Consider the following 57,671-nt stretch of genomic DNA (forward strand, 5'->3'; position numbering starts at 1 on the left):
CCGCGGCAATATTATCCGCATTAATATCCATCCCACCCACCCTCACTTCACCAGGAACCCTACGACCTTCCCCAACTGTCTTAACGCTACCGAGGGGCACCGACAAAAAAGCCCCACACAACCACCACCACACACAACAGGGGAAAACATTTTTTCTCCATCCCACCGGTGCCCCAGCTTCTCCGCTGGCGAACCGTTTTCGTTATCCGCTGACCCGTCTGCCGCCGTCGGGCCTGGATCGCGCTCGTGGTCGCTTACGCGCCCGCCGCCGTCCCAGCCGATCCCGCACGGGGCGCACCAAGAGGACCAAGACCAGTTGATTTATTGGGAAACTGCGGTGTAATCGCCGCTCGACCCGCTACTGTTCGTGCTGCGGAATACGGGCAAGATCATGCATGATTCCGGAGAGCAGATCCACAAAGACCTCCACCTGCGCTGTTTGTTTTTCGTTAATGAGCAACGCGAAAATGTTTCGCGCTAACCGGATTTCAGGAACGTCCAGCACCACAATTCCCTGCGGTCGGTGCCGCAGCGCCAGCTCGGGAACCAGCGCCGCGCCCATTCCGGCCGAGACCAGTGCCAGGCTGGCGTTGAAGTCGTCGCTGTAGACGGCCACCTGCGGATGCAGATTGCAGCTGGCAAACAGCCGCTCGATCACGGCCGCGTCGCTGATCCCGGGATGGTGCATGATCCATGGCATGTCCGAGAGCTGCGCCGCGGCCACCTCGGCCTTGGGCCGGATGCCCCACGAGGAGGGCAGCACAACCCGGAAATTGTCGTCACCGATCCACTGCCGGTTGACGGTATGCGGCCAAGCCAGACCGCCCTGCCCCACTTGGTACACCAGAGCCACATCCAGCTCACCGCCGGTGCGCAGGCCTTGGATGGTTTGTGCGGGTTCGGCCACGGAGACCTTCAAGTTGATGCCGAGATCGTGCCAGGCGGAACTGGCGAGCAGGCGCGGCAGCACGTGGGTGGCCAGCGAGGGGAATATGCCCAGCCGCAGCTCCTGTGTCGTCGTTGCATCGGTGCGGGAGGTGGCTGCGAGCAGCGCGTCGATGTCCGTCAGGACTTTGGCAGCGTGCCGGGTCATGACGACGGCGGCCTCGGTGGGCAGCACGCTGCGGGCGGAGCGCTGGAAGAGCACGACGCCGGTATCTCGTTCCAGCGTGGACATCTGCTGGGAGACGGCTGAGGCGGTGTATCCAAGCCGTGCGGCAGCAGCGGCGAATGAACCCAGCCGGGTTACTTCCAGCAAGGTTCTCAGATGTATGGGGTTAACCACATCGGGTCCTTAAGGTCAGCGGGGCATTGAGGGTCAGCAAAACCTTGGCGCGCCCTCTAAAAGCATAAGCGTGTCAGGTTTCTTGGAGCGGCAGGGCAATCGCTGGGACGCGGCCCGGCGCCGCGTCGTCAGCGTTTGGCTAGGTTCGTCTGGAAGGATTTGGACTATGACTCTAAATGGCATCCCACTCCACCCGCTCATCGTGCACGGCGCGGTAGTCTTTGTCCCACTGACCCTGGTGTTCGCTGCGCTGCTTTTCCTCCGGCGTATTCGACGCACAATGACGTACATGGCCGGGGCTGCGGGCGTGCTTGGATTCATATTCGTTGCCGTTGCGCACAACACGGGGGAGCAGTTGCAGGAAGCACTGCCCAGCAACCGTGCCATCATTCAGCACGCGGAGCTGGCCACCACCATTATGCCCTTGACCTTCGCCGTTGGGTTTCTTCTCACTGTGCTGGCAATCCTTGAATTACCGGCGCCGGTCGCCGTAGTAAAAGTGCGGACCCGCATCCAGTCTTACCGTGTGGTGCTGCCCCTCGTCCGGGTCGTGGCGCTGCTGCTGGCGGTGGTGTCAGTCGTGCAGATCGTCCTGCTGGGCGACAGCGGTGCGGCCGCTGTGTGGTTCAACGTGGTTCGTTAGGGCCGCTGCGGTAAGACCACTGCTGCGCGAAACGCAGGAAGAGCACGACGCCGGTATCGCGTTGCAGCATGGACATCCGTTGCGAGACGGCGACGGCCCTCGATCTCGACAGTTTCGACGGCGTGTGCTAAACCAGAGCTAATTTCGAGTCCTCCCGACTGCACAGGGACGTGGTCTTCATGAAGAGATCAGCAACGGTTTCCACGGTCGTTACGGCGTGGTTTTTGACTGGAACTCTTGCAATCATGTTGGTGGGCTGCTCGGCGTGGAAGCAGTCGATAGCCGACGCCGTGACCGCGGCCAGGACGGCTGCAACCGAGTCTGTTTCCCTGTCGGAGCTTGCCCGAGTCTCGGATTCCAGTGATCTCCTGCGGGCCCTGAGAAACGCCCCTCGTCCGGGTGAACTCTCTGTCGAAGAGAAACAGTTTTTGGCCAACGCAAATGCCGTGGTCAAGTACTGGTCGCAGGCGAAGCAGACCCTGGGGCTTGCCGACACTGCGGCCGCCTCCATTCCGGACGAGGCGGTCACCTTGGTCGGTGCCGCTTTCCTCAAGAACCCGAGTGATGCGTTCCGCACACGTATGGATGACTTGGCCGGCAAAATGATTACGGGCATGGTCTGCTCGGCTGCGAACGACATGCTGGCATCGGGCGAGAAGCAGCGGCTTGCCAACGTGCAGCCGGCTTACGAACAGGGAATGGGCACGACCTTCGAGTCGATGGAGGCGTATCTGAGCCAGCAGCTCACGTACTTCGGCTACGACTTAGCCGAAGTAGAACAAGTCGTCGATGTCCCCAAGGTCGTGTCAGCCTCGCTGTCGAAAGCAAAGGAATATGTTGCAGCGGCGGGCGGGATCATCCAGGCTCCGGACTGGCAGACTCAGAGGGCCTACTTCTATTACCTCAAGCTGTGCGTTGTACCGAAGGCTGCGTAGTGCCCTAACGAGGCAGCCGGCGGCAGCGCTGTATGGGTTGGCCGCTTGGGTGTTGGAACACGGCGGGCATTGGAGCTTGGACTTTCGAGCCCTGCCGTCGTTGGGGCTGTAGGGGTTGGCCGACCTTCCACCGTCGACTCACGGGCGGCGGTTCCGACACGCCGTGCGGCCGTCGACACGCCCACAATCTCCTGTTCCTAACTATTCCACAGGCTGTGGATATAGCCACCGCAAAGCGCTGATTCCGGCGAACTTTCCGCTGCCGCCCTGTGGACTATCGGTGCATAAAATGACATACTTGTAATACATCATCTTGGGGTCATTCTCAGTGGCTCGCACTACATGTAGTATCGAAATACAGAAAGAGAGCAGACCGGGTTTGGGCCCGGTACGCTCGGGAGGCCAGCAGAAACCGTAACCTCCGCCCCGGTCAGCAACCGCCGCGGAACCTGCCTCACGGCAGTGGAAACGAACACGTCAGGCCCGCCAATAACGAAGAGCCGGAAGTCACCGTCACGGGTGCTTCCAAGAAGGGGACAGGGATCATGACCGTTACGGTTTACACGAAGCCAGCCTGCGTGCAGTGCAATGCCACATACCGCGCTTTGGACAAGAAGGGGATCACCTACCAGAGCGTCGATATCTCCCAAGACCCGGAGGCCCTTGAGCGTCTGCGGTCCTTGGGCTACATGCAGGCACCCGTCGTGATTACGGACCAGGATCACTGGTCGGGTTTCCGCCCGGATAAAATCGCCGAGCTGGCCCAGACCACCATCAGCTCCGTCGCCTGAGCATTCCCCGACGGCACTAGCGTCCATCGCGGGCTGAGTGGCCTAGAATAAATCGGCATGAACCAACCGGAAGAGTAAGAAACGACGGCGATACCAGCTTTAGCAGCACTTCAGGCTAAAGGCCCGACGGCGGTCCTGGGTCCGGGCGGGCGTGTGCAGCACACCGACACCTCCTTGATTTACTTTTCCTCGGTGTCCGGCAACACGCACAGGTTCGTTGAAAAGCTAGACCTAGATGCGGCTCGGCTGCCATTGCGCACGGGCGAGGACACCTTGCTGGCGTCGCAAACGTTCGTCCTGGTTTTGCCGACGTATGGGAGTCAGCCGGGGGCCGGCGCGGTTCCCAAGCAGGTCATTAAGTTCCTCAATATCGCGCAGAACAGATCACTTATTCGCGGCGTCATCGGCGCCGGGAACACAAATTTCGGGGAAGCCTACTGCTTGGCCGGCGACGTTGTCGCCAGCAAATGCAAGGTTCCCCATCTCTACCGTTTCGAACTCATGGGGACGCCGGAAGACGTCGACAAGGTTCACCAAGGATTGGATACGTTTTGGAAACGACTGTTGCAGCACAGGCCGTAGCCGGCGACGGCAGTGCAGTAAAGCCTGCCGAAAGGAACGCAGCTTTGCCCGCCGCCTACCACGGGCTCGGTTACCACGAGCTCAACGCCATGCTCAATCTCTACGGACCCGACGGCAAAATCCAGTTCGCGGCGGACCGCGAGGCTGCGCACCAGTACTTCCTGCAGCACGTGAACAACAACACGGTCTTCTTCCACGACCTGGAAGAGAAGTTGGACTACCTGGTCAAGAACGAGTACTACGAGCGGGAAACCCTCGACCAGTACACGATGAACTTCATCCGGGAGCTCTACAACCGCGCCTACAAGAAGAAGTTCCGTTTCGAAACCTTTTTGGGCGCCTTCAAGTTCTACACGTCCTACACGCTGAAGACCTTCGATGGCAAGCGTTTCCTGGAGCGCTACGAGGACCGCGTGTGCATGGTGGCCCTGCACCTGGCCCGCGGCAACGAAGCGCTGGCAACCCAGCTGATGGATGAGATCATCGACGGCCGCTTCCAGCCGGCCACTCCGACGTTCCTCAACGCGGGCAAGGCCCAGCGCGGCGAACTTGTCTCCTGCTTCCTGCTGCGCATCGAAGACAACATGGAATCGATCGGCCGTTCCATCAACTCGGCCCTGCAGCTGTCCAAGCGCGGCGGCGGCGTGGCCTTCGCGCTGACCAACATCCGCGAAGTTGGCGCGCCGATCAAGCAGATCGAGAACCAGTCCTCGGGCGTCATCCCGGTGATGAAACTCCTCGAGGACAGCTTCTCCTATGCCAACCAGCTTGGTGCCCGTCAGGGGGCCGGGGCGGTCTACCTGCACGCCCACCACCCGGACATCAACCGCTTCCTGGACACCAAGCGGGAGAACGCTGACGAGAAGGTCCGCATCAAGACGCTCTCCCTCGGTGTCGTGGTTCCGGACATCACCTTTGAGCTGGCCAAGCGCGATGAGGACATGTACCTGTTCTCCCCGTTCGACGTGCAGAAGGTCTATGGCATGCCGTTCTCGGACATCAACGTCACCGAGAAGTACTACGAGATGGTGGACGACGCCCGGATCAAGAAGACCAAGATCAAGGCCCGCGAGTTCTTCCAGACCCTGGCCGAGATCCAGTTCGAATCCGGCTACCCGTACATCATGTTCGAAGACACCGTGAACCGGGCCAACCCGATCGACGGCAAGATCATCATGTCCAACCTGTGCTCGGAAATCCTCCAGGTCTCCAAACCCACCACCTACCATGACGATCTCTCCTATGACGAGACCGGCAAGGACATCTCCTGCAATCTGGGTTCGCTGAACATCGCGAAGACCATGGATTCACCGGACTTCGGCCTCACCATCGAGACCTCCATCCGGGCCCTGTCCGCTGTCTCGGACATGTCCAACATCACCTCCGTTCCCTCCATTGCCAAGGGCAACGACCAGTCGCACGCCATTGGTCTGGGTCAGATGAACCTGCATGGTTACTTGGCCCGGGAGCGGGTGCACTACGGCTCCGAAGAGGGCCTGGAATTCACCAATATCTACTTCTACACCGTCGTGTACCACGCACTTCGGGCCTCCAACCGGCTGGCCATCGAGACGGGAAGCACCTTCGGAGGCTTCGAGAAATCCAAGTACGCCACTGGTGAGTTCTTCGACAAGTACACCGACGCCGAGTGGCTGCCCAAGACACCGCGCGTGGCTGAACTCTTCGATGGCATCGACATCCCGACCCAGGACGACTGGCGTGCGCTGAAGACCTCCGTAATGGAACACGGCATCTACAACCAGAACCTGCAGGCCGTCCCGCCGACCGGTTCGATCAGCTACATCAACAACTCCACCTCCTCGATCCACCCGGTGGCCTCCAAGATTGAGATCCGCAAGGAAGGCAAGATCGGGCGCGTCTACTACCCGGCGCCATACCTGACGAACGAGAACATGGAGTTCTACCAGGACGCCTATGAAATCGGCTACGAGAAGATCATCGACACCTACGCCGCCGCCACCCAGCACGTGGACCAGGGCTTGTCCCTGACGCTGTTCTTTAAGGACACTGCCACCACCCGCGACATCAACAAGGCCCAGATCTATGCCTGGCGCAAGGGCATCAAGACCATCTACTACATCCGTCTCCGCCAGCTTGCGCTGGAAGGGACGGAGGTGGAGGGTTGCGTTTCCTGTATGTTGTAGCCTACGGCAACTAAAAGGTACGACGACGGCGCAAGCCGACCGTCGTCGTCGTCCGCCCATTACTTTTTAGACAGTTTTAGAGAGAAGGAACGATGACTCAGCGAGTCAAGCTGCTCGGCCACGTCGAGGCCATCAACTGGAACCGGATCCAGGACGAGAAGGACGTGGAAGTCTGGAACCGTTTGGTCAACAACTTCTGGCTGCCCGAGAAGGTGCCGCTGTCCAACGACGTGCAGTCCTGGGCCACGCTCACACCGGACGAGCAGCAGCTCACTATGCGCGTCTTCACCGGCCTGACACTGCTGGACACCATTCAGGGCACCGTCGGCGCCGTCAGCCTGATCCCCGACGCGCTCACTCCGCATGAAGAGGCCGTTTACACGAACATCGCCTTCATGGAATCCGTGCACGCCAAGAGCTACTCGTCGATCTTCTCCACGCTGTGCTCCACCAAGGAAATCGACGACGCGTTCCGCTGGTCCACCGAGAATGAGTACCTTCAGAAGAAGGCCCAGATCGTGATGGACTACTACGCCGGCGACGACCCGCTCAAGCGCAAGGTCGCCTCCACGCTGCTGGAGTCCTTCCTGTTCTACTCAGGCTTCTACCTGCCGATGTACTGGTCCTCGCGGGCGAAGCTCACCAACACCGCCGACCTCATCCGGCTGATCATCCGCGACGAAGCCGTGCACGGCTACTACATTGGCTACAAATTCCAGCGTGGGCTGGAAAAGGTCTCCGAGGAGCGGCGCCAGGAGCTCAAGGACTACACCTTTGAGTTGATGTACGAACTCTACGAAAACGAAGTTCACTACACCCACGACCTCTACGACGCCGTCGGCCTGGCGGAGGACGTGAAGAAGTTCCTGCACTACAACGCCAACAAGGCGCTGATGAACCTTGGCTACGAAGCCATGTTCCCCTCCACCGTCACGGACGTGAACCCCGCGATCCTGTCCGCGCTGTCGCCGAATGCGGACGAGAACCACGACTTCTTCTCCGGCTCGGGCTCGTCGTATGTGATTGGCAAGGCTGTGAATACTGAGGACGACGACTGGAACTTCTAGAACAGCAGATAGACAGTGCGGAGTCGACAGCGACAACTATGTTGGCAAGCTCTGGGCGATCAATTCGTTTCGAGGGGCGACGCCATGTCCGCTGCCTAGGCCTCACGCGGACGGACGTATCCCTAACCCTGCTGAGCGTTACATAGGCGAGCAAACGGGATGCATTACAAACTCCGGTCCGGGATTCCGCGGCTTGCTGGACCTGGCCCGGAGTGTCCCGCGAACGAACGTTACCGGATGCTGCTGCCCTTGCCCTGTTGCGTCCCTGTGCCACGAAACACACAGAAGTCCTTGAAGGGGCAACGCAGGCGACTACTGAACTGCGGACGTCGGCCGCTACCGGTTACAGCCGGCGCTGACGGAGCGTCGGGAACAATTCCCGCACCCGTGCCACCGTTTCCGGGGAGATGTTCACCGCTGTGACGCCGGAGGCGAGCCCGAGATCGGTTTCGGTGACCCCCATGGGATCGACCAGAATGCTGCGGCCTACCGAGACGGGCGGTGCCTGGCATACTCCGACTACGTAGAGGCTGTTCTCGATGGCCCGCGCGGCATTCAATGCCAGCCACTGCTCGGTTTTATGGGTGCCCGGCACCCAGGATGAGCAGACGAGCAGAACCTGGGCGCCGGCGTCGGCCAGTTGCCTGGCCAGCTCCGGGAAGCGGAGGTCGTAGCAGGTCATCAGGCCGAAGTGGGTCCCCGCGTGCTCGAACACTACCGGGTCAGTGGACGGGCCGGGCTTGATGAACGTCGACTCGCCGAAGCCCTGCGCGTCGAAGAGGTGGATCTTCCGGTAGCGGGCCAGTAGGCTCCCATCCGGCCCGAATGCCACCACGGTGTTGAACGCCTTGTCCGGCTCCTCGGAGCTTTCCACCACGCCCGCCACCAGCGCGATGCGGTGGCGGCGGGCAGTGCTGGCCAGTTCCTGGCAGATGGGACCGTCCAGCGGCTCAGCCATTAGGGGGAAGGTAGCGTCCACCTTCTTTTTCTCGTAGGTGGCATATTCCGGGAAGACGACGAGCGTGGCGCCGTCGTGCGCGGCCTCCGCGGCGAACCGGTCTATCACAGCGAGGTTGGACTGGATGTCGGTGCCTGACTCCAGCTGCCCGAGCGCTATCCTCACGGTTGTTCCTTCCCTGCGATCAGGCTGCAGCCTCAACCGTCGCTTTTTCCGTGGCCGTCATTTCCGGTGGGGCCGCTTTGAAACCACGGGTGATAAGGGCTAGGACCACGATGCCCAAGCCCAGCCAGGATAGTCCCAGCGTAATGGCGTGGACGTCCAGTTGGGAGAGCAGGTACGCGCAGACGACGGCTCCTACCACCGGGACAACCACGTATGAGACAGCGTTCAGCCGATGCCCGGCACGGCACTGCCGGACGTAGTGGAACACCACGGAGACGTTGACCAGGGTGAAGGCGGTAAAGGCACCAAAGTTGATGAACGAAGTTGACGTGGCCACGTCAAGGAAGATCGCGATCAGGCCGACGATCCCAGTAAGGATCAGGTTCACCACCGGTGTGTGGAACTTCGCGTTCAGCCGGCCGAAGACCGCCTTGGGCAGGACGGAGTCCCGGCCCATGGCATAGAGCAGGCGAGAGGCGCTGGCCTGTGCCGCGAGGCCGGACGCGAACTGCGCCACCACCAGGCCGGCGAGGAACACAGCTCCGAACAGCTGACCGCCGATCTGCAGCGCGATGGCGCTGGCCGCGGAAGCCGAGTCCTCGAACACCCCGCCGGGGTGGACCAGCTGGGTCACGTAGGACACCGCCAGGAAGATCCCTCCGCCAATCAGCGCGATGAGCATGATGGCGCGTGGCATGTTCTTGCGCGGTTCAATGGTCTCCTCGGTGAGGGTGGTGACGGCGTCGAACCCCAGGAACGAATACGCAGCGATGGCCGCACCGGCGGAAATGGTGGCGAAGCTGGAGGTGTCGTTGAAGAATGGTTGGGTGCTGGCCAGGCCGCCGGCGCCTTGAGTGGACACCACGTTGCCGATGGCCAGCGCCACGAAGAACACGATGACCAGCAGCTGGAACGCCATCAGCACGTAGTTGGCCTTGTCCGCCACCTTGATGCCCAGAATGTTCAGGGCCGTGGTGATGAGGATGAAACCAACGACCCAGACACCGATGGGGATTCCAGGGAACTGGGCGCTCAGATAGGAGCCGCCGATGAGCCAGATCACCATCGGCAGGAAGAGGTAATCCAGCAGGATGGCCCAGCCCACCAGGAACCCCACCCTGGGATCGATGGACCGCCGGACGTAAGTGTAGGCGGAACCGGCCACCGGGTACGCGACGGCCATCCGCCCGTAGCTGTGCGCCGTGAACAGCATGGCCACGAGCGCCACCAGGTACGCTGACGGTGAGGCCCCGCCGGTGGTTTCGGCGATGATGCCGAAGATTCCCAGGACGATCAGCGGGGTAAGGTATGCCAGGCCGAACAGGACCAACGAGGGCAGTTTAAGCGTGCGCGTGAGGGCGGGTGTTGTTGTCACGGTGTTTCCTTAGGCGTTGAAGGACTGGGGAGCCCAGGTGGCCGGGCTAATCCGGCCCTGGTACACGGGCAGTTCAACGGCGTCGTCGCCGTTGAGGAACTGGGACCAGGGGCGGTTGAGGTTTTCGGTTCCGTGGGTCCTGACATGCTCGACGGCGGCAAGGTCGAGTTCGGCCGCGAGCACTACCGGGGTGTGGTCGGTCGCCTCGGCGAGGGTGTTGCCCTCGGGGTCCACGATGATGCTTCGGCCCTTGCCGGTGGGGCCGGCGCAGTTGACGCTGACCACAAAGACCTGGTTCACAATGGCGTTGGCCTTGGCGAGCACCAGTTCCTGCCTGCGGTCCGGCGTCGTGGTTTTCACGACGTTGAGGATGACTTCGGCACCCATCCAGGCGAGTTGGCGGGACACCTCGGGGAACCACGCGTCGTAGCAGATGTTCAGGCCCACCCTCCCGATCCCGGCCAGGTCCACGGTGGTGAACCGGTCACCGGGGTCGTAGGGCTCGAAGGGGCGCCAGGGGAAAACCTTCCGGTAATAACCGGCAAGCCCGCCCTCCGGGGAAAGGACCAGTTGGGTGTTGAACAACTGCCCTTCCGGGCCCCGCTCGCACACACTTCCTGGGACCAGCCAGATGCCAAGATCACCGGCGATCTGCCGCAGTTCCTTGACCAGGGGGCCCTCCAGCGGTTCCGCGGAAGCTTGAAGCGCTTCCGTACGCTGCCGGTCCGGGTCGGAATCCCCGAACAGGTGCAGCTCCGGAAAGACCACCAACTTGCTGTGGGGCTGGGCGGCGAGGGCGGCTTTGACCTCGTCCGCAAACGCCGAGACGGGCTCGCCGATGAGGCGGGGCCTGGCCTGGGCTGCGATGAGGGGAAGGATACGCTGCATGGTTCTCTCCACGTTGGGATGTGATCTGCACTATATTAGATCAGAATGATCTAATTATGGGAAGTGGGGAGAGTGGGCCGTAAAGTAGCGGACATGACCCGTCACTTGGAGGACACCGCCGGCACCTACCCTCTCGGCGCCGGAAGGCTGGCGGGAACCGACCGTCGAAGCGCCATGGACGCCGTGCGGCTACGGATTGGCATGGCGATTTCGCTGGGCCTGCTGAAGCCCGGCGATCGCCTGCCCGACCAGGAGGACGTGGCACTGGGCCTGTCGGTCAGCCCGATCACCGCCCGCCGCGCGCTGATGAGCCTGGCGGAGCACGGTGTGGTGGTCCGCCGGCGTGGCCGGGGCGGCGGAACATTCGTGGCTGACGAGCCCCCGCGGAGCGTGCTGGCTGAACTCTCCGCATCTCCAGGCGAGTCCCGAGCCGTGAACCGGATGGTGGACCGGAGGCTGCTTTTCGAATGCGCCGTGACGCACTATGCGGCCGTCAACGCCACGACCGAACAGCTCGATGAGCTCGAACGGCTGACCCATGACATGGCCGAATCTGCAGACTGGTCGGACTACCACCAGGCAGACAAGCAGTTCCATCAGCTGGTGGGCACCGCGTCGGGGCTGGGCACCGCGGTGGAGGAGTACCACGAGACGCTGGCACAGCTCTACGCCTACTTCATCCCCTACCCGATCCAGCTCCTGCATAAATCGAACTGCGACCACATCGCGCTGGTGGCAGCTCTACGGGCTGGCGATTTCCAAAAAGCCGTGGAAGTCTCGCGCAAACACGTGGATATCCTGCACCGGACGATGTTCATGGGCCTGACGAACGGCGGCGCCACCTCCGAGTGACGAACGACGGCGGTTGACTGAAGCCGGATGCCCCTTCGGGGGTGCCCATGTTGCCGGAACCGAAAATCGTAACGCTGGTCATTGGAACTCCTTGATTGTTGGACCAGGTTGGCCCGATGGTTGAAGATACAACTAAATTACCACAGTTTGTTGTAGATACAACTATCCCGTATACTGGGGACATGGAAAATGAGCGGTGGCTGAATTCAGAGGAGCGGGAGGCTTGGGTAAAGTTTGCGGCCGTGCTGGAGCTGCTGCCTGCTTCGCTGGATGCCCAACTGACCGGAGACCAGGAGCTCACGCATTTCGATTACTGGGTACTGGCCATGCTCTCCGAGGCCGAGGGGCACAAGCTGCGTCTGACGTCCCTCGCCGCGAGGACCAATGCCACTCTGCCGCGGCTGTCCCGGGTCGTGAGCCGGCTGGAGCGCCAGGGGCTGCTGGAACGGAAGCCCTGTCCAGAGGACGGCAGGGCAACCAACGCCGTGCTGACCGACGCCGGGAGGGCGAAGGTTGTCGACGCGGCACCCGGACACGTCGCGCACGTCCGCGCCGCCGTCGTCGACGCCCTGAGCCGGGAACAAATCCGCCAACTCTCAGCCATCTCCACGCAGCTGCTCGCACGTCTCGATCCGCAGGGCAAGATGTTCGCCTCAGAGAGTCCCTGAGTTTGAACGGCTCACGCCCTCCCCGGTATCGCCCTGCACCACATTGGCGACTTGAGGAGCGTGTCCGAGCCAAACACGCCGTCGAAACCGACCTGCAGCGGCTCAATGTGGGGCAGGACGGAATGTGCCGATTCGCCCGGGCGCCCCGGGTCGCACGCCTTCGCCGCGAACCCTTGCAGTTCCGTCCGCTTGCGGGTAGAAGTGGACTGGCCGGGTCGCAGGCCGGGCCACGCCAATCACAGGGGAGAACTTCATGGTCGAAAGTGTCCAGTCCACAGACGGAACCACCATCACCTACGAGACGGCCGGGAGCGGACCTGTGCTCATCCTGGTCGGCGGAGCCATGAATACCCGCCATTCGGCAGGAGATCTGGTGCCCCTGCTCGCTGAGGACTTCTCTGTCATCACCTTTGACCGCCGGGGCCGAGGCGAGAGTACGAATACGCCGCCGTACGCCGTCGAACGCGAAGTGGAGGATTTCCAGGCGCTGGTGGCAGGCGTCGGAGGGTCGGCGTGCGTGTATGGCCACTCGTCCGGGGGCATATTGGCGTTGGAGGCGGCTGCCGCTGGCGTGGAGATCAGCAAGCTGGCCGTGTATGAGCCGCCATATGCCACGAGCGAGGGTGACGACGGGCTGTGGCAGGTGTTCGTGGACAAGGTTCAGTCGCTGGTGGATGAGGGACATTCGGACCAAGCGGTGGAGGAATTCATCCGGCACACGGGAGCGGGATTCGACGAGAGGATGAAGCAGTCGCCTTGGTGGCCGGCGATGGTGGCCTTGGCGCCCACGTTGCCCTACGACCTGGCGCTGGCGGCCGACGGCGTGGTGCCGGTGGAGCGGCTGGGCCGTATTTCGGCGCCCGTCCTCGCTTTGTACGGTGGGGCGAGCGCGGCGTGGGCGGAGACGGCGACGGCTGAGGTCTCGATGGCCGTGCAGAATGGGCGGCAGGACGTCATTGAGGGCCAGACGCATGCCGCGGCGCCGGATTCGGTTGCGCCGACGCTGCTGCAGTTCTTCCACTGAGGAGCGCGGGCACCCGTGTCTCCGGGTTCCGCGTGGGCGCACCCGACCTCGAGGCCGTTTATGGTCCTTGGCACACTCGGGGTGGTTGGCGGTGGACTGCTCTCGGCCATGACCGCTGCGGGCCCGAGTTACCACGCCAGTTGGGCGGTTGCCTACGTAGTCCTCGTTGTCGGTGTCGCCCAAATAATTCTGGGGGTCGCGCAAGCTTCCCTCACCGGCGGTTTTGTCCGGGGTTGCATCATCGCCTGGGAGGCGGTCTGCTGGAATCTTGGCAGTGCCACCGTGCTCACAGGCACTCTGGCGAGTGTTCCGACCCTTCTTTATGCCGGCATAATCCTACTGTTGGCGGCGCTGGTTTTGTTCGCGGTCGCTATCCGACACGGCCGGCGGGGGATCCTGTTCACGGTCACGTGGGTGGTCATCATCGTCCTCCTGGTCAGCATGCCTGTTGGTGCAATCATCCAGGCTGTCACTGGCTGACGCTGACGCTGGGACTGGGCCGACGGCACCACGGCACCGGGTTGACCGCGGCTGAAGGCCTGGCGGACGCCCGGTTCGTACGCGACAAAAAGTCAGCGGAGGCGCAGGGCCAGGTAGGGCGCAGTGCGGCTTTCCGTGGATTCCGCCACGTCCCTGGGCGTACCGGCGGCCATGATTCGTCCACCGGCGTTTCCACCGGAGGGACCGAGATCGATGACCCAGTCGGCGGCGGCCACGACGTCCATTTCGTGCTCGACCACCACGACGGTGTTCCCGGTATCCACCAACAGGTTCAGCTGACGGAGCAGCAGCCGCACGTCTGCCGGATGCAGCCCGGTGGTGGGCTCGTCCAGCAGGTAGAGGGTATGGCCACGCCGGTCGCGCTGCAGTTCGGTGGCGAGCTTGATCCGCTGGGCTTCGCCTCCGGATAGTTCGGTCGCGGGCTGACCCAGCCGCAGGTATCCCAGCCCCACATCGAGCAGGGTTGCCAGGCTGCGTGCCGCTGCCGGAATGTCGGCTAGGAATGCTGCCGCTGCCTCCACGGTCAGGGCCAGGACGTCGGCCACGTTCTTGCCCCGGTAGCGGACCTCAAGAGTTTCGGCGTTGAACCGGGAGCCGTTGCAGGTTGGGCACGGGCCGTAGCTGCCGGGTAGGAACAACAGTTCAACTGCGACGAATCCTTCGCCAAGGCAGGTTTCACAGCGGCCGCCCGCCACGTTGAAGGAGAAGCGCCCGGCCCCAAATTGACGGGCTTTGGCCTCGGGAGTGGCGGCGAATTCTTTGCGGACGGCGTCGAAGAGTCCGGTGTAGGTGGCCAGATTCGAGCGTGGCGTGCGGCCGATCGGCTTCTGATCCACTCGAACCATCCGGTCCACTGCGTCGAGTCCTGAAAGCTGTCGAACGGTTGTCGTGTCGGCCGCGCCGTTCACGCCGGACGGCGCGACTGTGTCGGTTGCGACGTTTGGCTCGACCGCTCCAGCAGGCTCGAGGGCGTTGGTTGGCTCGTCCACGTCAGGCGGCGATGCATTGTGCAGGTGGGTTCCGACGACGTCGGCCAGTACCTTGCTGAGCAGCGTGGACTTTCCGGAGCCCGAGACTCCGGTAATCGCCGTGAGCACGCCGAGCGGGATGTCCGCGTCCAGGTTGCGCAGGTTGTGGCTCGTGACGCCGCGCAGTTGCAGCCAGCGCGCCGCGCTCCGCAAGCCGCGCGCTGTCCCGCGGCCGTCGTCGCCGCCCCTGTCATTGTTGTTCCGGCGCCCGCCTTCGCCCGTGCCGCCTTCGCGCCCGCCGCCGTCGTCGGCCGAGCTCTCGTGACCGAGCAGGAACGGGCGCGTGACGGACTCCACCACGTCCGCCAGGCCGGCAACCGGCCCGCTGTAAACGATGTGGCCGCCGGCCTCGCCCGCCATCGGTCCCACGTCGACGAGCCAGTCCGCACGGCGCACCACGTCCATGTTGTGCTCGACGACGAAGACGGTATTGCCGGATGCTTTGAGCGCCTCCAGTACCGCCAGCAATGGCTCCGCGTCGGCGGGGTGCAGACCCGCGGACGGTTCGTCGAGGACGTAGATGACCCCGAACAGGCCGGAGCGCAGTTGAGTGGCAATGCGCAGGCGCTGCATCTCGCCCGGTGAAAGGGTCGGTGTGGCGCGGCTCAGGCTCAGGTAGCCCAGTCCGAGCTCCAGAAGCACCGTGATGCGTTGGACCAGGTCCCGGGCGATGGTTCCGGCTACCCCGCCGGAACCGCTGGCGGAACCGCTGACGGAACCGCTGACGGAACCGGTGACGGAACCGGTGTTGCCGACGCCACCGGAACCTCCCCCTCCGCTGGCTCCGCCCGCACTGCTCGCCCCGTCAGCCCCGGCCCCCTCGGCCGCCGGGCGGAGTGCATCGGCCAATTCCGTCATGGAAAGAGCATTCATCGCCGCGATGTTCAGCCCCGCGAAGGTCACTGCCAATGCCTCCGGCTTGAGCCCTGCGCCGCCGCACGACGGGCATGGTCCAGACTCCATGAAGGCGAGCACGCGGTCGCGCATCGGCGCGCTCTTGGAATCGGCCAAGGTGTGCAGGACGTAACTGCGGGCGCTCCAGAAGCGGCCCTTGTAGGGTTTGGCTACGCGGTCGCGCTGCGGAGTGACCTCAACGACGGGCTGTTCCTCGGTGAACAGAATCCAGTCGCGGGCTTTTTTCGGCAGCCTGCGCCAAGGAACGTCGACGTCGTAGCCCAGATGGGTGAGGATGTCGCGGAGGTTTTTACCTTGCCAGGCACCAGGCCACGCCGCGATGGCGCCGTCGCGGATGGTGAGGCTAGGGTCCGGCACCAGCGAGGCCTCGGTGACGGTGTGCGCGGTGCCAAGGCCATGACAAACGGGACACGCCCCGGTGGCTGTGTTGGTGGAGAAGGAGTCTGAATACAGGATGCCCGCACCCTCCCGATACCTACCCGCCCGCGAAAAGAGCATGCGCAGGGAGTTGGACAAGGTGGTAACTGTGCCCACCGAGGACCGGGCGCTGGGTGTTCCGCGCCGTTGCTGCAGTGCCACGGCCGGGGGAAGGCCGGTGATCAGCTCGACCTGGGGATTGTTTCCCTGCTGGATCAGCCGGCGCGCGTAGGGGGCAACGGATTCAAAGTAGCGGCGCTGAGCCTCCGCGAAAATGGTGCCGAAGGCCAGGGAGGACTTGCCCGAACCGGACACTCCAGTGAAGGCGACGATGGCATCGCGGGGGACGTCCACATCCACGTTTTTGAGATTGTTTTCGCGGGCTCCGCGGACCCGGACGAAGCCATCCGACGGATCGTGGTGCTCGGCGGGGGAAAAGGATGGGGCGGTCGGGTTCGTCTGCACTTGTCCCACCCTAGACGACAAGGGGGCAGGCGATATCGACTATCTGAGCGCAGGGGTCGAACCCGGAGACGGCCACGCGGCCTGCGATATGAATGATCCGGAGCCAATGGGCTGGAGCCATCGCCACCGGGTTCCATCCCGAACCTGTTGCCGCACCCGCCGCAGGCGTAGCATAACGGCATGTCTGCACCTCCGGAGGCCTATGGACCCGCCCTGCAGAGGGCAATGGCGCACTCGATGGAGTGGCTGGCGAGCGTTCCCGACCGGCCGGTGGGACCCCGTCGGGATGCGGACTCTCTGGCGGCTGATTTCGGTGGGCCGCTGCCGGACGGACCCACCGACCCGGCGGTCGTCGTCGACTATCTGGCCACGGCGGCGGAACCGGGGCTGATGGCCATGCAGTCCGGGCGCTTCTATGGTTGGGTGATCGGTGGAACGTTGCCGGCGGCGATGGCGGCGGATTGGTTGGTAAGCGCCTGGGACCAGAACGCTGGTATGCGCTTCGCCACTCCGGCCGTTGCTGCCGCGGAGGAGGCTGCCGGTGCCTGGATTCTGGAGCTCCTGGGACTGCCGTCGGGTGCGGATGTGGGATTCACCACCGGCGCCACGATGGCGAATTTCACCGGGCTGGCAGCCGGGCGGCAGTATCTGCTGGAACAGGCGGGTTGGGATCTCGCAGCGAACGGGCTGGCCGGTGGACCTCGGATCCGTGTCTTCGTAGGTCAGGAGCGGCACGACGTCGTCGATCTCGCGCTGAGATATCTCGGCCTGGGCGCGCCGACCGCCGTCGCCGTTGATGATCAAGGCAGGATCCGCCCGGATTCGCTTGAGGAGGCACTTGCGTCCGGTTCCGGGCCGGCGCTAATCTGCCTGCAGGCCGGCAACGTTCACTCCGGCGCGTTCGACCCGGTAGGCGAGGCGACGGCCATCGCCCATCGCCACGGTGCCTGGGTTCATGTGGATGGGGCGTTCGGGCTGTGGGCGGCCGCCAGTCCCACCTACCGCAAACATCTGGTGGGATTGGAAACGGCCGATTCCTGGGCCACCGACGCCCACAAGACGCTCAACGTTCCCTATGACTGCGGTGTGGCTATCGTTGCACGCCCGGAGGTGCTGCGCGGGGTCTTTGGAACCCACGCGAGTTACCTCATCGCGGATGATCATGGGCCGGGGGATCCGCACGAAAAAGTGCCGGAGCTGTCCCGCCGCGCCCGTGGGGTGCCCGTCTGGGCGGCGCTGCGGTCGCTGGGCCGCTCCGGAGTGGTTGCGATGGTGGACCGGATGGCCGGCCATGCGGGCGCCCTGGCGGCAGGGCTGGCGGAGCTGGAGGACGTCGAGGTCCTCAATGACGTCGTTTTCACCCAGGTCTGCGTCAGCTTCGGTTCGGACGAGCGCACCAAGGCGGTGACGGCCCGGCTGCTGGCCGGCGGTACCACCTGGATGTCTGGATCGAGGTGCATGGCCGGGACATCCTGCGGATTTCCGTCAGTAACTGGGCGACCGACGACGACGACGTGGCACGTTCGCTGGAGGCAGTCGGCCGCGCTGCGAGTGAGGTTCCGGCCTTGATTTAGCAGCGCATCCGGGTCAGTACGGAAGTGTCGCGGACATTGACGAAAACACCGCCGCCATCTTGATGCTGGTGGCAACGAAGCTGAGGACGAATACTCCAATCAAGACCCAGACCGGTGCCAGACCGCGGCGTGGCGCCACCTGATGCACAATGATCGACCGGCCGACCACGTACACCGCGGTGTTGAGGAAAACCCAGGCCCAATGGAACGCGCGGATCACCCCGTCCCGGCGCAGCCGTTGCCAGTCCAGGAACGCCATCAGGGCGCAGATCGCGTAGCCAAGCAATCCGCTGCCGAGCACCAGGAAATATGCTGGGGTAAACATGGAGAACGGGTCCACGGTTGGGATGTGGTTTGAGCCGATATAGCGCAGCCGAACGACGGGATTCCAGCCAAGGGTGAAAAGTATCTGGACCAGGGGAAGCAGCGTCGCGAGCCAGATTAACGGATTGTAGATCGGTATCTTGTCGCTGAGCTGCGGCCGCGTCGCGGACCCAACTGCCGGGTAGGGGGAGTTAAAGTGCCCGGTCCAGGCGTAACCGTCCCACCACTGCTGCCGGCCGGAACCATCGGAGGCCGGGTACCACCCCGGTTGAGGTGCGCTGCTGTTGGGTGGGACGGTCATGGTGGTCCTCCGGTGGTAGGGCTGCTGATTCTCACATTACCGCCGCTGCCGCGGCGCCCTGTCAACGGGCCTTTCGCACACAACCCTCAGGACAGAACCTCCTCATGAGGAGCATTCCGACGAAAACCCCGTCAGGGCAACAAGTTCGTGCCGACGGCCCGTTACTCCGAAACCGGCAGGGACTGCCAAGAGTAAGCCCGGTTCTGAGGCCTCCGCAGGCTGGGGTTTCGGCGGCTGCGTCGGCCTCGACACCGGCACAGGTCGCAGCAGCCGGATCGATGGCCGCGCCCAGATGTGGAAGGCCGAGCCCTGCAGCCTCGCGGGCAATGTGTTCGCCGCTTGGCTGCGGGGTTCTGTGGGCTGGTCCGCCGGTTCCTGGGCGATCGGCCCTTCGTCTGTCGGATGCCATAACGCGGCGACCCAACCGCGAAGAGCCAGATAGGTGGAAGACGTAGGGTTTCCTCGGTCCGTGCCGACATATAGCGGGCATGACCCCCAGCCGCAATCGTCCGCCTAAAGGGGTCCCCGTCTGCGGCCATGTCGCCTCGCCAAAGCGCCGGTTTCGCTGTACGAGACGGGGTGGGCCGAGCATTTCCGGGAAGAAACCGGCACGCGGATTCCTGGCATAACGGGACGAGGGTGCATTCGAGAAAAAGCCGGGGCGTTGAAATGGGTAACTGCGAAAAGGACCGCCAGCTGAATCCGGCGGAAACCGTGAAAGCTATTCAGGCTTTTCGTGCGAGAGGGCGACGATCCAGTCCGGGGTGGATTCCTTTATTCTCTTGTCGAGCGTTACGCGCGCCCGGGCCGCTGCAATCTGAACCCGGCGGTCTTCCCGGCTCACTGACGCGGGCCGCTTCGAAGGAGCGAGGGTGCTCAACCCGGAGCTTGCTGTTACTGGCCGTGTCATGGACATCGTCGCCCTCCTACCTGACTGTGTCATCGGTCCCTTCGCTTCCATTGTCCCCCGGTGCCCCGCTTTCGTCCATCATTTCCAACCGGTCTGCCGCATCCATTGCGAGGTCATGCACGTGCATGACCTCCGCGCGCCGGGCAGCATCCGCCGCTTCGAGGGGGTCTTCCGTGCCAATCTTGAGCAGTCTGACATCCTCATTGGTGGCGAGCCTGCTTTGTCCGAGAATGTCGATGGCCTTTTGGCCCATCTCGGCGCGGGTCGCCTGATCTGACAGGGAGGCGTCCAGCGCCCATTGCGTGCGCCGCCACGATTCAGACCGGTTATCCGCGCGACGCCGCTGCGACAGGGCGAAGCCGCTATCACCGCAGCCACAACGGCGGCGATAACTGGGGCAAAGGCCGCCCACACCTGCCACGCCTGCGCCGGGCCAGCATGGAGGACAACATCTAGCGGTGTTGGTACGGGCGTCGGCGCTGTGCGTGCTGCTAAAAGGGTGATATTCAACTGGCCAGCCGGCTGCGGACGATTTCGCTGACGGTTTTACCATCGAAGCGGCCCGCCACCAAGGCGGTTACCGGCTTCATTACGACACCGATGGAACGCATGGAAAGTTCCTGGCCGTCAGCCTTCAGCGCGGCGATGGTTCCATCGACGACACCTTCAACCTCTTCGCGTGTCAGCGGCTTGGGCAGGTACGCCTCGATGATCTGCGCCTCCGTAATTTCCGTCGCTGCCTGTTCGGTCTCACCGGCTTCGGTGTAGATGCGCACGGTATCGTGGCGTTTGGCTGCCTCTTTCTGCAGGAGCGTGGTCACCTGGGCATCATCCAATTCGACGGGCGTTTTGCCGGACTTTTCGCGGGTGCTGATTTCGCCCAGGACGTTTCGGACCGTTGTCAGTGCCAACCGGTTCCCGTCCCTGAGGTGGGCGATTACGTCGGCGTGCAGCCGTTCTTTTAAGGTGTTGCTCATGATTTTCTCACTTCATCGTCGGTGGGTGTTAGGGGCAATGTGTGCGGAAGGAGTCTTCTTGGTGCTCAAGGCTCTCACGGGCGTCAGCTGTGCCATACCGAGCGCAACCTGAAGACCTGACTCGACCGCCGTCATCACCGCAGCGGATCGGGCGTTAACTTCTGCCACCGCCTCGTCGCGATACATGGCGGTGATCTCATCGCAAAGAACCCAGCCTGTGACGGGGCCGTCGTCGGGAAATGCCACCCGGCCGGACCGTACCGCCGTTGTGACCCTGACGACCGGCGGGTGCTGAGACGCCTCGTTGGGTTGGCTGTTTGATACCACTAGCCAGTATCTTTCGCCGATTTACTCTGAGAGGGCAGCAGCATGGATTTCGCCGCGCCGAAGTGGCGGGACGGGGCGCTTAGGGTTGGGGCTCCGGCGGACTTCCCTGACAAAACCGGCCCGCGACGTATTGAAGGGAAGTGTGATCCGGCGTGCGTCGAATCTTTTCCGAGGACATCCGCCCAGATTACCAGCGGCGGCCTCCGTCTGGCTCATGCACTGCCTCCACAAGGTCGACTAGTTCGTCCACCCCGCGGGACATCCGAATTTCGTGGCCAATACGGGCGCTGGCTTCCCGGTAGGAGTTGGTGGACAGGACTGCCCGCACGGCCTTGGCGACGGCGTTGGGGTGGGCATGGTTGGTGTGCAGATTGATGCCGCAGCCTGACCAGGCGACTCGGGCGCACACCTCGGTTTTGTCCTCGGTTTCACCGGCCACCACCAGTGCTACGCCGTGCTGCAGCGCAAAGTGGACGCCACCGTAGCCTCCGTTCGTGACGAGGACGGCGGTCTTGGGCAGCAGTTCGTCGTAGGGCAGGTAGGACGCGACGCGCACATTGTCGGGAAGCGGACCGGCGAGCGCGTCCACGGGGCGTCCTCCCGTGCTGACGACCACAAGCACGTCTTCGTGGGCGAGGCCGACGATGGTCGGCTGGATCAAGTCATCAAAATTCGTGTTGGCCACTGTCCCCTGGGTGACGTGAACCACCGGGCGGGCGCCGTCGAGCTCGTTCCACCATGGCGGCAGCTCGGCTTCGATGGCCTTCCCGGAGATGCGCCGTCCGCCTTGAGAGACGGGACCTACGAAATGCACGCTGGCTGGGAGGTCGGAGCGCGGGTATTCGAAGGCACGGACGGTGAATTGGGCAATGTGGTCGGCGAGGCGTGGCCAATCCATGAAGAAGGTCGGGAACGGAGCCCCCGAGATCTGGCGGGCAATGTCGTCGGCGAATTTCTGCACTGGAGCGAAGACCAGTTTCTCGGTCAGAGTCTGCAGCACGCGGTTCCGCAGTCGCCCCGCCAGGCCCGCCATGGGTGGGAGGCCCAATCCAAACGGCGCGGTATCCCGGCTGGCGAGGCTGAGCGGCACGATGCCACAGTTGATCACCGCCGGCCGGCCGGGCCGTGGCTCGGTCAGCAGCAGGGCGGCTCCCATGAAGAGCGATCCGGCGAGGACGACGTCGGCAGGAGTCTCTGCCAGCACACCATGGATCGCGTCGAGCTGGGCCCTGCCGGGACGCATGAAGATCTCTTTGACGTCAAACCGGATTCCTTTGGGGCCCTTGAGCCCGACGCGGCCCGGAAAGGCCTTGTCGAGGTCGCTGCCATCGAAGTCTGCCTCAGGTGGCAGCGCCACGAAGCTGGCACCGGTGTCCGACACCTGACGCTCAAACTGCCGCCCGGTAAGGAAGCGGACGTCGTGGTGCCGTTCCACGAGTCCCGCGGCAACCGCCAGCATCGGTGTCACGTGGCCTATCAGCGGACTGGAACAAACAAGGACCGATGCCATGCTGACTCCTTGGACAAGAACCATTTTCCTGCAGCGTTGAGCAGTTTGCAGCAGCATTCATTAGCTTGAACAGTAGTAACTATGGCAAGAAAAAGGTCCGGTCCATGGCACTGCGTTCAACCCGGCCGCAACGGCAGGCTTTCATTCCTCCTTGAAGCCCAAACAATTTGCAGATAGTGTGCAAATTGTTGAGGAACGTGATCGGCGACGCGTTCGGCCGGTTCCCGGGGAAAGGAACTGGCGGCGCATTTCTGTGTCCTGCAGTGAGCACTAGAAACGTCCACCCCCGGCCCGCCGGCAGGGAAAGTGGGCATGGGAAAAGAGGTCGGCATCGTGGAGCAGCGGAACGCAGGGGCAGTAAACGTGGATTACTTCGCCCTTGACGACGACCTCACCGAGGACGAGCGTGCCCTGCGGGACCGGGTCCGGGCCTTCGCAGCGTCGGACGTGCTGCCCATCATCAATGACTATTGGGAGCGGGCACAGTTCCCCTTCGAATTGCTCCCGGGTCTGGCCCGGCTCGGCATCGTCGGCGGCACGATCGAAGGGTACGGCTGCCCGGGCTTGAGCCGGCGGACGGCGGGCATCGCCTCGCGGGAGATGGCACGCGGCGACGGGTCGGTCAACACATTCTTGGGCGTGCATTCCAGCCTGTGCATGGGCGCCATCAATATGCTCGGCAGCGAGGAGCAGAAACAGCGCTGGCTGCCGGTCATGGCCACCCTGGCGAACCGGCGCGTTCGCGCTGACGGAGCCGCGGCATGGTTCGGACTCGGTGGCGCTGGAGACGAGCGCGCGCCGGGACGGGGAGGATTACATCCTCAACGGTCACAAAAGGTGGATCGGCAACGGCGACGCGGCCGACGTCGTCGTAATCTTTGCGCGTGATGTTGCCGATGGGCGGGTGAAGGCCTTTGTGATGGAGAAGAACGACGACGACGAGGGCAGCTTTCCGCCCGGGTACCGTCCCACGGTGATCACCGGAAAGATCGGCAAGCGCGCCATTCTGCAGTCGGACATCGTGATTGAGAATCTCCGCATTCCGGCGCGGAACCGGTTGGAGCACTGTGATTCCTTCAAGGACGTATCGCGGGTGCTGACGGCCACGCGGGGTGGCGCCGCGTGGGAGGCGGTGGGCCATGCGATGGCAGGATACGAGATTGCTGCGCACTATTCCCTGGTGCGGGAGCAGTTCGGCAAGCCGATTGGTTCCTTCCAACTGGTGCAGAACAAACTGGCCAACATGCTCAGCGAACTGACGGCGATGCAGCTGATGTGCTCGCGGATGGCGGAACTGATTGAGTCGGACCGGCTGACCGGACCGATGGCATCCATGGTCAAGATGGCCACCGCGCAAAAAGCGAAGTGGATCTGTGCTGAAGCCCGGGACATTCTGGCCGGCAATGGTCTGCTGCTGGAACGCCATGTCGCGCGCCATTTGACCGACATGGATGTGGTGAGCACCTATGAGGGGACCGACTCGATCCAGTCGCTGCTGGTGGGACGGGACATTACCGGAATCTCGGCCTTCAAGTAGGCCCGGTTGCTTCATGGCCGGACCGGCAGCACAACAGCAGGCCACGGACCAGCAGTCCGTCCAACACCGAAGAGAGAAGTACGCATGAGCAATTCCTCGACCGATCCGGTCAGCGTGGAGATTATCGATGGCGTCGCACGCCTCACCATGAATCATCCGCCGGTCAACGCGCTGAGCCTGCGGCTGCGCAAGGCGCTGGCGGACGCCCTTTCCGCTGTGGCGGCCGACCCTGGGATTACGGCGGTACTGCTGGCCGGCCAGCCCAAGGCATTCTCCGCTGGAGCGGACATCAGCGAATTTGGTGCCGGCGCCGGCAGCCCGCCGGATCTGCCCACACTGGTCGCAATGGTGGAGGATTTTCCGGTACCGGTCATTGCTGCTCTGACCGGTGTCGCGCTGGGCGGCGGCTTGGAACTGGCGATGGCCGCCGCTGCGAGGATCGCCGCTCCGGACGCGCGGCTCGGCCTGCCGGAAATCTCGCTTGGCCTGCTGCCGGGGGCTGGGGGCACCGGCAGGTTGCCGCGATTGGTGGGTCCCGAGCGTGCCGTGGAGATGATCCTCGGCGGTCAACAGATCTCCGCGGATCAGGGGCTCCGCGACGGACTTCTTGATGCCGTCCTGGCGGATCCGACCTCGGAGGAAGGCCTGCTCTGGGCGACGGGTTTCGCGCAGGGCGACGGGGATCCGTCCCAGCCGAGCGTTGGTGTGGCTTCCCACGGCGAGGGAACGATCGAGCCCCTGCACCGCCGTCCTCCGACGCGGCAACGAGAGGACAAGATCGCCGCCGCGCGTGCCAACCCGGGTTCCATCGCCACGCTCGCGGCCGCCCGGCTCGCGAAGGCCAAAGATCCGTTCGCCGCGCGGGCCGCCATCGACGCGATCACCGCCGGCGTCGAGCTGTCCTTCGAGGAGGGCGCACGGGTGGAGCGCGAAAAGTTTGAGGAACGCCGTGCCAGCGCCGAGTCGGGGGCCCAGCGGCATCTTTTCGCGGCGGAACGGGCGGCCCGCAAACCCAAGAACCTCGATCCCCGGGCGGCCAAGCACGTGGCCCGAGCTGGCGTCGTCGGCGCCGGAACCATGGGCGGCGGCATTGCCATGGCGCTGGCCGCCGCGGGGATTCCCGTGACAATTGTCGAGGCGGAGCAGCAGGCGCTGGACCGCGGACTGGCCCGCGTCCGGGAGAACCTGACCCGGTCGGTGGAGCATGGCAGCCGGTCCGAGTCGGATGCGCAAAATCAGCTTGCCCTGATCGGCACCAGCCTGGACTATGCCGCCTTCGCGGACGCGGACCTGGTCATTGAAGCGGCCTTCGAGGACCTGCAGGTGAAAAGGGACATCTTCGCCACCCTTGACCGGCATGTCCGCCCCGACGCCGTGCTTGCCTCCAACACGTCGTACCTGGACATCGACCAAATCGCCGCGGGAACGGCACATCCTGGGCGTGTGCTGGGCCTGCACTTTTTCAGCCCAGCCAACGTGATGCCGCTGGTGGAGGTGGTGCGTGGCGCCAAAACCGACGCCCAAACCCTGGCCACCGGCTTTGCCCTCGCGCGGCTGATCGGCAAGACGCCCGTGGTGGTGGGCGTGTGCCATGGCTTCGTGGGCAACCGAATGCTGGAAGTGCGCTCCCAGCAGGCCGAGCGGCTCCTGCTGGAGGGTGCGCTGCCGGGGCAGGTGGACAAGGTGCTGACGGATTTCGGCTTTCGGATGGGCCCCTTTGCGATGGGGGACATGGCCGGGCTGGATATCGGCTGGCGGAACCGCAAGGCGCAGGGGGTGAAAGCGCCGGTCAGTGACGCCCTGTGCGAAGCGGGCCGGTTCGGACAGAAAACCGGGGCTGGCTATTACGCCTATGATGGCCGGGGACGCCGGGACGATGCCGCCGTGGCGGAGCTGATCGCCGGGATCTCCGCCAGCTTAGGAGTTCCCCGCCGGGATATCTCCGCCGAGGAAATCCTGGAGCGGCTGACCTTCCCGATGATCAACGAGGGTGCCCGCATCCTGGCGGAAGGCATCGCGGATCGTTCCGGGGACATCGACGTCATTTGGGTCAAGGGCTACAACTGGCCCGCTTACCGCGGCGGTCCCATGTGGTACGCGGATCAGGTGGGACTGCCGAGGGTCGCCGCGCGGCTGCGCCACTATGCGGAGCAGACCGAGGATGAGTCGCTGCGGCCGGCAGGTCTGCTGGCTCGGGGGGCCGACGACGACGGCGCCTCCACCGCGGGCGGCCTCATCTTCGGCGCGGCGGGGCAGGGCTCGGGACAGGAAGCCCTGGGCGGGCCTGCCGCGGCGAATGGGCCTGCCGCGTGAGTGAAGCCCCCGTGGATGGCCGCGCCGCCCGTGCGCAGCGGACCCGGCAAATCATCGCGGACGCGCACATCGCGCTCATCAACGACGGTGAGCTCCGGCCCTCGGCGAAACAGATCGCCGCGCGGGCGGGCGTGTCCCAACGCGCCTTGTGGGACAACTTCAAGGACATGGAAAGCCTGATGGCAGGCACGGCCCGCCGCCAGTTGGCGATTCAGGACGCGGACTTCATTCCGGTAAATCCGGACCTGAGCTTGGCGGAGCGGATCGGGCGGTATTGCGATCAGCGTGCCGGGATGCTCGAAGCTCTGGCTCCGCTGGCGCGGGCGGCGGATATCCAGCGGCCGTTTTCCCCGGCGCTGCAGGAGAACCTGAGGGAAAACCTGCAGCGCATCCGGATGGCCTTCGAAGCATTGTTCGCCAGGGAGCTCGAAGATCTGGACTCTGCCGAGCGCGCAGAGCTGACGCTCGCGGCGTGCGCAACTGCCGACTGGGCCAACTGGCAGCTGCTGCGGGACCAGCTGCAACTGCCCCGGGCGCAGGCAACGGCAGTGCTGTACCGGACGCTAAGCGCACTGCTGGACACACATCGGCAGTACGCCGGCAACCAGTCGAACAATCAAAGGAAGAAGCAGTCATGACAGTTTTGACCCTTGCGGCAATCCTCGCCGAATCGGCCCGCAACTACCCGGCGAAGACCGCCGTCGTCGACGGCGACCGGAGCTACAGCTACGCGAAACTCTGGGAGCAGGCGCGCAGCTACGCCTCCCAACTCCAGGATGCAGGGCTGAACGCCGGCGACGTGGCTGGCATCATGTCTCCCAACGTGGTGGAGTTTCCGCGGGCCTATTACGCGGTGCAGGCCGCCGGCGCCGTCGTCGTGCCCGTGCATTTGCTCCTCACCGTGGAGGAAATAGTCCAGGTGCTGCGCGACAGTGGTGCCAAACTGCTTATTTGCCACAGCGCATTCCTGGCCGTCGGCGCACCCGCAGCGAAGGAACTCGGAATCCCACTGCTGGTGGTTGGTCCCGTTCCGGAGGAGCAGCGGGCTGGCCTGACGCTGCTGGACCCGGACGCGCTGCCGCGGGTGAACAGTTATGTGCCGCGCCAAGCCGAGGATCCCGCCGTCATTTTCTACACCTCCGGCACCACCGGAAAGCCCAAGGGCGCCATCCTGACCCAGCTCAATATGGTTATGAACGCCACCGTTTCCGCCGTGGACGCCAATGACGTGCGCACCGATGACATTGCGCTCGGCTGCCTTCCGCTGTTCCATGTGTTCGGACAGACCGCGAGCATGAACGCCATCTTCCGACTCGGCGCCACCTTGGTGCTGCTGCCCCGGTTCAGCGGCGCGGCGGCGCTGGATATGATCACCGCCCAGAACGTGAACGTTTTCCACGGCGTGCCCACCATGTACATGCAGCTGCTCGCCGCGGCGCAGGGGCGGGAGACCTTGCCGCAGCTGCGGCTGTGCGTCTCCGGCGGTGCAGCGCTGCCCGTTGCCGCAATGGAAAAGTTCAACGCAGCCTTCAGGGTGACCATCTACGAGGGCTACGGGCTTTCCGAGACGTCTCCGGTGGTCTGCACCAATACCCCCACGTCCGGAGTGAAGCCCGGCACCGTTGGTCCGGCCGTCTGGGGCGTGGAAGTGGAAATCACCGACCATACCGATCCCTCGCGGCTGCGGTTTCTGCCCAACGGCGAGCTGGGCGAGATCGTGGTGCGCGGCCACAACGTTTTTGCCGGCTACCTGAACAACCCCGAGGCCACTGCCGCGGCCATGACGGACGGCTGGTTCCACACCGGCGATCTGGGAACGAAGGACGACGACGGCTTCATCACGGTGGTGGACCGAACCAAGGACGTGATCATCCGCTCCGGCTACAACGTCTATCCACGCGAGGTGGAGGAGGTGCTGGCGCGCCACCCCGCAGTGGCGCAGGTCGCGGTGATTGGACTGCCGGATGATCTGCGCGGCGAGGAAGTCTGTGCCGTGATCACCCTCGAACCGTCCTACGCGCAGAACCCGCCCAGTGCCGGGGAGATCATCGCCTGGAGCCAGGAGCACCTGGCAAAGTACAAGTATCCGCGCGTCATCCGCATCATTGAGGCGCTGCCGTTAGGACCGAGCCAGAAAATCCTCAAGCGGGAGCTGCGGGAAACTTTCGCCGACGCAAAGTAAGCGGGCTAGGCCGATGATTTCATTTGGATTGAGGGACTGACGGTTGCCGAGGTCCCACATCCTGACCGGCGCTGATGGCCTGAAGTCAAAGGCAGGATCGTGCAGCCGATGTGGCGTTCATTCGGCGGCTGACGTCTACAGCAGATTTTGCCGTGGAACTATCACCTTGCGGATGATGATCAGCGCGGCAGCGGCGACGGGGATGGCCACCAGGGCCCCAAGTATTCCGGCCAGCGTCCCACCCGTCACGGCGGCGACAACCACCAGAGAGCCGGGGACAGCGACGGCACGATTCATGATCCGCGGCGTCAGGATGTAGGCCTCCACCTGCATGTAAATCAGATAGTAGATCCCCACGATCAGTGCCGTTTGCGGGGAAGCAATCAGGGAGATCAGGGTGATGATGGTGGCCGAAACGGCTGTTCCAACCAGGGGAATCAGCGCTCCCACCAAAGCGAAAAGCGCCAGCAGCAGCGGGACGGGCGCGCCGACCAGCGACAGGACAATCGCCGAAAGCACACCGTTCAGAACTGAGAGTGACAGTTGGCCCATCACATAACTGCTGACCGCCGTCGAAATGTCCTCGGTCACCTCGGCAAACTTATCCCGCCTGCTGGCAGGTACCAGCTGATAGAGGGACCTTTTCATGCCGCGCATGGAGACGACGAAATAGAGCGTGAGTACGAAGACGATCACCACGCCAGTCACACCACTGGCGATGCCCTTGCCGACCGCCAGCAGGCCGCCGCCAAGGGCCAACAAATTGGCTGGTACTTTGAAAAAGGACCCAATATTGTTAACCAAGGCGTTTACATCGATGTACCCGGCCAGCAGCCTTTCCATGTACCGGATCCATGGCGTTTCGGACGCCTGAGTGACAAGCGCCGGGACGCTTTCAATCAGGTCCCGTGCCTGCTGGATGATCAGCGGTACGACGAGCAGCACGATGCCGGCGAGAACCGCCAGCAGAGCGGCGAAAAGCAGTACGACGGCGGCCGGGCGCGGCAGGCGCAGGCGCTCCAGCCAGCCCACCACCGGGTCGAGTCCAAGGGCAATGAAAAGCGCGATGACGATATAGGCCAGAACGGTCGCGAGAGAGGCCACTGCGCCCCAGATCAGCACTGCCACGCCCACGCCCAATGCCCCGATCAGGCCAACCTGGAACGCCCGCAGGCGTACAAAAGTCAACCTGCCGGACATTGCCTTGCCCGCGCCCGAATGCCGGGACTCCAATTTCCGGAAGCTCAGCTCCCTGGATGTCGGTCCGGAGTTTTGGCTCGGTGGCATGCGCCGTAGTTGATGTGGCCTTCCGGTGCCCGGATGCCGTGCCTTGTTGACCCTCATCGCCCTTATTTCCCACGGACATAAAGCCTGCAACGGCATCCGGGCCCGGACCGGTTGAACCGTCGTTGCCCCCAGATCGGCGGCGGGCACCTCCTGCCCAGCATAACCGTGCCCTTCGACAATCGCCGCCTGCACCGCCCGTCCCAAGTAAGTAACAGCAGGTGCACGCAAAACACGTTTTGAGTGCACCTGCTGTTACTTACTTGGGGTAGGGGCGTCCACGTACTGAGTTGGGGTAGGGGTGTCCACTTACTTGAGGAACTACCCTCGGGCCTCGGCGAAGCGCGGTGCCATGGACTCCATCTGCTCCATCACCAGCTTGATCGCAGCCGGCTGCTTGTCCGGCGGGTAGCCGAACTTCACCAGCAGCCGCTTGATGGAGGAGCGGAGTTTGGCCCGCACATCGTCGCGCACGGTCCAGTCGGTGCGCACGTCCCGCCGCATTACGGAAACCAGCTCCCGTGCAATGTCGGCCAGGACGCCTTCGCCGTGGACCTCCACTGCCGATTGGTTGGAAGCCACGGCGTCGTAGAAGGCCAGTTCGTCGGAGTTCAGCGGGGGAGTGAAGTTCTCGCCGCGCTTGGACTCCAGGGCGACCTCGCGCGCCAGCGCCACCAGCTCGGCAATGACCTCGGCGCTGGTCAGCTGCTGGTTGGTGTACTTCTTCATCAGCTCCGTGATCCGCTCAGAGAACGCGCGCTCCCGGATGACGTTGTTCCTGGTCGAAGCCACGGTCTCATCGGCGATGAGCTTCCGGAGTGCCTCGATGGCCAACTGCGGGTTGCGCGCCTGCTGGGTCTTGGCAGCGAATTCCGGCGTCAGGTCATCCAGCGACGGCTTGGGCATCCCGGCGGCGTCGTAGATGTCCAGCACGTCGCCGGACGAGGTAGCTTCGGCGATCAGCTGACCGAGCAGACGCTGGATGTCCTCGGGAACGGGTTCGCCGCTGGCCTGGCGTGCCGCCGCATCGTACTTGGCCATCCAAACCCGGATCTCCTCGTAGAGCTGGATCTCCGGCCGGAACGCGCCGAGGTTTTCGGTGCCGGAGCACAGCGCCCACGCCCGGGACAGTTGCCCCGACAGCCGGCGGTACTTCGCCGCCAATGTCTCCTCGCCCGCGGTGGCTTGGTTGCCGGGCGTCGCCGGATCCCGCAGGTAGGCGGTAGAGCCGGTGACGGCGTTCAGAAACGGGCGCTTCCCACCGGCATTGAGCACGGCACGCCAGTCGTAACCCGCCAGCAGGGCGGCCAGCTTACCCACCAAGTCCAGCGTCGCGGCGATGGCTTCGTCGATGTTCTTTCCCACCGGCTTGTTCTTCTGGTCACCGGCCGTGTACTCACCCAGCGCCTTGGCCAGGTTCTCGGCCAGCGGCGCGTAAGCCACCAACAGGCCGTCCTCCTTGCCGCGGAACGTGCGGTTCACCCGCGCCAGAGTCTGCATCAGCAGGGCACCCTTCAGCGGCCGGTCCAGGTACAGGGTGTGCAGGGGAGGGGAGTCATAGCCGGTAAGCATCATGTCCTTGACGATCACGATCTCCAACTCGTCGTCGACGTCCTTGAGCCGCTCCTTCAAGCGCGCGTTCAAGGAGTCCCGCCGCGTGTGATCGGACACCGGTGGCACGTCGGAGGCGGTGCCGGAATAGACGACCTTGATCCTGCCTTTGTCCAGATCCGATGAGTGCCAGTCCGGCCGCAGAGCAACGATGGCGGTGTAGAGGTTTGCGCAAATTTCCCGGGTTCCGCCGACGATCATGGCTTTGCCCGGGGCACTGATGAATTGCTGCATGCGGGATCGGCGGTTTTCCCAATGGTCCACCAGGTCCTGCGCCAGTGCCGCAATGCGTTTCGGGGCGCCGTAGACGGCGTTGACGACGGCGACGCTCGCCTCGATGCGGGAACGTTCCGTATCGTCCAGGCCAGCCGTAGCCTCATCCGCGGCGATGTCGAGGGTCTCCTCGGTCACGTTTTTGGCGAGCCCGACCTTGATCAGCCGAGGTTCGAAGTAGACCGGCACGGTGGCGCCGTCGTCGACGGCGCGGGACAGGTCGTAAATGTCGATGTAGTCGCCGAAAACGTCGCGCGTGTTGCGGTCGTCGAAGGAGATCGGCGTGCCTGTGAAGGCAATCAGGGTGGCGTTTGGGAGGGCGTCACGGAGGTGCCGAGCGTAGCCGTCGAGGTCGTCATAGTGGCTGCGGTGCGCCTCGTCGACGACGACGATGATGTTCCGTCGTGCGCTCAGCAGCGGGTGATCGTCGCCGGCATCCTTTTCCGCCTGGCTGCGGCCGAATTTCTGCAGAGTCGTGAAGTAAATGCCGCCGGTGGTCCGGTTGCTCAGCTCCTCCCGGAGCTCGAAACGACGGCGGATCTGCCTCGGAGCCTCGGGCAGCAGCAGGCTCTGTTGAAATGTTTCGTAGAGCTGGCCGTCGAGTTCGTTGCGGTCGGTGATGACGACGACGGTTGGGTTCAGCAGCTTGGGATGCCGGACCACAAGGTTGGTGTAGAGCTCCATCTCCATTGACTTGCCGGAGCCCTGGGTGTGCCAAACGACACCTGCCTTGCCATTGCTCCCGACCGCCTGCACCGTGCTGCCGACTGCCCGGTTCACGGCGAAGTACTGGTGCGGCTTGGCGATCCGCTTCGCCAGCCCGTCGGATCCCTCGTCGAAGGCGGTGAAGTTTCGGGTCAGCTGCAGGAAACGGGTGAGGTTGTAGAGACCGTCCAGCGCGGTTTCCATCGGGGTCACGGCTTCGCCATCCAGCAGAAAGCCCGGCGGAACCGGGACGCCGTCGTCGTCGACGTTCCACGGCGAAAAGTGGTTTAGCGGAGTGAAGGGCGTGCCGTACTTCGCCAGGATCCCGTCCGAGGCGAGCGTAAAGACGCAGAACCGAAACGCCAGCGGGAACTCGCGCAGGTAGGTCTGGAGCTGAGCGTGGGCACCGGCGACGTCGGCGTTCGCGCTGCCGGCTTTTTTGAGCTCGACGACGCTGACCGGCATGCCGTTGCAGTACAGCACCAGGTCGAAACGGCGCCGGTAGTCGCCTCGGACGATGGTGACCTGATTGACGGCAAGCCAGTCGTTGGCATCCTCGTCGGCACTGATCAGGCGCAGAGTCGGGTTCAGCTCCGTACCGTCGGGCTCGATGTAGCTCACGCCGCGGTACCCGTCGACTAGGCAGCTGTGGATCCGGTGGTTTTCGGTGATGGCGTCCTGCGACTTCGGGGCGGCGATTTCCGCGAGCGCCTGCTGCACGTACTGTTCCGGAACGCCCGGGTTGAACTTCCGCAGAGCGGCCAGCAACCGTGGCCGGATCAGCAGCTCATCCCAGCTGTCCCGTTCACCGGTTCCCGGTGCAATTGCATTGCCGGAAGTTGGTCGCCAGCCCAAATCAGCGAGCTGTTCGAGGGCCAGGCCCTCCCAGTCGGCCTCTGAGAAAGTGGTTGCCGTTAGTGTCATGTTTTTCTTCCCCCAAGTTGTTGCTGTCCAGCTTATCCTCGGCGGGTCCGCAGAGCCCTGCAGGTGGCCGCGGACCAGTAGATGCCCGGCTGGCCCAGATCGCCAGACGCTGACATTTCATCGCTAGGTTGGCTAGATGTCGGGCTACTTGCTGGCCAATAAACGGGCTACACTGAAATCATGAAAACGGTATCGTTGAGTGAGGCCAAGGACAAGCTTTCCGCCTTGATTGACGAAGCAGAGATTACTCACGAGATCATTCAGGTGACCCGGCACGGGCATCCGGCGGCCGTCATCATGTCGGCAGACGATCTGGAGTCACTGCACGAGACGTTGCATTGGCTTTCCCAGCCCGGCATTCGGGAAGATCTTGCTGAGGCCCGGCGCGACATTATTGACGGCAATACTGTCGGTGGCGACGACCTGCGTTCCAAGTTTGGATTGCCGCTGCGGTGACCGGCCCTGACCAGCCCTGGAACATCGAGGTCACCAGTTCGGCGCTCCGAGGACTCAACCGGCTGCCGGGCAAGATCGGCGCCGCCATCGTCGAGTTCATCACCGGCGGCTTGGCTGAGAACCCCCAGAGGGTCAGCAAGCCCCTCGTGAACGAGCTACAGGGATTTCGGTCTGCCCGCCGTGGTGACTACCGGATTCTCTTCACTGTTGACATTGAAACCCGAACCGTCTACGTCCATCGCATCGATCACCGTGCCGATGTGTACCGGCCGCGGTAACGGTTTCAGTCTCGGTGCGCGTTACGAGCTGGACGTTCGCGCCGGTGTCGGGGGAGGTGTAACGGGCCACCCATCCCATGTTGAACTCCTCGGTACTCAGCCCGAGGTAATCGGTGTAGAAGTTCTTCGTTGCCCCAATGTCAGCAACTCTTAGGTTGGCCGTAATTCTCGTGGCGCGCATGCGCTTCTCCTGTCTGCAGCGGATGTGCACGACACTCCTCCGCAGGGTGCGGTGTCTACTGGCTCGCGCACGCCAGCGCCTGCGGACCGCCACAAGTGGGACAATTCGTGCCGTCTTCGAGAGGGGCGTAGTCATGGCTCAGATGACAATCCGCAGCGGGTCCTCCAAGTTGCGCTTCAGGTCGGACAGGAAGGCCGCGGCGGTGGCGCCGTCGAGCACCCGGTGGTCGGAGGTCAGCGTGATCTTCATGACGCGACGGGTTCGTAGTTCGCCGTCCTGGACATAGGGTTCCTCGGTGGTGGCGCCCACCGCCAGGATGGCGGCCTCGGGCGGATTGATCACGGCCGTGAAGTTGTCGATGCCAAACATGCCCAGGTTGCTGATCGTAAAGGTGCCGCCGCTGAATTCCTGCAGCGATAGCGTGCCGGCACGGGCTTTTTCCGCGAGGTTGCGAGTCTCGCCTGCAATCTGGTCCAAGCTCTTGGCATCCGCTTCGGTCACCACGGGTACGATCAGGCCGTCGGCCAAGGCCACGGCAACTCCGACGTTTATCCGGCGGTGCGTCAAAATCCGGTCGGTGGCCCACGACGAGTTGACCTGCGGATGCGCCCTCAGTGTGACGGCGCAGGCGCGCACCAGCAAGTCAGTGACGCTGACCCTGATGCCGCGATCGGTGAACCGTTCATTGACCTCGCGGCGGAAGTCCAGCAGCCTGTCCATGCCGACGACGATGGTCAGGTAGAAGTGCGGCGCGGCGGCGCTTTCGGTCAGCCTGCGGGCAGTGACCTTGCGCATCTGGGTCAGCGGGACCTCCACCGAGTCCGCTTGGGTGCCGGCGTCGAGTTGGTGAATGTCTGAGGTCGACGGCGGCGGTGTCGGCTTTGGCGACGACGACGGCACCCCCTGGGGGGCCGACGACGGTACTGGCTGAGGTGCCGACGACGGTGCCGGCTGGTTGGTGTCCAAGCGGGGAGTAGTTCCGGGCACCGCGCTCCTTTCCATCGCAACTACGGCGGCCTCCACATCCGCGCGCACAATCCGACCGCCGGGGCCCGTGCCAGTGATGGTTGCCGGGTCCAGGCCGTGCCGGGCCGCGTCCCGCCGGGCCAGCGGCGAGCTAAGCAATCGTGGTGAGGGCCCAATGCCCACTGTGCGGGTAGGCATCGTGCCGGAAGCCGTGTCGGGAGAAGTCTCCGTGCTCGTGCCTGCGGTCCGGCCGCCGCTCCCGATCACTGCGAGGGGCTGGCCGATGGCCACCGTGGTGCCTTCGGGAACGAGCAGTTTCTCAAGGACTCCGTCGTCGAAGCTTTCCAGCTCCATGGTGGCCTTGTCGGTGTCGATCTCGCCGATCACGTCCCCCTGCCGGACGGCATCGCCCTCTTTTTTGAGCCAGCGGCTGAGCACGCCCTCCTCCATCGTGTCGGAAAGCCTGGGCATGACTACTTCGGGCATGGAATCCTCCTATCAGGTAACAACGTATATGGGTTCTGCGGCTGTCAGCGGGGAAAACCGGTGGCGGCCAGGACTTCCCGGATGACCTTGATCAGGTCGTTCGCGTCCGGCAGCGCCGCCAGCTCCAGGGTTTCGGCGTACGGCAGCGGAACCTCCGCCGCGGCCACCCGCCGCACCGGGGCATCCAGATAGTCAAAGGCCCCTTCCATGAGCGTGGCGGAGATTTCGGCACCGATGCCGTAGCTGAGCCAGTCGTCCTCCAAGACCACGGCGAGGCTGGTCTTGCGGACCGAGGCGCAAACCGTTTCCCGGTCCAACGGGCGCAGGCTGCGCAAATCCACGACCTCAATGGAGATGCCTACCTCGGCCAGTTGGCGTGCCACCTGCAGCGCCACCGTCGTGGCCCGGGAGTACGCAATTACTGTCAGATCGGTGCCTTCCCTGGCGACCGCGGCCTTGCCGATCTGCGCGACGTCGTCGCCATCGGGCACCTCTCCCTTGGTGTTGTAAAGGGACAGGTTTTCCAGGAAGATGACCGGATCGTCGTCGCGGATGGCGGCCAGCAGCAGGGCTTTGGCATCGGCAGGGGTAGCGGGGGCCACCACCTTGAGGCCGGGCACGTGCGCGAACCAGACCTCCAGATTCTGTGAGTGAGTGGCCGCCAGCTGCTGTCCGCCGCCGCCGGGCATCCGGATCACCATGGGCACCGGCGTCTGGCCGCCGAACATGGAGTAGATTTTCGCGGCGTGGTTGACGATCTGGTCCATCGCGATAAGGCTGAAGTTCAGCGTCATGATCTCCACTACCGGGCGCATGCCCAGCATTGCGGCTCCGATGGCGGCGCCAACGAAGCCTTCCTCGGCAATGGGCGTGTCACGCACCCGTTCGGGACCGAATTCGGTCAACAAGCCCGCAGTGATCTTGTAGGAGCCCTCGAAGATGCCGATTTCCTCACCCACGAGAATGACGTTTTTATCGCGGGTCAGCTCCGCACGCAGGGCATCGTTCAGCGCCTGGCGGTAGGTGATTAGGGGAATGGCGTCGCCTTTACTGGCTTGCAAACCGCCTTCAGTGGGGACGCCTGCAGTGGGGACGGCGGTCATGGGAGCACCACCACGGGCTCGCCCGGAAGCGCATGGGGCGCGTTGGGGACCGGGGTGGCATAGGCGTAGTCAAAGAGCTGGCTGGGGGACGGATCCGGACTGGCATCGGCGAAGGCTACGGCGGCGGCCACTCTTGCGTCGGCATCAGCCTCGAAGCGCTGTGCTTCCGCCTCGTCCAGCAGCCCCGCAGCGATCAAGCTTTGACGCAGCAACGGCACCGGATCCGCGGCCTGCGCCGTTTCAACGTCAGCACTGGAGCGGTACCGCGCCGGGTCCACCACCGAGTGCCCGCGCAGCCGGTAACACATCACCTCCAGCAGGGCCGGCTCGCGTTTCAGCCGGGCGCGGTCCAATGCCCGCCGCGCTCCGTTCCGGACGGCGAGGACGTCTGTGCCGTCGACGCGCTCACCGGGAATCCGGTAAGAGCTGCCGCGCTTGTAGAGCTCGGGTTCTCCCGCGGCCGCCTCCACCGTGGTCCCCATGCCCAGTCGGTTGTTGACCACCACGTAGACGATTGGCAGGTGCCAGACGGCGGCGAGGTTCAGCGATTCGTGGAAGGCGCCGATGTTCGTGGTCCCGTCGCCGAGCTGGCACATCACCACCTCTGCATCGGGGCCGGGGGCGCCACGGTAGGTCAGCGCCAGGGCGGCCCCGGTGGCAGGGGGAAGCTGGCCACCCACAATGCCGTAGCCGCCGAGCAGGCGAACGCCGACGTCAAACATGTGCATGGACCCACCCCTGCCCTTGGACACACCGGTTGATTTGCCGAACAGCTCGGCCATCACCCGTCCCGGCTCCAGTCCGCGCATCAGAGCGTATCCGTGGTCGCGGTAGTTGGTGAACAGATAGTCGGTGGGCAGCAGCGCGGCCATCAGCCCGACGACGATGGCCTCCTCGCCCAGGTTCAGGTGGCAGTAGCCCCCAATTTTGGCCCGTTTGTACATCTGGTCTGCGCTGAGCTCGAACTTGCGGATCAGGACCATGTCCGCGTAGTAGCCCAGAAGTTGTTCGGGGGGTTCGTCCGCGGGGAAAGCCCGAGTGGTTTGTGCCTCGGGTGGCGCAGCGGGCTCCTTCACCCGTGCCGCTGCCGCTCTGCGTCGTTCAGCCATCTTGTTCCTCCTGCTCTCGTGGTGGTGCCGGTCGTTGCTTACGGTCCCGGCGGCTGCTCCTGCAGGCTGAAACCGTTCCTGGCCCCACCGCATTTGGGGCAACTTGCCGGCGGGTGTTCACCGTGGACGGCTTCGCCGCAGACACCGCATACCCATTCGGTGGCCAGCAGGGCCACCAGATCGCCACGGCTGATGATGCCCACCAGCCGTCCGTCGGAGAGGATGGGCAGCCGGCCGATGCGTTGGCCGACCAGCAGTTGGCGGATGTCGGAGATAGTGGTGTCCGGGCTGGCACTGATCACGGCGGTGCTCATGATCTCCTCCGCCGTCGCCCCGGACTTGGCCAGCAGGTCGTATTCGCTGACCAGGCCCAGCACGTGGTTCACCTCGTCGACCACCGGAACGACGCTGATCCGATGCCGGCGCAGCAGTTCGGCGACGTCGCCAACGGTGGCGCCGGGCGGAACCGTCACCACCGGCTGGCTCATCATCCCCTGCGCCGTCATAGCGATCCGCTTTTCCATGTCGTTTCACCTTTCCTTAGCCGATACCAGTCGGAATAGCTTCCTTTCATCGGCGCCTACCGTTCGGGAGCCGGAAGCGGGGCGTGAAACCCGACTCTGGCCCCGCCGCGCACGGCCACAAGGGTGAACACCAGCGCCAGCACAGCAGTCCCCGCCAACAGCAGCAGCCCGATCGAATAGCTGTGGCTTGCAGGATTGTAGGTTGCACCCATGACCAGCGGCGGAAAATACCCGCCTAAACCTCCCGCAGCACTGACGATGCCGCTGATGCTGCCCACTTTCCCCTGCGGTGAGAGCACTGCGACCCACGCAAAGACGCCGCCGGTTCCGAATCCAAGCGCCGCCGCCATACCCAAGAAAGTCAGGCCGGCTGGTATGTCGCCGTTGGGCGTCAGGTTGACGATCCAGGCGAGGACAGCCACTGCGGCCAGTGAAATGAAGACGACTGGCTTGGATCCAATTCTGTCCGCGATCATCCCGCCGATTGGTCTGGCCACTACAGCAGCAAGGGCGAATCCCGCCGCGCGGGCCCCTGCCGAGGTCGGAGTGAACTGGTAGACATCCCGCAAATAGGTGGGCAGGTAGGTGGCAAAGGATACGAATCCACCAAAGACCACTGCGTAGAGGAAGCACATTTTCCAGGTCACGGCCGTGCGGGCAGCATCGGCAAGTTTGGGAGTTACGGGCGTGGTGCTTTTGGTCCACCCGGGCGACTCACACATGAAAAACCACACGACGGCGGCCATGGCAAGCAGCAGTCCGGCGATCAGCAGGTGCGTGGGCACATAGCCAATCGCGGCGACCAGCCGGGGGTTGAGGAAGGCCGCCAGCGCCGTCCCGCCCATCCCCGCACCAAAAACGCCGGTCGCGAAACCTCTGCGGGCCGCCGGGAACCACGCACTGACGAAGGGAATGCCGACCGCGAAAACAGTTCCCGCGATCCCCAGCAGCAGCCCCGCGAGCAGCACCACGATGAAGGAGTTAAGGCTTCCGCCCAACGCCACCAGCAGGACCGGCACGATGGTGGCCAGCAGCACAAAGGCGAACATCACCCGGCCGCCGAAGCGGTCGGTCAGAGGCCCGACCACAATTCGGCCCAACGAACCGACGAAGACGGGCATGGCCACCACCACGGCTGTGCTGGTCGAGGTCAGGTGCAGCTGCTGCGTATAGCGGGCACCTAGGGTTGCCACCACATTCCAAGCCCAGAAACAGACCACCGAGGCTGCTGTCGCCAGGACAAGGTTCCGCGTCCGCCGCCCGTCCTTCCTTGGCGTGGTCAATGGTTCCGCATTCACGGTTGCCCGCTCATTTGTTGCGGGTATCGCGGTCGCGGGTGCCGACTGCGGACCAGCCGCGGCGCACCGGTGCGGCAACTACCCTGCCGGCAATCCTGCCCTTGTCCCGGCTCCGGTACACGATGTACGGCCGGAACAAATAATGCAGCGGTGCAGTGAAAGCGTGAACCAGGCGGGTGAAGGGCCAGATCGTGAACAGCAGCATGCCCACCAGCGTATGAAGGTGGAAGGCGAACGGCGCGGTGGCCATGGCCGCAATGTCCGGCTGGAAAATGAACAGCGAGCGGAACCAGGGCGAGACGGTTTCCCGGTAGTTGTGCCCCTCTCCGCCCAGGAAGACGCTGGCCAGGGTGGTCCACAAGCCGAAGACGATGGCGGCGGTCAGCACCACGTACATCAGCTTGTCATTGCGCGTCGTGGCCATGAAGACCGGACCCGTCGTCCGACGGCGGTAGATCAGCAGCAGGATGCCCCCCAGCGTGCCGACGCCGGCTACGCTGCCCACGAAGAGCGCGTTGAAATGGTAGAACTCCTGGCTCATGCCCACCGCTTTGGTCCAGGACATGGGAATGACCAGGCCAAAGAAGTGCCCGGCGATGACGGCCAGCAGGCCGAAGTGGAAGACGGGGGAACCGATCCGGAGCAGCTTCGATTCGTACAGCTGGGAGGACCTGGTGGTCCAGCCGAACTGATCGTATCTGTACCGCCAGATCAGCCCGCCAACCAGGACGACCATCATGACGTACGGCAGCACGCCCCAGAGCAGGATGTCCATGTCAATTCCTTGCCAGCGGCAGCAGCCGCGGGTCGTAGGGTTCGAGGCCAACCGATTCGGTCGGTGGACCGTATCCAGCCATTTTCATGACGGCCTGTTGGTCCGCCGGGGATTTTCCGGGAAGAGTGTCGCAGATGGCCGCCAGGATGAGGCTGTGCGGCAGTTTGTCGTCAAGCAGGCCCAGCCGGAGCATTTCCAGACTCGGTCTGTACTGGATCAGCAGGTCCCGGCCTGCGTCCAGGTCCACGCAGGCCGCAAATTCCAGCACCATTGGAAGGTAGTCCGGCAGTTCGCCATGCGTATCCACCAGGAATTCGCTGCGCCGATAGACCTGCTTGAAGGCGCCCAGGACCTCGCCCCGGCGGCGGGTGTCACCGTCGGTCCAGTAGGACAGGTGGAGTACATGGCGCTTACCGAGGTCGAATTCGCGCACGTACCAAGCCTGCACCTCCATGGGCGGTTCGGATCCCAGATGCGCCAGGACCGGCTCGAAATCGTCGCCCGCGCCGGGATGCTCCGCCAGCACGGACCTGATCAACGGCAGCCGGTCCAGAACCTCCTGGTCCGGATACGAAAGACACCACGATGCCGCAAGGTAGACCGCTTTGTTCCGGGCCGCCGTTGCGCGGGCCGCTGCGGCTCTCTTACTGATTGCATCGGTGCCGGCCGGTTTGTCGCGTTTCCTCATCACTCCTCCCGGGCAATGGCGCCGGGTGCGTTGTCGGCCGGGTTACCCGACGCACCGGAGGACGAAGCGCTGGGACCTGCGGCGTCGGGACTGGGTCCGGCTCGGCCGCCGCCGTGGGCGGGGGAGTCCGCGCTCATCTGCGGCTCGTCCCGCTTCTCCGGAAACAGCCCCTGCGGTGCCCCGTTGCCGTCCCAATTAAGCAGATTGACCCGCCCGCGCAGAGATTGCTCACCGGCGACGGAATCGGAGGTCTGCCTGTCCCGCAGGGCATTGAACGTCTCGATCGCCACCGGCACCGGCTTGCCGCTGGCCTCGCCGAACGGGGAATCCTGCATGCCGGGACCGCCGTCGAAGTCCAGCGAGCAGCCCATTTCCTCCAGGTCATGGGCCTGTTCCATGTGGGCCTGGGGGATGACGTAGCGTTCCTCGTATTTGGCGATGGCCATCAGCCGGTACATCTCATACATCTCCTGGCCCTCCATGCCCACCGCGGCGGGGATGGCATCGTCGGGATCATTGCCCAGGCTGATGCCCCGCATGTAGGAGCGCATAGCTGCCAGCTTTTTCAGGACGGCGGTGACCCGGTCCGCGTCCCCGGCGGTGAAAAGCTCCGCGAGGTACTCGACCGGGATCCGCAGCGCATCGATGGCCCCGAAGAGGTTACCGTAGTCCTCCGCGTCGTGACCCTGTTCCTTGAGCAGGTCGACGACGGGGGAGAGCGGCGGGACGTACCAGACCATCGGCATGGTCCGATATTCCGGGTGCAGCGGCAGCGCCACCTTGTAGACCTTGGCCAGTGCGTAGACGGGGGAGCGCTGGGCGGCGTCAATCCAGTCGTCCTGGATACCCTGCGCCCGGGCCGCGGCCATCACGGCCGGGTCATGCGGGTCCAGCAGCACATCCATCTGCGCATCGTAGAGTTCCTGCGGATCGGTCACCGATGCAGCCTCCGTGACCTTGTCGGCGTCGTACAAAAAGAGCCCCAGATAGCGCAGCCGGCCCACGCAGGTTTCAGAACACACCGTCGGAAGCCCCACCTCGATCCGGGGGTAGCAGAAGGTGCACTTTTCGGCCTTGCCGGTTTTGTGGTTGAAATACATCTTCTTGTAGGGGCAGCCGGTGACGCACTGCCGCCAGCCGCGGCACTTGTCCTGATCCACCAGCACGATGCCGTCTTCGACCCGCTTGTAAATCGCCCCGGAGGGACAGGATGCCATGCAGGACGGGTTCAGGCAGTGTTCGCAGATCCGCGGCAGGTAGAACATGAACGTCTTCTCGAATTCGAGCTTGATCGTGTCCTCGGACTCGCGGCGGAGCTTTTCAATGATCGGATCCAGGTGGCCCATTTCGGGAGAGCCGCCCAGATCATCGTCCCAGTTGGCGGACCAGGTGATCTTGGTATCTTTGCCGGTGATCAGGGATTTGGGCCGGGCCACCGGGAAATCGTCACCCAGAGGTGCATCGATGAGGGTTTTATAGTCGTAGGTCCAGGGTTCGTAGTAGTCCTTGAGCTCGGGCTGGACCGGGCTGGCGAAAAGCCCGAGCATCTTGCTGACCCTTCCGCCCGCCTTCAGGACCAGCTTCCCGCGCTTGTTCAGCGCCCAGCCGCCCTGCCACTTCTCCTGATCCTCGTACCGGCGCGGATATCCCTGCCCGGGCCGTGTCTCCACATTGTTGAACCAGACGTATTCGGTGCCGGCCCGGTTGGTCCAGGCCTGTTTGCAGGTGACCGAACAGGTGTGGCAGCCTATGCACTTGTCCAGATTCATAACCATGCCCATTTGAGCCATAACTCGCATCAGTACTGCACCTCCTGGGAACGACGGCGGATGGTGGAAACGTTGTCCCGCTGGTTTCCGGTCGGGCCAAGATAGTTGAAGGCGTAGGTCAGCTGGGCATAGCCACCGATGAGGTGTGAGGGTTTCACCAGCAGCCGCGTCAGTGAGTTGTGGATGCCGCCGCGCCGCCCGGTCGCTTCCGACTTGGGAACGTCGATGGTGCGTTCCTGGGCGTGGTAGACGTACACCACACCCTCCGGCATCCGGTGACTGACCACGGCCCGCGCCACGTAGACCCCGTTGAGGTTCACGCACTCCACCCAGTCGTTGTCCTTCGCCTCGATGGAAGCCGCATCCGCCGGGCTCATCCAGACGGTAGGCCCGCCGCGGGAAAGCGAAAGCATCAGCAGGTTGTCCTGGTATTCGGAGTGGATGGACCACTTCGAGTGTGGTGTCAGGTAGCGCACCACGACTTCCTTCGTTCCGTTGGGCCCCAGCTTCGGTTCACCGAACAGACGCTGCATGTCCAGCGGCGGACGGTAGATCGGCAGCGCCTCGCCGACATCGCGGATCCAGTCGTGATCCAGGAAGAAGTGCATCCTTCCCGTGAGGGTGTGCCAGGGCTTGAGCCGCTCCACATTGATGGTGAACGGGGAGTACCGCCGGCCGCCCGACTCGGATCCGGACCATTCCGGGGAGGTGATCACCGGAACGGGACCGGCCTGAGTCTGGGCGAAGGTGATGAATTTTTCCTCTGACCCCTCCGCGAGATCGGCCAGTTTCCGCCCGGTCCGGATTTCCAGGTCCTTGAATCCCTGCACCGCCAGCTGGCCGTTCGTGGTCCCGGAAAATGCCAGGATCGCCTCGGCCATCTTGGCATCGGTATCGATGGCGGGTCTGCCGTCGGCGGCGCCTCCGAGCATCACGCCGTTGGCATGGCTGAGCCGGTCCAGCGCGCCGTCGAGTTTGTAGGTGACGTTCTTCACGGTGAAGCCGAGGGTGTCCGCCAGCGGTCCGACGGCGGCGAGTTTGTCCGCGATGGCCGTATAGTCCCGCTCCACCACCGAGAAGACGGGCATGTTCTGCCCCGGTACCGCGGGGATGTCCGGCTCGCGCCAGTCACGGACGACGCCGCCGGGCTGGGCCACCTGGCCGGCGGTGTCGTGCTGGAGTGGGACGCTGACCAGGTCCCGGCGCACGCCCAGGTGGGTCTTGGCCTGCCGGGAGAGCTCTTCGGCCAGCAGATGGAAGGTCTCGAAGTCGGTCTTCGTTTCCCAGGGAGGGTCGATGGCCGGGGTGAAGGCGTGCACGAACGGGTGCATGTCAGTGGAGGAGAGATCGTGCTTCTCGTACCAAGTGGCCGCGGGGAAGACGATGTCGGACAGCAGCGTGGTGGAGGTCATCCGGAAATCGGCGGAGACCAGCAGGTCAAGCTTGCCCTCGGGAGCCTTTTCATGCCATTTGACGTCCCGCGGTTTGAGCCCCTCGGCGTGGTCCTTGCCCATCACGTTGTTGTGCGTTCCGAGCAGGTTGCGCAGGAAGTATTCGTTGCCCTTGGCCGAGGAGCCGAACAGATTCGAACGCCACAGCACCAGGGTCCGCGGCCAGTTTTCCGGCGCGTCCACGTCCTCGATGGCCGGCGTCAACGTCCGGTTCTTGAGGGCATCGGCGATATAGGACGGCGTATCCTTTGCGGTTCCGGCCGCGACGGCGGCCTCGGCCTCATCGGCAATGTCCAGCGGGTTGCGGTCGAACTGCGGATAGAACGGCATCCAGCCCAGCCGCGCGGACTGGGCCAGGGTGTCGGCCGTGTGCATGCCGTCGAGGCTTCCGGTGGAGAGCGGGGATTTCAGCGCGTCCGCGGAGTAGCCGTCCTGCCGCCACTGATCGGTGTGCATGTACCAGTAGCCGGTGCCGATCATGGTCCGCGGCGGCCGGGCCCAGTCCAGCGCGTTGGCCAGGGACACCCAACCGGTCGTGGGCCTCGTTTTCTCCTGCCCCACGTAGTGCGCCCAGCCGCCGCCGTTGCGTCCCATGCAGCCGGTGAGCATCACCAGGGACAGCACCGCCCGGTAGGTGGCGTCACCGTGGAACCACTGGCAGATGCCGGCGCCCATGATGATCATCGAGCGGCCCTTGGATTGCTCGGCGTTGCGGGCGAATTCGCGCGCAACCCGGATGCAGGCCTGCGCCGGGACGGACGTGATTTCCTCCTGCCAGGCCGGCGTGTAGGGCGTGCTGGCGTCGTCGTAGTCTGCCGCCCAGTCGCCGGGCAGCCCTGGCCGGCCGACCCCATACTGGGCCAGCATCAGGTCGAACACGGTGGTGACCAGATGCCCATCCACCCGCAGCACCGGCACGCCGCGGCGCAGCACGCTGCCGGCACCGGCGGGGTCTTCGAAGCAGGGCAGCAGGATTTCGGCGCTTTCGGACGAGACCTCCAGCAGCGACAGCGCCGGATCGACGCCCTCCAGGTCCAGGTTCCATTTGCCCTTGCCGGATTCGTTGTAACGGAACCCCATCGACCCGTTGGGCACCACGGCGCGGCCGGTCAGCTTGTCGAAAAGCACCGTCCGGAACGCCGGGTCCTCGGCTCCTGCCTCAGCCGGCAGGTCCGCCGCGGTGAGGAACTTGGACGGAACCAGGCCGCCGCCGTCGTGCTCCTCCAACCGCACCAAAAACGGCAGGTCCGTGTACTGCCGGACGTAGTTGGAGAAATACGGCACGTCGCGGTCAACGAAGAATTCCTTGAGCATGACGTGGCCCATGGCCATCGCGAGAGCGGCGTCGGTGCCAGCCTGCGCGGGCAGCCACTCATCCGCGAACTTGGTGTTGTCCGCATAATCGGGACTGACGGCGACCACTTTGGTCCCGCGATAGCGCACCTCCGTCATCCAGTGCGCGTCCGGCGTCCGGGTCACCGGGACATTGGAGCCCCACATCATCAGGTAGGTCGAATCCCACCAGTCGCCGGATTCGGGCACATCCGTCTGGTCCCCGAAGACCTGCGGACTGGCCACCGGCAGGTCCGCGTACCAGTCGTAGAAGGAAGTCATCACCCCGCCGATGAGCTGGATGAAGCGGTTGCCGACGGCGTGGGAGACCATGGACATCGCAGGAATGGGGGAGAAGCCGGAGCAGCGGTCCGGCCCGTAGGTCTTGATCGTGTGGGTGTGTGCGGCGGCCGCCATCTCGATCGCCTCCTGCCAGGAGACGCGCACCAGACCGCCCTTGCCGCGCGCCTGCTGGTAGCGCCGCCGTCGTTCCGGATCGGTGACGACGTCCGCCCAGGCCAGCACCGGATCCTTCAGCCGACCCTTGGCCTCGCGGTACATCTCCACCAGCACGCCGCGGGCGTAGGGGAACCTGACACGGGTGGGCGAGTAGGTGTACCAGGAGAAGGCGGCCCCGCGTGGGCAGCCCCGTGGCTCGTATTCGGGGCTGTCCGGACCCACGGAGGGATAGTCGGTTTGCTGCGACTCCCACGTGATGATGCCGTCTTTGACATAGACCTTCCAGGAGCAGGATCCGGTGCAGTTGACCCCATGCGTGGAGCGGACCACCTTGTCGTGGCTCCACCTGTCCCGGTAAAACACGTCCCCCTTGCGGCCACCCTCGCGGAACACCGCCCGGCCATCGTCCGTCTGGTCCCATTTCGTGAAGAAACGGCCAAGTTTGAGCATTGCGTCCGACACGGGCCCGTCAAGGCCCGGCACCATCAATTCAGTAGCCATGGTCACACCCTAGGAGCTGGCGATACCCAGCGCTAGGGTCTAACGAATTGTCCACAAAACGCTGCCCTAATTAACCGGCGTCTGCAACGCAACGATTCGCCGTGGGACAGCGGCCGAACGGCCGAACGCCTCTTGAGACGTCTGTGCGGGGGGACATTACGGTGTGGAGGGAGGGCGACTCTCGAATTGCCTGGCGACGATGACGTCGGTGGAGGAATGGGCGAGGATGGACAGCACAATGACGAGTGCCACGAGATGGAATATGTCCTCGGCGCGCTCCACCCCTGATTCGAGGACGAGAAGCCCGTACACCACAGAGGCGAACCCTTTGGGACCGAACCACATCGCCGCGAGCTGTTCCTTGGCCGGCAGTCGTGTGCCGAGGAACGAAACCAGCAGAGCCAGCGGGCGTGCCGCGACGATAGCCAAGATGGCGAATACCCAACCCGTCCAGGCGATCTCTCCGAACAGGAACGTTGGAGTGATCAGCGTGCCAAAGACCAGGATCGCGGCCAGTTTAAGCAGTTCCGACACCAGTTCCCCGAACTGTTCGAATTCCTTCCGGAAGCCCGGACCCGTGTTAGCAACGGTGATGCCGGCCGAGAAAGCCGCGAGGAAGAGGTTGGCCCCAGTCACCAAGCAGATGGCCAGTACGAGCAGTCCAATGGATACCGCCACCAGCGGTTGCAGACCTTTCGTTGCCATCAAAAAGGGCAGCCGCTCCAGCCAGATGACGATCAGCGGCACCAGAACTCCGATAAGCAAGCCTAAAGCGATTTCTTCGGCCAGAACGCCGATCCCGACATCCATTCCACCACCGAAAGCCAGCAGCACGAGGACCACGGGCAGGGCCAACCCGTCATTGAGGCCCGATTCGACATTGAGGAGTTGGCGTAAGCGCCCGGGAACTTCCTTACGCCCGACAATGGCGGCCGCGAACACTGGATCGGTCGGTGCCAGCACCGCACCAAGCAAGAAGCACTGAAGCCATGGAAGACCTGAAAGATAATGAGCCAGCAGCGCGGTGACAAAAAGTGTCAGTGGCAGCCCGAGCAGCAACGCACGGCCGGGCAACCGCCACGCGCTCCTAAGGTCCGACAGTCCCACTTTCATTCCGTCGGTAAACAGGACTGAAAATAGGGCCAGCTGTGCCAGAACCCCCACGACCGGATCACCGGGCTGTATGGGAACAACGCCAAGCATGCCCCGGCCAAGGACAAAGCCGCCCAGGAGAAACAGCACCGCAGTGGAAAGCACAGTCCGGCTGGCGCGTTCGGAAATGAGAACGCCGAGTACCAGCAGAACCGCGAAAGCGAGCGTGAGCATTGGTATCACACGTCTTCCCCAATCTGCTTGCGGGCCTCAGAAATCAGGAGCGGAACTGCTTTAACGCCAGAAGCCAATTGCCCCTCGCCCGGAGCACGCTCTGCAAGGCTCTCTTTGTGCACTCCGATCGCGTTCTGCAGCCCTCGTCGCACGGCCTCAACGAAATACTAAGTATGTGGCATTCCAGCCTATCGAGCCAGTCTTAATCGAAGTAGCGTTGACCACATTTAACAACAACTGGGGCATTGGGTCGCCGAGCCCCAGCCAGGCCCCTCGATGCCATGTTAGACAGTGCACCAGGTCCCGTCCGTCGGAAGAAGAAGTCGGATACGCTGGCACCACCTGGTTGCTGTGGCTCGATACCTGACGTCGGGAGGTCCGGATTGGCCAATCACCTTGAGCGTTACCGCCAGGTGGCGGAGACACTCTCCGGACACGGGCTCGCCTGGCTGCTGGATGCCACCGGCCTTGAGCGACTTGTCCCCTTCCCACGAGGCGTCGGGGGCCGGCAGCACACACCTTTGAGCAGTGCTGAGCACCTTCGCCTTGCCCTGGCGGAGCTCGGCCCCACGTTCATCAAACTCGGCCAGGTCCTCTCCACGCGTTCTGACCTGTTGCCTGCCGAGTTCCGGAATGAACTGGCAAAGCTTCAGGACGATGCTCCTGCTTTGCCCGCAGGGACCGTCGAGGAGCTGATTGTTCAGGAACTTGGCGCCCTCCCGACCAGCTTGTTTGCGGCCTTTGACTCCGAACCGCTCGCCTGCGCCTCCATCGGTCAGGCCCACGCCGCCACCTCCACCGATGGAACAGAGCTGGTCGTCAAGATTCGTCGTCCTGGTGTTGTCCGCCAGATCGAAGAGGATCTGGAGATTCTGCAGAACCTTGCCGCCCAGGCCAGCCGCCGCTGGGCCGGCGTCGAGGACTACGACCTTATGGGAATCGCTGCGGAATTTTCGCTGACACTTCGGGCCGAACTGGACTATCTGCAGGAAGGCCGCAGCGCCGAGCGTTTTAGCGTCAACTTCGCCGGCGATGAAGGGATCCATATCCCACAGATTTTTTGGGACTTTACCACCTCCCGCGTCCTGACCATGGAGCGGATCAGGGGAATCAAGGTCAGCGATCTGGAGGCCCTGGACGCCGCGGGCATAGATCGGCGGGACTTGGCCAAGCGTGCGGCCGGGGCCGCTGCAAAGATGATTTTCGAGGACGGTTTTTTCCATGCCGATCCGCACCCGGGAAACCTGTTTATCCAAGACGGTGGACGAATCGGTCTGATCGACTTCGGCATGGTCGGGAAGGTGGACGAGAAACTGCGCGCCCAACTGGGACTTCTGCTGCTGGCATTGGTTCGACACGACCCGGACCGCGTCACGGCAGCCCTGCTGGACCTGGCTACGTCACACCAGGTTACCGAGCCTGCACGGTTGCAACACGACGTGGTGTCGCTGATCGAACTCTACGAAGGCAAGCCTCTGGCAGAGGTGCCGGTTGTCCGGCTCATTCAGGAAACTCTGGCAATTCTGCGCCGCCACCACCTTCAGTTGCCGCGGGAGATGGCGATGCTGCTGAAAATGGTGCTCATGACGGAGGGGTTGGGGGTGCTGCTGGACCCGACGTTTCAGCTTGGGGAAGTGCTCGCCCCCTACGCACAACGGCTGGCTGTTGATCGGCTATCGATGGCTGCCTTCGCCCGAAAGCTGGGTAAGGCCGGGAGCGACGCCGTCGAACTCGGCCTTGATCTTCCTGGGCAACTCCGCCACCTGCTCGCCATCGTGGACCGCGACGGCGTCGAAGTCCACCTCCGGGCCGCTGAACTTGAACCGCTCGTGGAACGCATGGAACGGATCGGCAACCGGCTCGTCGTCGGCATGCTCACCGCAGCCTTCATTCGTGGCGTGGGTGAACTCACCGCCGCGGACACGTCACGCTGGCAGAAATGGCAACGTCCGCTGCTCGGCTCCGGACTCGGAGTGCTCGGCAGCTTGAGCGCTTACCTTGGGTGGACTGCCCTGCGCAAGCGTCGGCCACGCTGAGCCCGACCGGCCGTGGCAGGCGGCCCAGAACTAACTGGGGTTTCCTGCGGGCGGGGAGTTCAGGATCATCCGGCGCTCGAAAATGTCAGCTGCTTCAAGGTGGTAGGAGCAGCTAGTCGCCTGCCAGAGGTTGGGCGGAGACCACAGCCAGGAGCTAATCTCCGGCATGTCCTCCAGATGCTCGCGGATGTAAGTCGAGTGCCTGTCCAGCATCCCGTTACAGTGTCCGGCGAGTTTTTCTGCTCCCGCAAAAGGCTTTTGCAGGCGTTCCAACGCTGCCAAGGCCAGATGGTAGCGGCTCATCTTATTCTGCACGACCATGTCGAAGGGCGTGGTCGTGGTCCCCTGCTCGGTGTATCCACGGACGTGGAACCGGCCGGGATCCGGGCGACCGTGCAGGAGCTGGTGAAAAGCGCGCGCGTAGCCATGCCAGGCGACGACGACGTCCACGTCCGTGGTGAACAGCGCCTCGAAAGCCTCGTCGGACAGGCCATGCGGATGGACGTCTCCCGGCGGCAGGACGAGCGCGTCCATGACATTGACCACCCGCACGCGCAACTCCGGGACGTAAATTTGGAGCAGCCAGGCAGCGGCGAGGATTTCCTCGGTGGGCACGTCCCCAGCGCACGCGAGTACGACGTCCGGATTCCGGCCGCCGTCGTCATTCCCAGCCCACTTCCAGATGGAGGCGCCGGCAGCCGCGTGCGCGCGTGCCTGTTCCAGGGTGAGGTATTGCGGATGCGCTTGCTTGTCCACCACCAGCAGATTGACATAGTTCTGACTCAGCAGCGCATGTTCGGCCGCGGCAAGCAGGCAGTTCGAATCCGGCGGCAGGTAGACGCGAATGACGCTGCCGGAGAGTGACAGGACAGTATCGATCAGACCCGGCCCCTGGTGGCTGAAACCATTGTGGTCATTACGCCAGCAGGTGGACGTCAGCAGGATGTTCAGGCTGGGAACGGGCTTGCGCCAGGGGAGTTCTCGTGCGTGCTGCAGCCACTTGGCATGCTGAACTGTCATCGAGGCGCTGACCATGGCGAAGGCTTCGTAGGTGGCGAACAGCCCATGCCGCCCGGTGAGGATGTAGCCCTCCAACCAGCCTTGGCAGAGATGCTCGGACAGGACCTCCACGACACGTCCGTCCTGGGAAATCCGGTCGCCAACGTCCTGACCGGGCTCCATCATGAGCCGGTCTGTCACCTCGAAAACCGCGCCAAGGCGGTTGCTGTTGGTTTCATCCGGACAGAAGAGCCGAAAGCGCGGATCCGCGGCCGTGTCGATGTACAGGTCACGCAGGAGTTCGCCCAGCGGGTGGGTCGTTTCAACAAGTGTGGCACCGGGGGATCCGATGGGAACTTCATAGTTTTCCAGGGGCCGCAGCGGCAGCGGGAGGGTCGAACGGCCCCCGCGGGACGACGGCGTTGCCCCCATCCGTGCCTCCCCCGACGGGGCCAGGGCAGCCAGTTCCGGCTGCAGGCGGCCATCCACGTCGAAGAGTTCCTCCGGGTGGTAGGAACGAAGCCAGGCCTCAAGCTGGGCCAGATGTGCCGGGTTGTCCCGGACGCCGGCCAGCGGAACCTGGTGGGCTCGGAAGGTGCCTTCGACCTGATTCCCGTCAACGATCCGCGGTCCAGTCCAGCCTTTAGGCGTGCGAAAAACGATAGCCGGCCAGCGGGCCGGTCCGTGAGCGCCATGGCGGCGTGCCGTGAGCTGGATCCGGCGGATCTCCGCATAGGCCGTTTCGAGCGCGGCGGCGAGCGCCGCGTGAACCAAGGCAGGTTCCGTGCCGGAGACGACGACGGGCTCCCAGCCGTGGGCCCGCAGCAGGGCGCAGACGTCGTCGTCGGTTCTTCTGCCCAGAACGGTGGCGCCTGAAATTTTGTAACCGTTGAGGTGCAGGATGGGCAGAACTGCGCCGTCGCGTTCGGGATTCAGGAACGCCGGCGCCTTCCAGGACCCTTCCAATGGGCCGGTCTCTGCTTCGCCGTCGCCGATAACGCACGCGGCGATCAGGTCGGGGTTGTCCATCACGGCGCCGGTGGCGTGCATCAGGGAATAGCCCAACTCACCGCCCTCATGGATGGAACCGGGGGTGGCGGGACCGACGTGGCTGGGGATGCCCCCGGGCGTGGAGAACTGCCGAATGAGCCGGCGCAGACCCGCCTGGTCCTGGCTGACGAGCGGATAAATCTCCGAATAGGTGCCTTCAAGGTAGGTATTGGCTACCACCGCTGGGCCGCCGTGCCCGGGGCCAGCCAGGAAGATCACCTCGGCGGAGGTCCTGCGGATCAGCCGGTTCAGGTGGAGGTAGATCATGGACAGCCCGGGGCTGGTCCCCCAGTGACCGAGCAGCCGGGGCTTGATGTGCTCAACCCGCAGCGGCTCCGCCAGAAGCGCGTTCTCCTGCAAATAGATCTGCGCGACCGTCAGGTAGTTCGCCGCGTCCCAGTAGCGCTGGAGCAGGGCAAGTTCCAGCGGCGGAAGCTCCGCGACGGCTGCATGTTGTGTCGGCTCGGCGGCTGTGCCCACGATGGTGTCCCTCGCTTGGTTTGCCCGTTCGGTTCGGATTTGCCCGGTTTAATTCAACTGCTGGGCCGGCAGTTGCTCCGACCCAACCCTTGCACGGTTCTTCCGACACCGGTAGGGGACCTTCGGCCGTAGTCGGAGGCACATCCGGCGCCTACACTGATGCTGGCGGAGCCAGACTCCGGGACCACTTGCCAGCATTGGATGTTCCCTGTGAATCCGCAACAACCGGCCAAGACTTCCACCGGGCCGGGTTCCACTGCGCCACCGGCCCTGAAGGAACTAGCCTGTGCCGCCAGTGGCGAGGTGCTGCATTTGCTCCAGACGGATCCCGGGGGACTGAGTTCGGTTGAGGTCCAGCGGCGCCTGTTGGACTGGGGGCCCAATGCCCTGCGGGCGCACAAGGCGAATCCGTGGAGAGTACTGCTGCGTCAGCTGGGCAGTCCGATTCTCCTTCTACTGATCATCACCGCAGGAATCTCGCTGTTTTTGGGGGACAGGACCAACTCCGTCGTCATTGGCGTGATCCTCTTGGTCAGCGTCGGTCTGGGATTCAGCAACGAATATCGGGCCGAACTCGCGGCCGAGGCGCTTCATTCCTCCGTCCGGCACCGGGCTGTCGTCGTCCGCGAAGGAGCGGAGATATCGGTGGACGTCGTGGAACTGGTGCCAGGTGACATTGTCCGGCTGACCCTGGGTGCGGTCGTTCCCGCGGATATGCGGCTCCTTTCCGCCACAGACCTCCTCTGCGACGAGGGAATCCTCACAGGTGAATCCCTGCCGGCAGTCAAGGATCCTGCGCCCGTCACCGGAACGGCAGCATTGGCTGACCTTAGCTCGTGCATCTTCATGGGCACAATCGTCGCGTCCGGGACCTGCACCGGCGTGGTGGCCGCCACGGGGGGCCGCACCGAATTCGGCCGGATCGCCCTCGCGCTGGGCGAACGCCATCCGCAGACGGAATTCCAACGCGGATTAAAGAAGTTTTCGTATCTGCTCCTGCAGGTTGCGGTGGTCCTGACGACTCTGATCCTGATCGCTAATCTCCTGTTGCGCCGGCCGCTGATTGAATCCCTCCTTTTCTCCCTTGCAATCGCGGTGGGAATCACGCCGCAACTGCTGCCCGCTGTCGTCAGCACCTGCCTTGCTGCAGGAACCCGGGCACTGGCCAAGAGGAAAGTCCTGGTCAAGCGGCTGGTCTGCATCGAGGATCTGGGCGACATGGATGTACTCGTCACGGACAAGACCGGCACCCTGACCGATGGCCGGATTAAATTCCTGGAAGCGATTCCCGCTGACAGCACGTTTCCGGCCAATGCCGTGAACGTGCTGGGGCTGTTGGCGACCGAATCCGACCTCGGGCACGGGGCTACCGGCGCTGCCGGGGCGAATTCCTTGGATGCGGCGTTGTGGGAATCGCCCGCCGGGCGGTCCTGGGACCCCAAAAGTTATCGCCGGCTGGACCTGGTTCCCTTCGACCACCGGAGCCGGATGACCACAGTCCTGATCGATGACGACGGCGGGAACCGGCAGATGATCGTCAAGGGCGCTCCCGAAGATGTCCTGAAATGCTGTACCGGAGTACCGGCGTCCGCGCGTACTGCGTTGGACGCGCAGTTCGACGTCGGTGCCAGGGTTGTCGCCGTCGCCAGCCGCTCGGCTCGTGGGCTGGAAAGCCTCAAAGATGCTGACCGAACAGGCCTGGCACTCGCGGGTTTCCTGAGTTTCCTGGACAAACCCAAAATCAGCGCCAGGGAATCACTTACGCAGCTGTCAAAACTCGGGGTCAGCGTCAAGGTCGCCACAGGCGACAACGCAAGGGTGGCCGAAAAAGTCTGCAACGACCTGGGATTGGACTATGGAAAGACCCTGATCGGGGTGGAAATCGAAGCCATGGGTGATGACGAACTCCGTGCGGCAGTGGGCGGGACCGGTATCTTTGCCCGTGTGTCCCCGGAGCAAAAAGCCCGGCTGGTGGCAATGCTGCGCACCTCGGGCAGGTCCGTGGGGTTCCTGGGCGACGGCGTCAACGACGCACTGGCGCTGCATGGCGCCGACGTCGGCATTTCGGTGGACAGCGGCGCCGACGTGGCCAAGGACGCTGCCGACATCGTGCTGATGGACAAGGACCTTGGCGTGCTGGCCGATGGCATCATGGAAGGTCGGCGGATTTTCGCGAACACCATAAAATACGTCCTGATGGGCACGTCCAGCAACTTCGGCAACATGTTCAGCGCCGCAGCAGCGTCCGTGGTGCTCAGCTTCCTGCCCATGCTCCCGGGGCAGATCCTGCTGAACAATCTGCTCTACGACACCGGCCAGCTGGCCATTCCGGGAGATCGAGTGGACCCGGAGCAGCTCCGTGCGCCATCACATTGGAATATTGCGTTTATCCGCCGGTTCATGCTCACCTTCGGCCCCATCAGCTCGCTCTTCGATTTCGCCACCTTCGCTCTGATGCTGTTTATTTTCCATGCGGCTCCTGGCGAATTCCGGGCCGGGTGGTTCATCGAGTCGATCGCGACACAGAGCCTGATCATCTTCGCCATCCGTACCCGCCGGGTGCCGTTCCTGCGCAGCAGGCCCTCCGGGGGTCTGCTGCTCGCCACTGTGGGCGTGGTGGCCGTGGGCACCTATGTTCCGCTCTCGCCGCTGGGCGGATTCCTTGGCTTCGATCCGCTCCCGTTGCCGTTCTTCCTGGCACTGCTGGCCATGACAGGGCTGTACCTGGTGCTCGTGGAAATCGCCAAGAAGCAATTCTTTGCCCGGGCTGCGGAACCGGATCTGGCCCCAGTTCCGCGTACGGCCGAGCATCATATCCACAGCCGCGCCGCGCGATTCAGCGCCCCGGCCAGATCACTGCGCCGATTCCATTCCAGATGAACCGAGCAGGGAATATCGAGCAGATAAACTGCCAGCATTCGATGTGTTCGAGCTCGTCGGGATCTTCCCGTGGGCGGATTCCGTCGCTATTCGAGCCCGGCCCTCGTTGCCACATCCAGCGGACTACGGGAGAGCATATGAGCTGTCGCCTCAAAGCGTCGCCCGGTTACTGATTCGGGTGAAATCCTGATGATGTGGTCCTGGCCAGTTCCCTGCCAAGGGAAAAGTGACCGGCCGATTCTGGTCAGCACCGCATCCGATCGCTCCACGACTGCGGCCGTGCCCTTGACGATGACGCTCCAGGCGAGTCCAAACTCAGCGCTGACGCTGTCCGCTTCGAGGGCGACGTTTCCGCCCCCTTCAATGGCGTGCAGTTTGGTCCCGTCTCCTGTCCGGAAGACCACAGTTTCTTTTTCGACCATGAAATTGACGGGAAAGACGTCCGGATGGCCGTCGACGACAATGCCCAACCGGCCCACCCCGACTTCGGCCAAAAGCCGCCAGCATTCGGCCGTTTCCAGGATTTCGGGCTTGGGCACCAACGCTTCTTCTCGGGTTTGATCTCTCATGCAATGAGCCTAGGCTTTTGCCGAACCGGCCAGAAGGGTCGAAAGCCCCGACTTGGGCTTTTGGGGCTACTTGCGGCTGATGATGACCTTGAGGGCCTTCGTCTCGGCGGCCCGCGTAAACGTGTCATACGCCGCTGGGAATTCATCAAAGCTGAAGTGGTGAGTGGCAAACTTGGTGGCCTGTATCTTGTGCTGGGTGACCAGCCGAAGCAGCATTGCGGTACTGCTGGTGTTTACCAGGCACATGCTGATGCTGATATTGCGGATCCACAGGTCCTCCAGATGCAGCTCAACTGAACGCCCGTGGACCCCGACGTTGGCAACGCTGCCACCTGGCCGGACGACGTCGACGGCCATGACAAACGTTTCCGGGACGCCGACGGCTTCGATGGCGACATCCACGCCGGCACCGTCGGTCAAGGCGAGGACCTGGTCCCGCCAGCCCGGGGATCCGGAGACGACCGTATGGGTTGCACCAAAGTCCAGGGCCTGCTCCAGCCTCGACGGATCCAAGTCGACGGCGATTACCGTGGCAGCCCCGCATAGTCCCGCTGTCATGACCGCCGCGAGCCCGACCGGGCCAGCGCCGATCACCGCCACGACGTCGCCCGGCTTGACTCCGCCAGCTTGGACGCCGATTTCGAAACCAGTGGGCAAGATGTCCGAGAGCATGACAGCCTCGGCATCGCTGACGCCGTCGGGCATTTTGTACAGGGAGTTGTCCGCGTAGGGTACCCGGACGAATTCGGCCTGCGTGCCGTCAATGAGGTGCCCGAAAACCCAGCCGATTCCCGCCGCACCCTCCTCGCCCAGGCAGTGGGAGTAGAGGCCGGAGCGGCAGTTGATGCAGTGCCCGCAGGACTTGATGCAGGAAATAATGACCCTGTCGCCAACGGCGAGGTCGTGGACGCCATCGCCGACCTCCATTACGGTACCCACGCCTTCGTGACCCAGAATGCGCCCCTCCTGCACGGCAGGGACATCGCCCTTGAGGATGTGCAGGTCGGTCCCGCAGATGGTCGTCGTGTCCACCCTGACGATTGCGTCGGTTGGGTTGAGCAGCCCAGGCTGCGGTACATCGGTCCAGCTCTTCTTTCCGGGGCCCTGATACACGAGCGCTTTCACATCGGATCCTTTGGTGGTGGGCTGGTGCTGATGGTCACTCTGGAGCGGAACGAAGTGCCTGTGCCTGCGCGGTCCACCATTCAGCCGGCGGGGTGACCCGGAAGCGGCGGCCGGTGATGGAGACGGGCGAGATGCGGATGAAGACGTCCTTATGTCCGGACTCCCACGGAAAGAGCATCAGGGAAAAAGTTTCCAGCACTTCGTCTGTGCGGCTGATGGCAGAAGAGGCACCTCGAACGACGACACTCCAGGCAATCCCGGTATCCGCGTCCACACCGTCCGCTTCCATGGCGACCGGAACTGTTCCAGCGGCCGCGGACAGCTTGGTGCCCTCGCCGGTGCGGAAGACCACTG

The 57,671-nt window shown here is 63.8% G+C and carries 45 protein-coding genes and 1 pseudogene (1 of these 46 running past the window's edge); 21 read left to right on the plus strand and 25 right to left on the minus strand.

The window, feature by feature from the left end:
* Positions 1-358 precede the first annotated feature (358 nt).
* On the minus strand, positions 359-1,285 hold the full coding sequence (locus IV498_RS02040; RefSeq protein WP_269044897.1) for a LysR family transcriptional regulator: 927 nt from the start codon (positions 1,283-1,285) through the stop codon (positions 359-361).
* A 166-nt stretch (positions 1,286-1,451) separates the two neighbouring features.
* Between IV498_RS02040 and IV498_RS02045 the strand changes: the two genes are divergently transcribed.
* From IV498_RS02045 to nrdF, 6 genes are all read left to right on the plus strand, one after another.
* Positions 1,452-1,928 (plus strand): DUF2231 domain-containing protein, encoded by a 477-nt coding sequence (locus tag IV498_RS02045; protein ID WP_269044898.1) that lies wholly within the window; start codon positions 1,452-1,454, stop codon positions 1,926-1,928.
* 170 nt (positions 1,929-2,098) lie between these two features.
* Positions 2,099-2,863 carry a hypothetical protein gene (locus IV498_RS02050; RefSeq protein WP_269044899.1) on the plus strand — a complete coding sequence of 255 codons (765 nt, stop codon included), beginning with the start codon at positions 2,099-2,101 and terminating at the stop codon, positions 2,861-2,863.
* A gap of 545 nt (positions 2,864-3,408) precedes the next feature.
* Complete coding sequence (nrdH, locus tag IV498_RS02055; protein ID WP_269044900.1) at positions 3,409-3,654, plus strand: glutaredoxin-like protein NrdH; 246 nt, start codon at positions 3,409-3,411, stop codon at positions 3,652-3,654.
* Between the two features lie 153 nt (positions 3,655-3,807).
* Complete coding sequence (gene nrdI / locus IV498_RS02060) at positions 3,808-4,236, plus strand: class Ib ribonucleoside-diphosphate reductase assembly flavoprotein NrdI (RefSeq protein ID WP_269044901.1); 429 nt, start codon at positions 3,808-3,810, stop codon at positions 4,234-4,236.
* A gap of 44 nt (positions 4,237-4,280) precedes the next feature.
* The gene (gene nrdE / locus IV498_RS02065; protein WP_269044902.1) at positions 4,281-6,401 is read left to right on the plus strand and encodes a class 1b ribonucleoside-diphosphate reductase subunit alpha; all 2,121 of its coding nucleotides are present in this window, start codon (positions 4,281-4,283) and stop codon (positions 6,399-6,401) included.
* Between the two features lie 92 nt (positions 6,402-6,493).
* Entirely contained in the window at positions 6,494-7,468 is a 975-nt protein-coding gene (gene nrdF, locus IV498_RS02070; protein ID WP_269044903.1) for a class 1b ribonucleoside-diphosphate reductase subunit beta, read from the plus strand.
* Positions 7,469-7,811: 343 nt separating this feature from the next.
* On the opposite strand, the gene IV498_RS02075 is transcribed toward nrdF, so the two are convergent.
* From IV498_RS02075 to IV498_RS02085, 3 genes are read right to left on the minus strand one after another with little or no spacing between them, the layout of a single operon-like run.
* Positions 7,812-8,591, minus strand: coding sequence for a carbon-nitrogen hydrolase family protein (locus IV498_RS02075; protein WP_269044904.1), 780 nt, complete (start codon positions 8,589-8,591; stop codon positions 7,812-7,814).
* A 19-nt stretch (positions 8,592-8,610) separates the two neighbouring features.
* Positions 8,611-9,966, minus strand: a complete 1,356-nt coding sequence (locus IV498_RS02080; protein ID WP_269044905.1) for an APC family permease — start codon at positions 9,964-9,966, stop codon at positions 8,611-8,613.
* 9 nt (positions 9,967-9,975) lie between these two features.
* Positions 9,976-10,866: a carbon-nitrogen hydrolase family protein gene (locus tag IV498_RS02085; RefSeq protein WP_330059138.1), complete on the minus strand. Its 891-nt coding sequence runs from the start codon at positions 10,864-10,866 to the stop codon at positions 9,976-9,978.
* Positions 10,867-10,947: 81 nt separating this feature from the next.
* Between IV498_RS02085 and IV498_RS02090 the strand changes: the two genes are divergently transcribed.
* The 4 genes from IV498_RS02090 to IV498_RS02105 all read left to right on the plus strand — a co-directional run bounded on the left by IV498_RS02090 (position 10,948) and on the right by IV498_RS02105 (position 13,878).
* Positions 10,948-11,706, plus strand: coding sequence for a FadR/GntR family transcriptional regulator (locus IV498_RS02090; RefSeq protein WP_269044907.1), 759 nt, complete (start codon positions 10,948-10,950; stop codon positions 11,704-11,706).
* 182 nt (positions 11,707-11,888) lie between these two features.
* Complete coding sequence (locus IV498_RS02095; protein ID WP_269044908.1) at positions 11,889-12,374, plus strand: MarR family winged helix-turn-helix transcriptional regulator; 486 nt, start codon at positions 11,889-11,891, stop codon at positions 12,372-12,374.
* 253 nt (positions 12,375-12,627) lie between these two features.
* On the plus strand, positions 12,628-13,398 hold the full coding sequence (locus IV498_RS02100; RefSeq protein ID WP_269044909.1) for an alpha/beta fold hydrolase: 771 nt from the start codon (positions 12,628-12,630) through the stop codon (positions 13,396-13,398).
* 60 nt (positions 13,399-13,458) lie between these two features.
* Positions 13,459-13,878: a hypothetical protein gene (locus tag IV498_RS02105; protein WP_269044910.1), complete on the plus strand. Its 420-nt coding sequence runs from the start codon at positions 13,459-13,461 to the stop codon at positions 13,876-13,878.
* 92 nt (positions 13,879-13,970) lie between these two features.
* Here the strand turns inward: IV498_RS02105 and IV498_RS02110 are convergent, their stop codons facing one another.
* A complete protein-coding gene (locus IV498_RS02110; RefSeq protein ID WP_269044911.1) occupies positions 13,971-16,724 on the minus strand; it encodes an excinuclease ABC subunit UvrA in 2,754 nt (917 codons plus the stop codon).
* 180 nt (positions 16,725-16,904) lie between these two features.
* Here IV498_RS02110 and IV498_RS02115 point away from each other — a divergent pair.
* A pseudogene (locus tag IV498_RS02115) lies at positions 16,905-18,298 on the plus strand (pyridoxal phosphate-dependent decarboxylase family protein).
* 13 nt (positions 18,299-18,311) lie between these two features.
* Here IV498_RS02115 and IV498_RS02120 read toward each other — a convergent pair.
* Positions 18,312-18,923, minus strand: a complete 612-nt coding sequence (locus tag IV498_RS02120; protein WP_269044912.1) for a DUF2510 domain-containing protein — start codon at positions 18,921-18,923, stop codon at positions 18,312-18,314.
* A gap of 872 nt (positions 18,924-19,795) precedes the next feature.
* On the opposite strand from IV498_RS02120, the gene IV498_RS02125 reads away from it, so the two are divergent.
* Entirely contained in the window at positions 19,796-20,110 is a 315-nt protein-coding gene (locus tag IV498_RS02125; RefSeq protein WP_269044913.1) for a hypothetical protein, read from the plus strand.
* A gap of 229 nt (positions 20,111-20,339) precedes the next feature.
* Here IV498_RS02125 and IV498_RS02130 read toward each other — a convergent pair whose 3' ends face one another.
* The 3 genes from IV498_RS02130 to IV498_RS02140 form a co-directional block, all read right to left on the minus strand.
* Complete coding sequence (locus tag IV498_RS02130; RefSeq protein WP_269044914.1) at positions 20,340-20,810, minus strand: GatB/YqeY domain-containing protein; 471 nt, start codon at positions 20,808-20,810, stop codon at positions 20,340-20,342.
* Positions 20,811-20,822: 12 nt separating this feature from the next.
* On the minus strand, positions 20,823-21,158 hold the full coding sequence (locus tag IV498_RS02135; protein ID WP_330059142.1) for a type II toxin-antitoxin system PemK/MazF family toxin: 336 nt from the start codon (positions 21,156-21,158) through the stop codon (positions 20,823-20,825).
* Between the two features lie 166 nt (positions 21,159-21,324).
* Positions 21,325-22,647 carry a glycosyltransferase gene (locus IV498_RS02140; protein WP_269044916.1) on the minus strand — a complete coding sequence of 441 codons (1,323 nt, stop codon included), beginning with the start codon at positions 22,645-22,647 and terminating at the stop codon, positions 21,325-21,327.
* A gap of 312 nt (positions 22,648-22,959) precedes the next feature.
* Here IV498_RS02140 and IV498_RS18790 point away from each other — a divergent pair, with 312 nt between their 5' ends.
* The 5 genes from IV498_RS18790 to IV498_RS02160 all read left to right on the plus strand — a co-directional run bounded on the left by IV498_RS18790 (position 22,960) and on the right by IV498_RS02160 (position 28,679).
* Entirely contained in the window at positions 22,960-23,535 is a 576-nt protein-coding gene (locus tag IV498_RS18790) for an acyl-CoA dehydrogenase family protein (RefSeq protein WP_330059139.1), read from the plus strand.
* Positions 23,423-24,184 carry an acyl-CoA dehydrogenase family protein gene (locus IV498_RS18795; RefSeq protein ID WP_330059140.1) on the plus strand — a complete coding sequence of 254 codons (762 nt, stop codon included), beginning with the start codon at positions 23,423-23,425 and terminating at the stop codon, positions 24,182-24,184. The genes IV498_RS18790 and IV498_RS18795 overlap by 113 nt, the downstream gene beginning before the upstream one ends.
* An 84-nt stretch (positions 24,185-24,268) precedes the next feature.
* A complete protein-coding gene (locus IV498_RS02150; RefSeq protein WP_269044917.1) occupies positions 24,269-26,497 on the plus strand; it encodes a 3-hydroxyacyl-CoA dehydrogenase NAD-binding domain-containing protein in 2,229 nt (742 codons plus the stop codon).
* On the plus strand, positions 26,494-27,135 hold the full coding sequence (locus IV498_RS02155; RefSeq protein WP_269044918.1) for a TetR/AcrR family transcriptional regulator: 642 nt from the start codon (positions 26,494-26,496) through the stop codon (positions 27,133-27,135). The genes IV498_RS02150 and IV498_RS02155 overlap by 4 nt, the downstream gene beginning before the upstream one ends.
* Positions 27,132-28,679 (plus strand): long-chain-fatty-acid--CoA ligase, encoded by a 1,548-nt coding sequence (locus IV498_RS02160; protein WP_269044919.1) that lies wholly within the window; start codon positions 27,132-27,134, stop codon positions 28,677-28,679. Before IV498_RS02155 ends, IV498_RS02160 begins: the two co-directional genes overlap by 4 nt.
* A gap of 135 nt (positions 28,680-28,814) precedes the next feature.
* Here the strand turns inward: IV498_RS02160 and IV498_RS02165 are convergent, their stop codons facing one another.
* Together IV498_RS02165 and IV498_RS02170 are read right to left on the minus strand one after the other, a co-directional pair.
* Positions 28,815-29,867 (minus strand): AI-2E family transporter, encoded by a 1,053-nt coding sequence (locus IV498_RS02165; RefSeq protein ID WP_269044920.1) that lies wholly within the window; start codon positions 29,865-29,867, stop codon positions 28,815-28,817.
* Between the two features lie 417 nt (positions 29,868-30,284).
* Complete coding sequence (locus tag IV498_RS02170; protein ID WP_269044921.1) at positions 30,285-33,476, minus strand: type I restriction endonuclease subunit R; 3,192 nt, start codon at positions 33,474-33,476, stop codon at positions 30,285-30,287.
* 180 nt (positions 33,477-33,656) lie between these two features.
* Between IV498_RS02170 and IV498_RS02175 the strand changes: the two genes are divergently transcribed.
* Positions 33,657-33,932, plus strand: coding sequence for a type II toxin-antitoxin system Phd/YefM family antitoxin (locus tag IV498_RS02175; RefSeq protein ID WP_269044922.1), 276 nt, complete (start codon positions 33,657-33,659; stop codon positions 33,930-33,932).
* Positions 33,929-34,210, plus strand: coding sequence for a type II toxin-antitoxin system RelE family toxin (locus IV498_RS02180; RefSeq protein ID WP_269044923.1), 282 nt, complete (start codon positions 33,929-33,931; stop codon positions 34,208-34,210). The genes IV498_RS02175 and IV498_RS02180 overlap by 4 nt, the downstream gene beginning before the upstream one ends.
* A 319-nt stretch (positions 34,211-34,529) precedes the next feature.
* Here IV498_RS02180 and IV498_RS02185 read toward each other — a convergent pair whose 3' ends face one another.
* From IV498_RS02185 to IV498_RS02230, 10 genes are all read right to left on the minus strand, one after another.
* Positions 34,530-35,843, minus strand: coding sequence for a dihydrolipoamide acetyltransferase family protein (locus tag IV498_RS02185; RefSeq protein ID WP_269044924.1), 1,314 nt, complete (start codon positions 35,841-35,843; stop codon positions 34,530-34,532).
* A 44-nt stretch (positions 35,844-35,887) separates the two neighbouring features.
* Positions 35,888-36,946 carry an alpha-ketoacid dehydrogenase subunit beta gene (locus tag IV498_RS02190; protein ID WP_442951261.1) on the minus strand — a complete coding sequence of 353 codons (1,059 nt, stop codon included), beginning with the start codon at positions 36,944-36,946 and terminating at the stop codon, positions 35,888-35,890.
* Positions 36,943-38,055 (minus strand): pyruvate dehydrogenase (acetyl-transferring) E1 component subunit alpha, encoded by a 1,113-nt coding sequence (gene pdhA / locus IV498_RS02195; protein ID WP_269044925.1) that lies wholly within the window; start codon positions 38,053-38,055, stop codon positions 36,943-36,945. Before pdhA ends, IV498_RS02190 begins: the two co-directional genes overlap by 4 nt.
* Before the next feature lie 38 nt (positions 38,056-38,093).
* Entirely contained in the window at positions 38,094-38,579 is a 486-nt protein-coding gene (locus tag IV498_RS02200; RefSeq protein ID WP_269044926.1) for a CBS domain-containing protein, read from the minus strand.
* A 56-nt stretch (positions 38,580-38,635) separates the two neighbouring features.
* The gene (locus tag IV498_RS02205) at positions 38,636-39,877 is read right to left on the minus strand and encodes an MFS transporter (RefSeq protein WP_269044927.1); all 1,242 of its coding nucleotides are present in this window, start codon (positions 39,875-39,877) and stop codon (positions 38,636-38,638) included.
* 10 nt (positions 39,878-39,887) lie between these two features.
* Positions 39,888-40,652 (minus strand): respiratory nitrate reductase subunit gamma, encoded by a 765-nt coding sequence (gene narI / locus IV498_RS02210; RefSeq protein WP_269044928.1) that lies wholly within the window; start codon positions 40,650-40,652, stop codon positions 39,888-39,890.
* A 1-nt stretch (position 40,653) separates the two neighbouring features.
* Positions 40,654-41,340: a nitrate reductase molybdenum cofactor assembly chaperone gene (gene narJ, locus IV498_RS02215; RefSeq protein WP_269044929.1), complete on the minus strand. Its 687-nt coding sequence runs from the start codon at positions 41,338-41,340 to the stop codon at positions 40,654-40,656.
* Positions 41,340-43,139, minus strand: coding sequence for a nitrate reductase subunit beta (gene narH / locus IV498_RS02220; protein WP_269044930.1), 1,800 nt, complete (start codon positions 43,137-43,139; stop codon positions 41,340-41,342). The genes narJ and narH overlap by 1 nt, the downstream gene beginning before the upstream one ends.
* Positions 43,139-46,852, minus strand: a complete 3,714-nt coding sequence (locus tag IV498_RS02225; RefSeq protein WP_269044931.1) for a nitrate reductase subunit alpha — start codon at positions 46,850-46,852, stop codon at positions 43,139-43,141. The genes narH and IV498_RS02225 overlap by 1 nt, the downstream gene beginning before the upstream one ends.
* Before the next feature lie 156 nt (positions 46,853-47,008).
* The gene (locus IV498_RS02230) at positions 47,009-48,178 is read right to left on the minus strand and encodes a cation:proton antiporter (protein ID WP_269044932.1); all 1,170 of its coding nucleotides are present in this window, start codon (positions 48,176-48,178) and stop codon (positions 47,009-47,011) included.
* Between the two features lie 383 nt (positions 48,179-48,561).
* Between IV498_RS02230 and IV498_RS02235 the strand changes: the two genes are divergently transcribed.
* Positions 48,562-50,214 (plus strand): ABC1 kinase family protein, encoded by a 1,653-nt coding sequence (locus IV498_RS02235; protein WP_269044933.1) that lies wholly within the window; start codon positions 48,562-48,564, stop codon positions 50,212-50,214.
* Between the two features lie 30 nt (positions 50,215-50,244).
* Here IV498_RS02235 and IV498_RS02240 read toward each other — a convergent pair whose 3' ends face one another.
* The gene (locus IV498_RS02240; protein ID WP_269044934.1) at positions 50,245-52,743 is read right to left on the minus strand and encodes a phosphoketolase family protein; all 2,499 of its coding nucleotides are present in this window, start codon (positions 52,741-52,743) and stop codon (positions 50,245-50,247) included.
* A gap of 210 nt (positions 52,744-52,953) precedes the next feature.
* Here IV498_RS02240 and mgtA point away from each other — a divergent pair, with 210 nt between their 5' ends.
* Entirely contained in the window at positions 52,954-55,623 is a 2,670-nt protein-coding gene (gene mgtA, locus IV498_RS02245; RefSeq protein ID WP_269044935.1) for a magnesium-translocating P-type ATPase, read from the plus strand.
* Positions 55,624-55,709: 86 nt separating this feature from the next.
* Here mgtA and IV498_RS02250 read toward each other — a convergent pair whose 3' ends face one another.
* The 3 genes from IV498_RS02250 to IV498_RS02260 form a co-directional block, all read right to left on the minus strand.
* Positions 55,710-56,192, minus strand: coding sequence for a pyridoxamine 5'-phosphate oxidase family protein (locus tag IV498_RS02250; protein ID WP_269044936.1), 483 nt, complete (start codon positions 56,190-56,192; stop codon positions 55,710-55,712).
* A gap of 66 nt (positions 56,193-56,258) precedes the next feature.
* The gene (locus tag IV498_RS02255; protein WP_269044937.1) at positions 56,259-57,317 is read right to left on the minus strand and encodes a zinc-dependent alcohol dehydrogenase family protein; all 1,059 of its coding nucleotides are present in this window, start codon (positions 57,315-57,317) and stop codon (positions 56,259-56,261) included.
* Between the two features lie 34 nt (positions 57,318-57,351).
* A protein-coding gene (locus tag IV498_RS02260) for a pyridoxamine 5'-phosphate oxidase family protein (RefSeq protein ID WP_269044938.1) crosses the window boundary here: on the minus strand, positions 57,352-57,671 show its 3' portion. The gene runs 151 nt beyond the window's last position; only the last 320 of its 471 coding nucleotides appear in the window; the start codon falls outside the window, past its right edge; its stop codon occupies positions 57,352-57,354.

The organism is Paenarthrobacter sp. Z7-10, from assembly GCF_026932795.1.
In the GTDB taxonomy this organism is placed as follows: domain Bacteria; phylum Actinomycetota; class Actinomycetes; order Actinomycetales; family Micrococcaceae; genus Arthrobacter_M.

Coding starts and splice junctions, on each gene's coding strand:
- IV498_RS02045 (WP_269044898.1), top strand. CDS start 1,452: ATGACTCTAAATGGCATCCCACTCCACCCGCTCATCGTGCACGGCGCG.
- nrdH (WP_269044900.1), top strand. CDS start 3,409: ATGACCGTTACGGTTTACACGAAGCCAGCCTGCGTGCAGTGCAATGCC.
- nrdF (WP_269044903.1), top strand. CDS start 6,494: ATGACTCAGCGAGTCAAGCTGCTCGGCCACGTCGAGGCCATCAACTGG.
- IV498_RS02090 (WP_269044907.1), top strand. CDS start 10,948: ATGACCCGTCACTTGGAGGACACCGCCGGCACCTACCCTCTCGGCGCC.
- IV498_RS02095 (WP_269044908.1), top strand. CDS start 11,889: ATGGAAAATGAGCGGTGGCTGAATTCAGAGGAGCGGGAGGCTTGGGTA.
- IV498_RS02100 (WP_269044909.1), top strand. CDS start 12,628: ATGGTCGAAAGTGTCCAGTCCACAGACGGAACCACCATCACCTACGAG.
- IV498_RS02105 (WP_269044910.1), top strand. CDS start 13,459: ATGGTCCTTGGCACACTCGGGGTGGTTGGCGGTGGACTGCTCTCGGCC.
- IV498_RS02120 (WP_269044912.1), bottom strand. CDS start 18,923: ATGACCGTCCCACCCAACAGCAGCGCACCTCAACCGGGGTGGTACCCG.
- IV498_RS02130 (WP_269044914.1), bottom strand. CDS start 20,810: ATGAGCAACACCTTAAAAGAACGGCTGCACGCCGACGTAATCGCCCAC.
- IV498_RS02140 (WP_269044916.1), bottom strand. CDS start 22,647: ATGGCATCGGTCCTTGTTTGTTCCAGTCCGCTGATAGGCCACGTGACA.
- IV498_RS18790 (WP_330059139.1), top strand. CDS start 22,960: ATGGGAAAAGAGGTCGGCATCGTGGAGCAGCGGAACGCAGGGGCAGTA.
- IV498_RS02150 (WP_269044917.1), top strand. CDS start 24,269: ATGAGCAATTCCTCGACCGATCCGGTCAGCGTGGAGATTATCGATGGC.
- IV498_RS02160 (WP_269044919.1), top strand. CDS start 27,132: ATGACAGTTTTGACCCTTGCGGCAATCCTCGCCGAATCGGCCCGCAAC.
- IV498_RS02170 (WP_269044921.1), bottom strand. CDS start 33,476: ATGACACTAACGGCAACCACTTTCTCAGAGGCCGACTGGGAGGGCCTG.
- IV498_RS02175 (WP_269044922.1), top strand. CDS start 33,657: ATGAAAACGGTATCGTTGAGTGAGGCCAAGGACAAGCTTTCCGCCTTG.
- IV498_RS02185 (WP_269044924.1), bottom strand. CDS start 35,843: ATGCCCGAAGTAGTCATGCCCAGGCTTTCCGACACGATGGAGGAGGGC.
- IV498_RS02190 (WP_442951261.1), bottom strand. CDS start 36,946: ATGACCGCCGTCCCCACTGCAGGCGTCCCCACTGAAGGCGGTTTGCAA.
- pdhA (WP_269044925.1), bottom strand. CDS start 38,055: ATGGCTGAACGACGCAGAGCGGCAGCGGCACGGGTGAAGGAGCCCGCT.
- IV498_RS02200 (WP_269044926.1), bottom strand. CDS start 38,579: ATGGAAAAGCGGATCGCTATGACGGCGCAGGGGATGATGAGCCAGCCG.
- narI (WP_269044928.1), bottom strand. CDS start 40,652: ATGGACATCCTGCTCTGGGGCGTGCTGCCGTACGTCATGATGGTCGTC.
- narJ (WP_269044929.1), bottom strand. CDS start 41,340: ATGAGGAAACGCGACAAACCGGCCGGCACCGATGCAATCAGTAAGAGA.
- narH (WP_269044930.1), bottom strand. CDS start 43,139: ATGCGAGTTATGGCTCAAATGGGCATGGTTATGAATCTGGACAAGTGC.
- IV498_RS02225 (WP_269044931.1), bottom strand. CDS start 46,852: ATGGCTACTGAATTGATGGTGCCGGGCCTTGACGGGCCCGTGTCGGAC.
- IV498_RS02230 (WP_269044932.1), bottom strand. CDS start 48,178: ATGCTCACGCTCGCTTTCGCGGTTCTGCTGGTACTCGGCGTTCTCATT.
- IV498_RS02250 (WP_269044936.1), bottom strand. CDS start 56,192: ATGAGAGATCAAACCCGAGAAGAAGCGTTGGTGCCCAAGCCCGAAATC.